The sequence below is a fragment of the Xenococcus sp. PCC 7305 genome, assembly GCF_000332055.1.
In the GTDB taxonomy this organism is placed as follows: Bacteria; Cyanobacteriota; Cyanobacteriia; order Cyanobacteriales; family Xenococcaceae; genus Xenococcus.
The window spans coordinates 1-40,977 of the sequence record NZ_ALVZ01000180.1 but is presented as its reverse complement, the minus strand read 5'-3'; the positions used below and the strand labels follow the sequence as shown (position 1 = coordinate 40,977).

Genomic DNA, 40,977 nt, shown 5'->3' with positions numbered 1-40,977 from the left:
AAAATGTACATGATTGGCAAAATTAGGTTAATTGCGAGTAAAAGGTGTTAGGTGTTAGGGAGATCCCGAAAACGATGAATTCAGCAATGATAGGCATAAAAATTCTTTATATCTAAGATATTCTTCGATATAAGTCAAAATATGATTTTTTTGATTAAATTTCCCAAGTTGAACAACGAAGTAATAAGCTTTTCCCCAAATCCCCAAATCCCCAAATCCCCAAATCCTTATTCAAAACTAGCAAATTTTGTACTCATCGAACTCACCTTTTATGAGTTTTTTATTAATTCTTTTCTGGTGAGTTTGACATAGCTTTTGACTGTTTGATAAGGCATCTTGAGAGCTTGAGCGATTTCTTCGAGGGTTTGTCCGATTTCGTATCGAGCGTAAATTTCTGCTCTTTTGGTGCAAGTGGAGATAGCTCTTGTTCCTCCTTGGCGTTTTTGCGATTTCATCAGGAGAGTCGTTATTTCTTGGATTCTGGGGGCTAGGACTTGTTTAAGATTTTGTAGTTTTTGGGTTGCTAGTCGATAGTGGGGGTTGGTTTGTTTTCTATTATTGAGTAGGGCTTTTTGCTGTTGAATAACCTTTTTGAGATGCTCATTGTCTAGACGCATCTGTTCGATGGTGTGAGTCAATTGATTTAGGGATTGGGTTATTTGATCCGATTGGGCAATTTTTTGAGTTAGGGATTCTAGGGTGGCGATTTGTTTTTGAATTGAGAGTAGATTATTTAGTGCGTGATTAAGTGTTCCGGATTGTTCGTGAACTGCGGTGTGAATGATTCTGTTGAGTGAGATGTCTACTGCGGTGGGTTTTTCTACTATGTTGTGGATGACGTGGCGATGTTTGAGAGCTAGGAATAGTTGATGTTTTACTGTTTCAATTTGTTCTGATAGTTGGTTGATGTCTGGGTTTGTGGTGGTTGTGGGCTGGGGAGAAGTTCGGTTGATGGTTTCGGTGGTGGGGATTGGGGCGATTTGCCAGCCTGTAATAGATTGTATCCAGGTATTGACACCTAATGTCATGAATTTGTCCATGCTGTGCTCGGCGATTTCTCTGCCTTCTAGGGCGTAATGTTTAATTACGGCAGCGCAAAAGTCAGCTCGGAGAATTTTAGTTTCGCCACCTTGTTTTTTATAATCCCCTTCCAGGTGTAATTCCTCGCCAATGAAAGCTTTCAGTCTTTTAGTTGCGTTGTCGCGCATGGGGTTGAAACCATTGTTAGAATTACTTGTTGGCTGAATTTCTTGACGTGCGCGCATAGGGTTGATATTCCTTAACTTTGAAATCAATCTTGTGATGGTAGATTGATTTACTCCACACAAAATAGCTAAACCAGAATAACTAATTCCTGATTCGCCTGTTGCTTGAACTGTAAAGAATTCGATGCCGTTTTCTTCGTAACGTAAAATATTCATTGTGACCTCTGTTTCAGGTTACTCCCAGTGGAGTTTTTGGTGTTGGTAGCACCATGCTCGCGACTGGGGTTTTTTGTATTTTACTATGTTTCGGGAATAAAGTGCGATCTCTGTAAGCTTTGTGGCATTTGACTTCTAAGACTTTTCCATCCCCTGACGGGGCGAGTGTTTCAGAAGACGGACTCTCTGAACTCTGCGAGGTACACTGCGTGCCTGCTGCGTTTCCATCCCCTTATGGGGCAAGCGTTCACTATTAGTAAAAAAAATAACGCGATTAAAAAGCTCCAATGGCGATTTGAATCGCTCGCTGAATGCGCTTGAAAGAATCTATAGATATTTCCCCATAGGGTTCTCGCTCAAGATAACGTGTTTCTACATTGGTAATAAAATCACACATCGCTACCGAATCCGACCTTAAACCTCCTTCGCCGACTTGAATCAAAACACGACTGGGATTAGCAGCCCCAGAAATATCAGAAGAAAAAGGAACTACTAAGACTGTCAAACTATATTGATTGCGAATATCGGTTGAAACTACTACTACTGGACGCTTTTTGGTGTCTCCTGATTGTTTTAAAGCTCTAGATAAATAAACTTGTCGTTGGCGAGGGAATTCTTTATCACTAATATTCAACGGGAGATTCCTTCCAAGCTGAGAGTGCCTTTTCTTGGGTTTCTTGCGTCCATTCTTGTTCAAATTTTAAGTCATCTTGAGAACGGTTTTGATAGAAGTTTCTCAATTGCTCTTCAATTTGTTGTTTTTGCCAAAGCTTTAAGCCTTCTTCCACCGCAGCGGATCGGTTATTGGTCATACGATCTATTTCCTCAAGTAGTTGAGTATCTACAGTTATTGATATGCTTTGTTTGTAGGTAGGTTTGCTAGGCATAAGAAAATATTATCAGTTAGGATTATTATAATTGGTTGAACGATTATAGTTTCAATAAGCTCGATGAGGTTTGCTTGAGCTACCTTATCTACTAGCTGTTGTTTTGCTTGCTCGATTAACCATCCAGCTTTTTCAGCTACTGTTTCTTCTTTTTCTATAACTAGCTTAACAACTGCTATGCCTAAAGAACTGTTTTCCTCATCAATCTTGTTCTAAGAATTCAAAGCATGACGAGCTAATTTAACATAGGTTTTTACTGTGTCATAGGGCATTTCTAGGTCTTGGGCGATATCTTTTAGCGACTCACCGGCCTCTTGTCTTGCCATGATAGTTGCTCTTGTTTTACATACTTTGGTTGCTCTTTCTCCGCCAATTCGTTTTTGCTTTGCCATCAAGCCTTCGAATATTTCGGCAATTCTTTCTGCTAAGAGAGTTTCTGTGATTATAGTTGCGATCGCACTGGGTTTTACTTGCCAACCTAGTCTAGTCTGACCTAGCCCAAAAGTAGTTTTATGTCCTGTGCCACAATAAACCGTGAGCTGCCCCAAAGCTTTGTATAACTGAACATATTCAGGATTTTGACTACTAGCTTTAGCCAAATTCAACTCAATTGCGCCGACGAAGCCAGTAACTAAGCCTCTTTTTCCTCCTGGTACTTTGATTGATTCGAGTTGGTGGCGAACAATAAAAACATTTTCATCAATCCAGGGCAAAAAAGAATCGGGCTCAAATTTTTGAGGTGCAAAATGATTCCACCGTCTGAGATAGCTATGGAATAAATTGTTGGGGACTGGCAAGGGAAAATGATGTCCTTTACTTCGAAAACTAGTGGGGCTAATAAAGCTAAGGCTGAGATTTTTACCGCTTCTGGTTTTGAGTAGTTTGTCGTAGGTAGTTGCGGGGTGAGTTATTGTGACTTTTTTGATTTGTAGTTTGACTTTCTGTAGATAGATAAATTTAGGTAAACGGGTTAACCATTGTTGCATCCAGATCACGACAGGTTGAGATAGGGCTGTTAGATACCAACGATAAGTATTTTGTGCAGAGAGATATAGTTGTTTGCCATTAGTGGTCATTTCTCCTTCTAATCTGGAAATTGTAAAAGGTTTTTCTGATTGTCCATCGTGCAGATATTGGGATAGTTTCGGATCGTCTTCCCGTACTTGGTTAAGAAACCAAGCGTGTAAACCTTTGGCGTATTCAGGATATAGACTGCCGTCTTTTTCTGGCGTGAGGGTGAATACTAAGCCAATTAGTTCTGAGTTTTCAGGGAATGCGATCGCATGATCTGTCATTTGGTTTGATGGATATCTCGGCAAAAACAATTTGACATCAATATTTTAATTCTATTAGTTTCCATCCCCTGACGGGGCGAAGGTTTCAAAAGACTGTGGGCAAACTGATAAATGTTGCAAACGGAACCCAGGGTTTCCATCCCCTGACGGGGCGAAGGTTTCAAAGGTTTCTGATGATTTATCGGATGACTGGGCTCTTGGGTTTCCATCCCCTGACGGGGCGAAGGTTTCAAAAGACGGTTGCGGCAAGAACAGCATTTATGCAAAAGGAGCTTAAGGTTTCCATCCCCTGACGGGGCGAAGGTTTCAAAAGGATCTCTTGCAGTCATATGCAACAGGTCTGGAGTTTCCATCCCCTGACGGGGCGAAGGTTTCAAAAGTTTATGTTTAAGCTTACAGCCAAACATAAAAGACCTTTATGTTTCCATCCCCTGACGGGGCGAAGGTTTCAAAAGACAGTGGGGGGCATACATCACGGTGCAAAAGTTTCCATCCCCTGACGGGGCGAAGGTTTCAAAAGATTACTAGACATCGAAAAAAGTTTAAGGCAGGAAGATGAAGTTTCCATCCCCTGACGGGGCGAAGGTTTCAAAAGAACATTATAGGGGAAAGCCTATTAGTGACGTACAAATTGTTTCCATCCCCTGACGGGGCGAAGGTTTCAAAAGAAAGGGACAGATCAACATACATATGTGTACCAAGTGAAGAGTTTCCATCCCCTGACGGGGCGAAGGTTTCAAAAGAAAGGGACAGATCACTATATTTAGAGTTAATACATGTTTCCATCCCCTGACGGGGCGAAGGTTTCAAAAGCCGAAAAAAGATTGTCTAGCTCTTTCGATAGCTACCCTCAAAGTTTCCATCCCCTGACGGGGCGAAGGTTTCAAAAGCAGGGGGAGCCGACACAATGCAGAGGAGTTGGTTACGTTTCCATCCCCTGACGGGGCGAAGGTTTCAAAAGTTTTGGGTACACTAAATACCCTGCTGTTAAACATTCAAATGTTTCCATCCCCTGACGGGGCGAAGGTTTCAAAAGAAAGATGAAAGTGAAGAAGAAGCCCCTGCGGAATCTTCTAAAGTTTCCATCCCCTGACGGGGCGAAGGTTTCAAAAGGAGGCTGCAGAGCAGGCCCGACAAACTAACCTAGCGGCTAAAGGTTTCCATCCCCTGACGGGGCGAAGGTTTCAAAAGATAAAAACCCACAACTCTTACCGGATAAGGCTGACCGAAGAATTTTTCGCGGTATATATTTGCACTAGCAAATAATTAAGAATTAATGGCAATAGCCCACTCTCCAAAAGCCCAAATCCCTTGCCAGAAAAGGCATCGACGGGGTTCGACCAAATAATAGGAGTTTCAGCGATTGTCGCCATACCGCGAATACTGTCATTAAATACTGGAAAATCTGAGGAAAACTTTATTTAATTGTCATGGTTCCGATAACCCACATATTATCAAAAATAATAAGTTTAACCTCTATTCTATATATTTTTTAATATTATAGAAATTTCAAAAACTATACTTAGAATATCACCAATTACTGTAGTCAAGAACCCCGTACAGCAAAAACCGCTGTTATTAGCAAAAATTATACCAAATTAAATAATGTTCACGACAGATCATGGTGGTAGGGGCGAATGGCCATTCGCCCCCACAGAAAATACAGAATAGTAATTTATCTTTTTAGGTGGTTTAGTATTAGAGAAGGAAGTAATTCGGCAAGTTTTACCGGAGGAAATTATGCAAGAGTCTGTAATTTACCAGGACATTAAGGAACAAGGCGTACAACAGGGTTTACAACAGGGTTTAAAGCGTCAAGCTAGTTTGGTTGTGCGTCAATTAAAACATTGTATTGGAAAGATTGAGTCGGAAGATGAAATCCGCATTACTGAATTATCTATAGAGCAATTGGAAGCATTAGGAGAAGCTTTATTCGATTTTTCTAGTGGACGCGGGCGTAAATAAGACAACCATCAACGAAGAGCAAAAAGCTGATGTATCAAGACTTATTACTCATTACTTATTACTTATTACTTCCGCGCAGCGGCACTAGTCGGGATGATTTGCTGGCTTGGTTGGCTAATAATTAATTAATGGCATGGAAGCCCCTAAGATCTACAATCCTGCGGGACTTTTGGAAATTTTTGCTAAGTTTACGTATTGTATTTCATTTCTTTTCTGGTCAGCTTGACGTAGCTTTTAACGGTTTGATAGGGCGTATTGAGGGCTTGGGCGATTTCTTCAAGACTTTGCCCGATTTCGTATCGAGCGTAAATTTCTGCTCTTCTGGTGCAAGTGGAGATGGCTCTTGTTCCACCTTGGCGTTTTTGGGATTTCATTAGAATGGCAGTGATTTCTTGGATTCTGGGGGCGAGAGTTTGATCTAAGTTTTCTAGTTCTGTGGTTGCTAGTTGATATTTGGGGCTGATTTGTCTTCGGCTTTGAAGTAATGCTTTTTGTTGTCGAATAATGCTTTTGAGATGGTTATTCTCTTGGCGCATTTGTTCAATTACGTTGGTCAATTGATTTAATGACTGGGTAATTTTTTCTGATTCGGGGATTTTTTGAGTCAGAAGTTCTAAAGCAAGGGCTTGTTCTCGGATGGCTTCTAGGGCGATTAGGGCTTGGTTCAGTTTTGCTGCTTGTTCGTGAACTGCGGTATGGACGACACGATTGAGAGACAAATCGACAGCAACGGGTTTTTCGACAATATTGTGAATGGCGTGGCGATGTTTGAGAGCTATTTTTAGATGATGCTGTAGGGAGTTGATTTGTTTGATTAGGGGCGATAGTTCTCCATCTTCTAGGGTTTGGGGGTGATATGTTGTCCGAACAGATTGTTTTGATTCTTTTTCGGGGATGGGCGAAGTGGTGAAGTTCTGCCACCCTGTTAAGGTTTGTATCCAGGTGCGAATTCCTACAGCGGCGAACTGACGAAATGCTTGTCGGGCTTTTTCGGTGGGACGTTGGGATTCAAAGGCGTACCATTCTAGGATAAGGGCGCAAACTGAGTCTTTGAGGATGGTGACGTTATGATACTCATGATAACTCGTACTAAGTGTCAATCCCTTGCCCTGTAGGGATTGTAGAAATTCTGGGCAAGAACTCGTACCAAGTCTTTCTAGGAGATTATCAACAGCTTTTTGTGTAACTCCACACATCCTTGCTAAACCAGATTGACTCATTCCTGATTCACCTGTTGTTTGAATAGTGAAGAATTCTATATTATTTAATTCGTAACGTAAAATATTCATTGTGACCTCTGTTGTAGGTTACTCCCAGTGGGGTTTTCTGGTGTTGGTGCACCGAGCCCGCGACTGGGTTTTTTTGTATTGTACTACGTTATGGTTACTTTTTGGCGATCGCCTGTCTTTTTTGGATAATCTCTGTAACTCTTGTGGTACTAGATTTCTGAGGCTTTTTTATCCCCTCGCGGGGCGCGAAGTACCTATCTATTTTGATGTAACTAAGATTTTGAAATTTTCTTGCAAATCGCGATCGCACATTTGAAATTGTTGGGCGATGTTCAAATTCATGGTGGCTTTAGCAATTTCGATCAAGGATTCCTTTATTGAATAATCTTTATATTCAACTAGCCAAGTAAGAATATCGACTAAATGCCAGATAGATTGTGCCCCTCCGTAAATAGCAGATGGACAGTGTAAATGATCTTTTGAGATTAACTTTTGGATATTTTGTCGAGTGCATCCCAATAAATTTGCTACATCTGTTATGCCCACAAAATCGGGTGCCGCTTCAACCAGACTCGCGTGGGGAATAGCTTTTCTGACATCTTTCACGGCACTGGCGATCGCTTCATATGCTGATGAAGATTCGCGAATGAAGTTCAGTCCAATATACCCTTTTTTTCCAGTCCCAATGAGGGCATCATCACAACCAGATTCATACAAATTTTCAATGTAAATATCAGGATCAATATCGAAGTCTGGAAGCTTAAATTTCAAAGTAAAGTCATATTCAGGCATTTTAAGGTTTCCTCCTGGCAGTAGTTATCTGTTTTGATAAATACAGTTATCTACTACTCGACGTATTTGTCTTGCATGATGAGTTGGGTTTTTCGGGGTACTCCAGATGCTGGTTTTACAAAATTCTCCACATCGACAGTCAGAATTGTTGTAAGGGCAATAGATTTTTCCCCAGGCATGAGAGCCGCCTTGTAGAATGCGCCAACCCTTTTGCTCAGCATCTTCTAAAGCAGCCCGAATCTCTTTATTAGGGTGTTTTTTTCCATACACATACGAATGCTAATACTGAAAACCTGTAGTTGTCAAGTGACAACCACGGATTACTATGTTGTTTCAGGTTGATAAATTATCAAAGTTCTTAGTCTTTGGCGATCGCTGTAATCCTTGTAATGATCGCTGTAATCCTTGTGGCGTTTGTTTTCTGAAGCCTAGGCTTTTTGAAGTTTTTATACTTACGATTATGCAACGTTTTCATCCCTTTGCAGGGAAAGTGTATTGAAAGGAAGTGTCGGTGTCTACCAGAATGAGCAAGGATACACAGCGTTTCCATCCCCTGACGGGGCGAGCATTTCAAAAGCAGAAAGCGTCGTCAAGATATTGGGCGGAGAAGAAACAAAAGTTTCCATCCCCTGACGGGGCGAGCATTTCAAAAGATTAAGTAAATACAATTAGCTTTAATAACTAAACTATGAAGTACGTTTCCATCCCCTGACGGGGCGAGCATCTCAAAAGCTTACTTAAAAAGCCTGCAAGGGTATGACGGAAGAGCGTTTCCATCCCCTGACGGGGCGAGCATTTCAAAAGGCTGAAGAATGATGAATGGTCATGGTTTGCCAAGCTGTGGTGTTTCCATCCCCTGACGGGGCGAGCATTTCAAAAGAAACAGTCATAAAATCACGCCCCGTGAATAATTAGGGGAAAGTTTCCATCCCCTGACGGGGCGAGCATTTCAAAAGTCTTGAATTCCGTAAAACACCCCAAGGCCAACATTTTGTTTCCATCCCCTGACGGGGCGAGCATTTCAAAAGACAACTTCTGTAAAAATAACAGTACAATAAATGAAAGTTTCCATCCCCTGACGGGGCGAGCATTTCAAAAGACTGCTCTCTGAACCCTCTTTCCAGATAGGGGCTTCTGAACGGTTTTTTGCGGGATACATTTGTACTGGCAAATAATTAGTAATTAATTGCAATAAGCGAACCCTCATCGGGACTCAACCCTTTACCAGAACTGGCATCGACGGGGTTCAACGAAATCATAGGGTTTTCAGCGATTGTTGCTATCCCCCGAATACTGTTATTAAATGCTGGGAAACTTGAGTGTTAACTTTATTCAATTGTCATGGTTCAGATAACCCGTATATTATCAAAAATAATAGGCTTGGCCTCCATTCTATATATTTTTTAATATTCTAGAAATCTCGGAAACTGTATTTAGAAGATCATGAATTACCGTAACTGAGAACAACATACAGCAAAAACCGCTGTTATGAGTAAAAATTGCTTCGGCGATCGGCCAAAGGCTGGCGCTTCCTGCCCCGTAAAGCTGATCGCAAGTACAATACCTAGTCAAAAAGATTGAGATCCTTGTGACAAAAGACTTTTGACTCTTGACTTCGACGTAGCGGCACTAGATCCATCTTTTCCATCTCACTTAAGTCTTAGGAGGAACAAGGCATTATTTGAATACCTATATTTACATTTAGTGTTTGACAAAGAACTCTATAAATAGCAGTTAGATTATCCATTGTAGGATTTCCTTTTGCCGATAGCATTCTGTGAAGACTTTTACTTGGCTTAGCCGTTTGAATTGCAAGTTCTTCAAAGCCGATAGTGGAATTGACCAAATCTCTTAAAATTAATCTTGCAGTTTCTGGTTCCCCATTTAAGAAAAGTGAAGTGGCTTCGTTTAGCAAAGCCTGTGCAAACTCCGGATCTCGGCTTACTCTTTTGCTAACTGTCTCGTTAAAGTCTCTTGTTAATTCCATGATAATTATTTCTTTTTGTTAGTTTTCTTTTTTCGTTCTTTATATTCTTGGTATAGTTTCTTAGCTTTTTTAATATCAGATTGTTGATTCTTTTTTGTTCCGCCACCAAATAAGATGATAAGCTGCTTACCTTGTTGAGCAAGATAAATCCGATATCCAGCACCGAAATCTATCTTATATTCTCCTATTCCGTCAAACCACTTTTAGTAAAGATGGCTTTGGCGATCGGCCAAAGGCTGGAACTGCGTGATCAGCCAGAGGCTAGTGCCGCTTCGCGGAAGTAATGAGTAATAAGTAATGAGTAATAAGTCTTGATACATCGGCTTTTTGCTCTTCGTTGATAGATAGCTTATTTACGCCCGCGTTCACTAGTGCTCTGCGATCAGCGAAGCTGGCACTGCGCGATCGCAAGAAATGTATGAGGATAACTCAATATTGTTAATCTATTGTTGACTGTTTCTTAAATACGATCTCTATATAGCTAATTCAGTATGTATGACAATGTGTGTAAATTTTTGGCAGAGAACTTCTCTAGTGATTTTGCGCGCTGGGTTCTGGGCGAAGCTCAGGAATTAACTACGTTAAGTCCGAAGGAATTATCATTGGAACCAATTCGTGCTGATGCTCTAATTTTGCTTCAATCTGCTGAATTTGTTTTACATCTGGAATTCCAAACTCAAACTGATGAAGCGATTCCTTTTCGCATGGCTGATTACAGATTACGAGTTCATCGTCGCTATCCAAATAAACAAATGCGACAAATTGTAATTTACTTAAAATCTACCAGTTCGGAATTAGCACAGCAAAATGTCTTCACAATTTCTGGGATGCGTCATGAGTTTGAGGTGATTAGGCTGTGGGAACAACCAACAGCAGATTTGCTGAAGTATCGAGGTTTGTTACCTTTGGCAGTATTGGGCAAAACAGGCGATCGCACTCAAACTTTACGGGACATTCGTTCTGCAATTGATAAACTTGAAGATAGAAGAGAGCAAAGTAATATCATAGCAGCGACTTCAATTTTAGGTGGTTTAGTATTAAAGAAGGAAGTGATTCAGCAAGTTTTACGGGAGGAAATTATGCAAGAATCTGTTATTTATCAGGACATTAAGGACAAAGGAGTTAAAGAGGGTCTAGAGCAAGGATTACAACGAGGACGACAAGAAGGACGACAAGAAGGGCGACAAGAAGGTCAAGCTCACCTTGTTTCGCGTTTATTAAAATATCGTATTGGTGACATTGAAGCAGAAGATGAAGTTCGAATTAATAGATTATCAGTAGAAGAGCTAGAAGCTTTGGGAGAAGCTTTATTGGATTTTTCTAATCGTGATGATTTGCTGAGTTGGTTTGCTAACAATTAATAAATAGCATGGAAATCCACTAACTTTATACGCTTTTTAATTGTAATTAGCTATCTTTATGAACTAAAGTTTGTCCCATTCCTAGGCGAGTTTTCATTCCTGTCCCAGAAAATTCAGCATAATTAACCAATAAATCAGTAACATTAGCCAGTAAAGGTTCAACTCGAAAAGGAAGTTGCAATACTACATTGCCAGTAAACCCTGTAACGTAACCTCGATGTACTTGAAAATTACGAGTTTGTAAACGATGACGCTTAAATTTTACGGCTTGACTCAGATAATTAACCAACTCATCCCCACCTAAATATATTGACGCAAAATGATTCCATTTTTTTAGCCAACTGTGAAACATTAAGCTGGGAATGGGTAAAGGTAAATGACTACCTTGGGAAGAAAAACTAGTAGGAGTGGCAAAGTTTAAACTAAATTGTCTAATCGTTTCTGGTTCTTCGGCAACTAACTCTGTATAAAGTTTTTCGTAACTGGTGATGCAATCTTCTCGATTAATTACGTTAAATTTGGCGCCAAGAAATTCTAAAGAATTGGATAAATCAAGATCTGCGATCGCCTTACTACTAGTTTCGGTTAATCCTGATAATGATAATTGATAGACTTCATCTGGCAGAAAATTATAGAAATCTTGAGAACTAGTATAATATCCCACCAAGCCCGAAAAAGTAGTAGTAGGTATTTTTTCTGTACCAATTTCTAGGCCCATTTGTTGGTGTAGTTGTTTGACTAATTCTAGGCAATAAGAACGAGGGATAACGGCAACCTCATTAGTGGCCAATTTCCAAGTAGAGCGGATTAGCATAAGCATCGTAATTTTTCAAAAAACTAGATATTAATTAAGTCAAGAAGCCTTAATATCTCTAAAGGGAAAATGTTTGAGCTTTCACTATTATTAGTTAAGTCACTCTTTCTCTGTATGGTGTCGAGCCATCCTAAATGTATCAAGCTTTTAGTATAATCTTTACTAAAATTAATCAACTCTTGTATTTTTTTGTCTTTTTTTCTTCTTTTTGAATTGGTAACATTTTCATTAATTTGCTCAATTTGATTTTTAATTGCTTCCTCAGAAACTACAATTAGGCATTTTTTGTATGCTTCAATTACACAATGCAGACCTAGATGACCGTGACAAATAAATTTTTTTGTATCAGGATCTTCAGTTAGAGATACAATACTGCAAATATCATTGTAAATTATCCTTGTCTCTTTTAAAAAATCTTCACTGGAAATGTCAGTTGATTCAATTTTATTTTTTATCTTATTTTTTAGACGCTCTAGCCATTCATCAATCTTTATAATTATCTGATTATTTTCAATTTCTAAGAATTCAAAACTAATTGAATTCTCTATTTCCTCAAAACTAAGTTCGTATTTCTCGTTCAATTCCTTGGCTAACAAAGATAATATTGTAGATAAATTTAAGATTGACAAGTATAAAAACTGAAATCTCTCTTCAATTAACTCATAATAGTCAAGCTTAAATGAAGCGTTGGCACAATATAACTTCAAAACATCTTGATCGAAAAAATAATTTTCAATTGAATGACCTCTAGACCATACTAGTCTAGAAGAAACTTTGTGGGAACTTATAATATCTCGAATAGTTTTGTCAATCAGAAAATCTCTAAATTCACGATCGACAAACCCTACGAATCTGTAAGCAAAATTTTCCTTATTTATGTTTTTGCTAATATACTCAACTTTATGTCTATTGCCCTGAATAGTATCTTTATTTGATTTGATATATTGAGCTGATTGTACTTCGACTTTATCTTTTTTTATAAGATTATTATCTCTAAATCTCTTCAATAATTGCTTAAGTATTTTGGAATCACTCTCACCTTCTACTAATAAATATTTCATGTTTGACATTCGAACTTTTCTGATAAAGCTATCTGTATTCCTTAGTAATTTATTCATTTTTTAAATATTCTAATTGTTGCTAAAATTGACTTTTAATATTTTCATAATCTTAAATGCCAGTGTTTTATAATTAGTCTTCCTCTCCTTCTGAAAACTCTTCTTCTTCAGAATCTTCTTCAAATTCTTCTTCAAATTCTTCTTCAAATTCTTCTTTCCATTTTGTGGGATCGGACTGAATTGGTTTTACTTCTTGCCAATAATCATTATCATCATCATCGACATTATCTAGATTGATCTCAGGCGAATGAGTGCAAATAATGATTTGCATATTATTATCTTTTATTAATTCACAAATATTTTGCAATAAATCATTCTGCCAATCAATGTGAAGCGATATCTCTGGTTCATCAATAAGAATTAAATTTTTATTAGCGATATTTGTAGCAAAATATAAAATTGTTGCGACCTGTCTCTCTCCAGAAGATAAGGATTTGAGTCCATTTAAATAATTTCCCGATTTGGAATGTATTTTCACTAGGGAATTATTAGCATTAGGATACTTATAAATTTCTAACTTTTTGTCATTTAAAAAAACATTAACAGCATCAAAATATTTATTTATAGGTGCAAAGTACTCTTCTTTTATTCTACTAAGATTTAATAGTAGATCTTTGTATAAATTAAGATTATTAATAATAAAATAATTTATCTCATTAGTGTTTTTTAACTCTAAAATATTAAAAAAATTACTCTGAGATATTTTATTTATAATTGAATTTTCTTGGATAGGATAATTATTATTTTTTCGGATATATTTATTTACTTCATCCTCAATATGTTCCAGGAGCTGCTTGGGATCTTTTGAGTTTTTATTTTTCTCTGGAATCAGATTGAATTTATAAACGTCTTGAAAAGCATCAACAAATAATTTGATTTCAGACTTGGCTATGTCATCAAGTATTTTCCTTATTTCATGATTTAGTTTTTCTTCGATTTCCGTAATAGATGTATAATCAACACTCGGAACTAAATCCCCATACATTTTTCTAGCTAGATATGTATAGTATGAGCTAGGATGACTGTTGACTAAATTATTTTCTTTGTCTTTATTTATTAAATACCAGCCCTCAATCATGCTTCTGAAAGCAGGTATGTAAGACACTTCAGATAAAGGAGGATATTCAATTATTTTTTCTTTATCATTTTTTGATATTCTTATTGGGTTTCTTTGATTATTTATATATACTAGAACACAATTATCCTCCCGTTTATCTTTACGCAATTTGATACTCTCTCCATTTGACAACTCTATATTTATTGCAAAAAAATCAATATACAAAAATCGTTCATAATCAGAGCTTAATGCGTTCACAATAATATGTAAGATGGTTGTTTTGCCACAACCATTAACTCCAAATAGAATATTAAATCTTGAATGAAAATCTAAGCTAATATCTTGAGAACCAAATAATCCTAGTATCTGTAGAGTTTTTAGGCATTTATTATTCATTTTGAGGTCACAATATTTTTTGTGGTTAAAAAAAGCACATAAGTGTATTGAAAAATCATTATACTGTAAATTTAGTCCAACCTGGAACATAGCGAATTTCTTGCCGAGAATTGACAATAGTGCGACGAGATTTAGGAGCTTGAAACCCAGGTGACTTGATACCACATACATCTCTAATTTCGGATCTCAATCCATCTGTCAGCAACCAATCAATTGTTGTTCCATTCATGCCACTTCCCCAGCCAAGACGGAGAGCATAAGGGCATTTTTCTTTTTCATAGAAATCACGGATTAAATCAAAGTCAAGATTGAAATCCCGATGTCTTCTATTTCTAATATTTTGCCAATAATCATATTCGCCATCCCATTGTTCTTGGGCAAACTCTTGGCAGATTTTGAGTAATTCTGCAATGGAATTGAAAGGTAATTTCATTCCTTGATTATGTTTAAACCAAGAAAGCATATCGTGATCTATCTTAAGAGTAAATTCAGTTTTTGCTTGATAAACAACTTCGGCAAAAATGGAAGCTCGATATTTAGCATTAAAATCCTCAAAGTGACTAGAAACTATCGTCTCAGCAATTATGGGAACATTGTAAAACAACTTTTTGCCAGTTTTTTTTACCGTTACAGTTTTCCTAATTAATGGTTGAGAATCAGAAACTTTGATCGCTCGTAGAAAATCAGTATTTTGGATATTTCTCGTTGGGATATTTTTCCCTTGATAATGAAGTGAATAGTTCGTAAATAGATTATTTATAAACAGATCGTCATCCAGAGAAGATTTATTGCGGTTATTAATTTGATTATTATCTAGTTTTGATCTTAATTGCTCCTCGATCGCACTAACCCGATGTGAATTCGGTACTTTGTATTTCTCTGCATGTTTGAGAAGATAATATGCGATCGCGGTTCTTATCGCACCCTTAATAGAAGAACCAGGGATATATAATTGCCCCATTCCATTCCGAATCATGGGGCGAATATCAGTAACTCTTTGCCCTTCTTCCAATGTCCATTTAGGACGAATATCCGGGAAAATGGGAATTCCATCAGGAGATTTTGCAGTAATCCAATCTTCACCTAATGCTTGCTTAAGTAAACCATCAATATTTTGTCTTTTTTCAATCGTATCAACATAATCATCAATAAATTTTGCACTTTGCCTATGCAATGTTTTTGCTAATGCTTCCTGGTGAGGTAAATAGACCTTTGAGGAAGTTTGTACATATTCAAAAGGATTGAGACGAGAAACTTCCCCGCCAATATGTAGCATTGGGCTACTGAGTTGAATTGTTTTCGATTCGTAGTTTTCTTCTTTATAACTTTGGTAACTAACTACAGCGGTTTCTGATTTGGTCACAGATTTACTCACTTGATTCTGGTTTTACATTTATAGGGATGCTTAAACTAATGCCACTGCGATAAATTTTATGTTTATTAAAACCATCTGGTGTTACTAGCGCTAATTGTCCTGAAGGTTGTGAGTTAAAAACCGATCCTTCAGCAAACATATGAATCTTCTTCCGCCGTAATTGTCTACCAGAAAATGGTGAACCAATCCAACCTCCTCGTTCAATTAATTCATAACTAGAATTATCTAAAAAATTATCTTCTAGAGACTTACGCCAAAATAGACTTAATAAACAATGATGCTGTGCATTTTGAAAATTAACAATCTTTTCCCAATCAGGTGGTAAATCTCCCCAATATTCAACTTCAAATCTTCCAGCACCGCTAGATCGTTCCCCACCCAAACCATCTTCCCCTAAGAGATTAAGTGTCGCATTAAGACGATGTTCTAATTTTGGATTTTCTTGAGGGAAATATAGTAAAAAATATAATCCCGATCGCTTTTCTTTACCCTTGTCATTCTGTTCGCAATTAAATTGAGTAAATCCAGTGTGATAAAAATTGGTAGCAGCAGTTCTGCGATCAATTGAAACCTTGGGATAAGTTGCTATGGAATAGGTTTTACTATAGTTAAATACTCCTGCTTCAGCTAAAGCTCCTTTTGTTTCTTTAGTTTTAGTTTGAGCAATTAGTTCGGTGCGATCGCTATTTTTATTGTCAGTAGAAAATCCTGATTCTTGATACCATCTTCTCCAGATATCTAATGGTAAATATTTGAGTTTTTTGTATGATTTAAAAAACTCTAAATCGTATTCTGGGTAACCTGGAGGAAAATTTGCCGGACGAGGTAAATAATATCTATAAAGATCTTTAGTTTGATCTTTTTCGTAAGTATAAATAAAGGTTGAACTTATTTGTACAGGTGGTAGTCTCTCTTGTTTATCTAATGATTTATTTTCAATAGGAAAAAGCTCTAAGAATTCAGTGACATCTTCAACCCCAAAAAGTCTTACATAGGTATTGATTAAAGCACTAAAGAGAGTATCAGATCTTACTCTTTCGCTAGTTTCTTCAATCCCAATTCCCACCTCTCCAAAATGAACAGGAGTTCTACTAAAGTCGAGCCTAACTAATCGCCAATTACTCATAAAATTGAAACTAAAATTAATTGCTGCTTGCTGGTAAAAGTTGATTTATATCATTAGTTAAACTTTCAAAACCTTCTAATAAACTGGAAATATCAGCAAAAGTCTGAATCGAATTTCTAGATGGTTTCATTTGCAAATATTGACTTAAATCACGATAAAACAATTGCAAGTTTTCAAAGCGAATTTTGCCGTAACCCCGCGAGCCATGACCACCAAGCGCATCATCCTCTAAAATAGCAAGTGCGATCGCCAGATGTTTCAAATCTTCAATAGCTTGTACTGTATCTTCTACGGTGTAAACCATTTCAAATTTAAATTTAGAACCAGCCGGAACTCTCTCAAATTGTCTGGGGTTGGCTGCTGCGGTAATGCGATCGATACTGTTTTCAAACTTCCACTCAGTCATATAAAGTCCCGTATCAACTTTCTTGAGCTTTTCCGCTGATTCGGGTTGTAGATGACAGTCTCGAACAATCAATCTAGCAGGAGAATTACGTCCTTTGATCTGGGCATAGGTTTCGCCATCTTTCTCTTTAGTCTTCGTATTGTTATCGGTTAATCCTTGTTCTCTCGCGACGGATTCTTTGATCCAGCAATTTGTGCCTGTAGAGCCAAATAGACGACTGATTTGACAAGTTTTTGCCCCTTCAAAACGAATACTGAGTTCGCCATTAATTTCCGTATAGCCATCCTCAATATCGTCACTGGCATAGATGTAAACACCACTGCCACCTGGGCGATTTAGCGATTTTTTCAACAGTCTTTCGAGAATTGAGCGTAGTTTTCCCTTAAGTGAGGAACCAGGTAAGTAGGGGGCTTTAGTCAAAGGATCGCGAATCACAGGTTTGTCCAATCCTCCAATATCCAAATTTTCACCGCCACCACCAATATGTAATCCTGTTTCAACAACAATAGTACTCTCGATTCTTAGTTTCCCCACTAAGGGCTTTTGTTCCAATGATGCGGGCATGATTATTTACCTCCTGCTGCTTTGTGATAAGCGATAATTGACTCGATAAATTGCACTAAACGTTCAAAATCTTCTAAGCTATCTACTTTATCGATCGCCGCAGAAATCACATCACTCAAAGGTTTCGCTGCTCTTTGTCTGGCTGCGGCATAAGCAAGTTTTGGTTTAAGTAAGACTACTTCGGCTTCGATTTCTCGGAAATCTTCTTTTTCAGTCAAGTCTGCTTTGATACGATTGACAGCATCAAGAAACTTACGGACTTGATTGGTTTCTAGTCTTTGCGTTCTGAGATATGTGCCAAACTTGGCGGAATGTCTTACCAATTCTCGAATCGGATAATTTTTGAATTTTTCGAGGTTACGAATCACGTCTTGAATTTCATCTGCAACAGAATCCTGATATTTTCCGGTTGAGGATCTTTTAGATGAAGAAGTTTTAGCGGGAGGTTTTAGTTCCATGGGTAATTTTCATTTTTTGCCTAACGGGTTAATAATTCTCTAAAATTTAAACATTCCATAATTCCTCAACAGTTAGAGACAATTCGGGAAAAGTCGGTGAGACTATTAAATCCTTATTCCTATAAACTTTTTCCTCATAAAATCCTTCTATTAGCTGCAACACAGTTACCTTATGTGATTCAGGATCGATAATCCAATATTCTGGAATGCCTGCTGCTGCATATTCAGACCTTTTGTAACGATAATCGATGATGGTCGAACTTTCACTTACTATTTCGATAGATAACAAAGGTGGAGACTCTAATACTGCTGATTTATCCAAGTATTGCTGTATTTGTTCACGATTAACTATGCATAAATCGGGTATTCTGGCGCGATTGAAAGCAGTTCTAACTCCTACCATTTGCAAAATAACCCAAGGTAGTTGCAAACGATTAATTTCAGCTAATAATTTGTTATGAAGCAAGAACAGAATTAAAGCATGAAGACCGATTGGTGGATTCATTAAGATTAGTTCTCCATCCACAAATTCGTAACTATTGTCAGTTCCATTGTCATAATTTAGATATTCTGCAAAAGTTAGCTTTTTTGTGAGATTAGTTATAGTCATGATGTTGCATTAGACTAGCGGTTTAATAATTCTATCCAAGTCGCGATCGCACGATAATAGGGAGCATTATAAGGATTTTTTAGTGCCTTACGAAAATCATCATCCTCCAAAATATTCCTGGGTAATCGAGCTAAGGTATAGGCAATTTGCGGCAGATGAAGATAGTACTTAATGTCTAAGGCTTCATCTTTATAGTTTAAATCTCTTTGATTATTATTAATTTCTCTCAACTTTTGTTCCTGTAAATTGGAGACATTAATTAGATTTCGAACAAAGTTACGCGCATAATCTTTACCAATTTCTTGAGAATTCAATTTTTCAACAATCGGCAAAACTCCCAGTAAGTTGGGCTGTTGGGGTTTGATTGTAATGGCATCCCAATATTCTCGATCTTTAGCTTCAACTGTAGATCTAGATAAGTTTTTGCTGCCCAACCATTCATCCCATTTAAAAGTTTGACCAAATAAAGTTAGGCTGTCTCTGCCATTACCTTTAGCAGCTTCTTCTGCATCTCCTGATTGTTTTGCTGCTTGATAAAGGGGAAATTTGGGAACAGCAAAGCTAATTCCTGCTGATAGCGTAATATCAGGATTGTAACCAGTATAAGCTCGAAAACATTGATATATATCGAAGCCAAATTCTACAACTTCATTCCAAGACCCACTGACAAAAAGATCGTCTCCACCAGCATAGATAAATAAAAGATTAGGGCGATCGCTGTTACTAAAATTCTTAATATCTTTCAGAATTTCTAGGTTTTCTCTTTGCCCGAGAAAATCTTGATTGCGTTGCTCTGCCAGACTATTTAGATACACTTTAAAAAAGTAGGTCATCTGACGGGACAAGCCAGCAATCTGAGTTAATGTCTGTTTTTCACCCAATCCTTTAGCAAAAATTTGCCCCAGGTTATCCACATCCATGCGCAAATAACCAACTCGTTTTATGCCATCTGATTGATCTGCTAATTCTTCTGCTGTAGCAAATGCTTTCGGATCATCTTTACTTTTTTGAGCATAGTTACCCAAAAACAGAGGAGTAACCTCTAACTCAGAGTAGTCATTAATATTCCAGTTATTAACTAAAAATAGTTTGCCATATTTGGCTTGTTTTTTTGCCTGAGCAATATCATCAAATAAATAATAATAATAGGTTTCTTCTGGACTTAAACGAAACAGTAGATATTTGTGGGCAAGGTTTTCTTTTTGCGATCGCACAATCGCTTTGACATCCCTTAATTGCCCTCCTAAACGATATAGTCTGCGACAGATATCACAAGCATTAACATCACTATCATCACCAAGTTTTTGCAAATGTTCTACATCATCGCGATGGCAAACTTTGCAGGGCTCGTGCGCATCTTGTGGTTCAAGTAAATCGCCAATTTGATTCTTAAATCTCCGCGATCGCATTTTATCTAAATTATTATTAGCTTTAGCCCATTCCTGAGCGAATTCTTGACTGGATACTTTGTTAATCTCAAAATCGTAATTATCCAAAGCGAGGAATACTTTCCCTTGGAATTTCTTACGTAACCATTGATTTAATTTCTTCGCAACATTGTCAACAATCTTGTTGTTCTTTTCTGTCGCTGCCGCCAAAATATAGAGCTTACTAGCCCCAGCGAAAATAACATTAGTCCGAGGTAAGTCTAATTTTTCTAATAATTGCTGAACAACTTCTTCGGTGACTAATTCTAAATAGAAACTTCGCGCACGAAGAGACTTCAGTGCACCATCGCTAGAAATAGTGTAAATGAATTTTTGTACTCCGGATAAATCACCGACAATCAAACTTAATTGCTTTGCCTGTGGATTTTCAGCAAGAGCAGCAGCCACAGCAGCAGTTGAACGTACTAAATCGACAAAAGCAATATCTTTTGATCCTAAGCTGATAAATGAGCCGTATTTTTCAATGATTAAAGTTAGTAGAGATAGATTACGCCAATTATTGTCCTTATCTAAAACTTGAGCTATTTCTTGGCAAGATTTTTGTAAGTAAGTTGTTATTTCTTCTGATTCTGTTTGAGGATAGGGAATGGTTGGATTTTCATTGGCGATCGCAACTGGCTTCCAATGATGAACTTTATCTTGTCCTTTCTCCAGTTCTATTTGATCAAAAAGTACTCTTAAAACTTTAATTTCAGGATTGTTCGCCCAGCCTAGTAGTTTTTTTGCTTCTGCGATCGCTGGCTCAACTTCCTGACTAATAGTAAATTTTGTAGGCAAACTAGTTCCAGCCCATTGAAATAAATCAATAATGGCTTGCTGAGCAATTTTCAAGGCAAGTTCATCTGCGAAGGAATTTGACATTTTGTTGATTGACTTACTCTAGAGCTAAGCTCTCAAATTGTGGGATTGTTAAATATATTAAGCTCCCACTGATAACTCATAAAAAAACTACGATTTTATGCAACAAAATTTAACTTGTAATGAATCTTTATAATTCTTCTAGCGTAATACTTACCCGAGAAATTTTAATGACAAAAATTAGCTTAATATTTGTTCTGCATAGGCATTCCAGTCAATAGCAGGAACAGTCCCTAATGATTGCAGCTTTCCTAACAGTCTGAAAATAAAATAAATAAGAGCCTGCTCGCTATTATTATTCACTATTTTTGGATAGGCATCATAAAAATCAAAATGATCACCAGAAACAGCCAATCCACAATCCAACTTTTGCTCATCAGATAACTCATAGTGATTTTGGAGAAAAGTGCCACCAAAACCATCAGACCATCCATTCTCAATAGCTAAAATACCAGAAACTATATTGAATAAAGGCTTTGCAGGATAGGTGCCACCGGCGTAAGGGATAGGAACAGAAGTTCGATGTAGTTTTTTTACTGATGCTGCCTTGTCCCCAGCGTACTCTAAATACTTTTTATTAATCTTGGGCTTGACCTCGAACACAGCATATACAGCTTCAGCCGGAATATATCTATGATATTTTTGAGTTAATAATTTGGGCGTGTACTGAGGATCGAAAATAATAATATCAATCTGGTCACTAGTCTCTCCTTTGCTGTCAATTACTATGCCACTATCAATTGCATATCTATTAGGTAAGTATTTTCTAAGTATTTCGATAAATATTGACTCATTTTCTTTTCCCTTATCTCCATCGTGGGTGATCTCTTCAGATTCATCAAACTTAGATTTTAGAGTTTTTTGTACTTTGCCAAAGACATTTTGTAAGAACTTTTTTCCATCTTGCTCTGATTGTTTTTTTGCTTTGTTCGTTATTTGTTTCTTTTCTTTATTGGTCATTAGCATTCAAAAATATTACTTTATTTTGTTGTATTGGCTATTTGTGCCGCATCAATTACTCTTCCCATCAGAGTTAGGATATTGTTCGCTGGAGTATAGTAAACATCTTGGTTACTAAATATGCTATCAAGTTCAGCGACTCTGCGTTTGATATAGATAACTATTGTAGATTTATCTGGAATATTATTAGCAACCTCTTTTAGTATATTGACTACTTCTTGATCATCTGGAAAATTGGCATTAACAAAATCCATAATTAATACATGGCATTTAGCATAAGATGCTCTGCGCTCATAGTTTTCCACTGGCGATATTTGAAATCCTCTATTTTTTAAAAGTTGATATTCTTCAAGCAATTGCACATCAGGATTGAGCATTGGCAAACAATACTTAGCAACTGTTTGACTAACAATCGCTTCTTTTTGGATAATTTTTTCTACATCTTCAATTCTTTGATTCACACGATTAGAAATTTCTTCAGCAACCGCTTTTTTTACTAAACTATCAATTTGTTCTTTGGCATCCTTTATGGTCTTCCAATAAGAAACAGATATTAAAATCGTGATAAATGTCGCTAAGATACCAATTCCCGAATAAAACAGAGTAAATTGTCTCATCAACAAATTTAACTCTTGACTCATTAAATGGTTTGCCGATTCGGCAATTAAGCTACTTTGGACTATTTCCATCATGAAATTTGTCATAACTTATTACAAAGATAGTTGGGTAAGCTGAATGCTTAAATCAAACTAAGGTTTTTCTAATTTTCTTTATAATCATGATCAATTTGTCACTGGTAACTTAACGACAACAATCTGTCTCTATGGCACATAATTTAGCCCCAACAACATTAATCTGTCTCCAAGGACAAATAGTTAGTCACTGTACAAATGTACGGTGACACATTAAATGACGTCGAGACAAAATATTGTCGCCAAGCTAAAAACTATACTGTAAAATGATTATGGCAATTTTGTCCTCAAAATATCTCTCACTATAGCAGATTAAACGAAAGACAAATTGACTGTCGCTTGTTTTTAAAATGACAAAATAAGTGTCGTTTGTTAAGAATCCAGATATCAAGAAAAGTGACAAAATTTGTGTCGCTTTTTTTGTTTTACGATAGAATAACATTGTGTGTTTTTAAAGCTAATCTTTTATTTAAATGAACAATAATAAAACACTTGAACTAATTTCAAAGGAATTAGCAAGTAATTCAGACACAAAGCAAGAAAACATAATTGCTTCTGAATTAGAGGGTATAGCGAAGATTAGGCTAGAAGTAATTCAAAGTCTTCTTGAACCATGCGATCGCGTTACATATGGAGAAAGATTGAGAGCAGGAGCACAAAAGCTTGGAATTTCAGTTCGTTCGGTACAGCGATTATTTAAAAAGTATCAAGAGCAAGGAATAACTGCTTTAGTTTCTACAAGCAGGGCAGACAAGGGAAATCATCGGATTAGTCAATTTTGGCAAGATTTTATTCTCAAAACCTATAAGCAAGGAAACAAGGGGAGTAAAAGAATGAGTCCTAAACAAGTTGCTTTGAGAGTTCAAGCTAAAGCTATTGAAGTCAGAGAAGATAAGCCTCCAAGCTATAAGACTGTACTAAGAGTTCTTAAGTCAATTCGAGATAAGAAAAAGAAAAGTATTCGCTCTCCAGGATGGCAAGGCACGACTTTATCTGTCAAAACTCGTGATGGGCAAGATATCGATATTAATCACAGCAACCAAGTTTGGCAATGCGATCATACTCTTGCAGATATTCTGTTGATAGATCGACATGGAGAATTAATTGGTCGTCCTTGGTTAACTACAGTAATTGATAGTTATTCTCGCTGTGTGATGGGAGTAAATTTGGGGTTTGATGCTCCCAGCTCTCAAGTAGTGGCTTTAGCTTTGCGACACGCTATCTTACCCAAAAAATATGGAGTCGAATATCAACTTCATTGTGATTGGGGGACTTTTGGTTTACCAGAATATTTGTTTACTGATGGAGGAAAAGATTTTCGTTCTAGCCACTTGGAGGAAATTGCATCGCAATTAGGCTTTGTGCGTAAGTTACGTGATCGCCCTTCCGAAGGAGGTATTGTTGAGCGTCCTTTCAAGACTTTGAATCAATCTTTGTTCTTGACTCTTCCTGGATATACTGGCTCCAATGTTCAGGAACGTCCAAAAGATGCGGAAAAAGATGCAAGTCTTACTTTAAGAGATTTAGAAAAGCTTGTCGCTTGTTTTATTGTCGATCAGTATAATCAAAGTGCGATCGCGGGGAAAGATGAGCAAACTCGCTATCAGCGTTGGGAAGCAGGATTGATTAAAGACCCAAGAATTATTTCTGAGCGGGAATTAGATATTTGCTTGATGAAAACAGCAAGACGAACTGTTCAAAGAGCAGGTCATTTGCAGTTTGAAAATATTGTTTATCGAGGAGAATATTTAGCTGGTTATGCAGGAGATATTGTTAGTGTTCGATACGATCCTCAAGATATTACGACGATTTGGGTATATCGACAGGAAGGAAGCCAAGAAGTATTTTTGACTCGTGCTTATGCTTTAGGACTGGAAACAGAGCAATTATCTCTTGATGAAGCTAAAGCTAATGTCAAGAGATTGCGAAAAGCCAAGGCTGATATCAATAATGAGTCTATTTTTCAGGAAATAGTTAAAAGAGATTCTGTTGTAGACAAAAAGAAAACGCGTAAGCAAAGACAGAAAGAAGAGCAACGTTATAAATCAACTCCCTCTCAGAAAGTTATTCCCGAAGATATTGAAGTACAAGAAGCAAAGCAAGATATCTCTGATGAAATTGCTGATGTGGAAGTGTGGGATTTAGAAGAATTACAAGATGAATATGGATGGTAATGATGAATGAAGCTAAAGTTATTGCTGAAAAGTTAGGAAAAATCGAATCAGATGAACAGTGGGTACAACAAGAAATTGCTCGTCTGAATCGTAAAAGTATAGTGGCTCTTGAGCATATTAAGGAATTACATGATTGGCTAGATGGCAAGCGAAAATCAAGACGCTCTTGTCGAATTGTAGGAGAGTCGAGGACAGGAAAGACGATTGCTTGTGAATCTTATGTGCTAAGGAATAGGCTGAGCAAAAAACCTCAAGAAAGACAAACTAAAAATCAAATTCCTATCGAACCTGTTATCAAAATTATGCCTCCGCAAAAATGTAGCTCAAAAGAGTTATTTCGCGAAATTATTGTATGTCTTAAATTTAGAGCAGTTAAAGGGAGTATTGCTGAATTTAGAAGTAGAGCGATGGATGTTTTGACAGGATGTCAGGTTGAGATGCTCATAATTGATGAAGCAGATCGCTTAAAGCCTGAGACTTTTTCAGAAGTAAGAGATATTTATGACAAGTTGGAAATTGCTGTAGTTTTAGTAGGGACAGATCGCCTTGATGCGGTGATTAAAAGAGATGAGCAGGTTTACAATCGTTTTCGGGCTAATCGTCGCTTTGGTAAATTAGCAGGAGAGGATTTTAAAAAGACTGTAGCAATCTGGGAGCAAAAAGTATTAAAGTTGCCTGTGGCTTCTAATCTAACTAATAAGACAATGCAGAAAGTTTTGATTAGAGCTACTGAAGGTTATATCGGAAGGCTTGATGAAATTTTGCGGGAAGCAGCCATAGCATCTCTTTCTAGAGGATATAAGAAGGTGGATAAGTCAGTTTTGGAAGAAATAGCGAGGGAATATTCATGAGCGATACGAATGATGTTCAACCTTGGTTATTTCCTGTTGAACCTTACGAAGGGGAAAGTTTTAGTCATTTTTTGGGAAGATTTAGGCGGCGTAATCATCTTTCTCCGAATACTTTGGGAGATTTAGCAGGAATTGGTGGGGTTGTAGCTCGTTGGGAAAGATTTCACCTTAATCCTTTTCCTACAGATCAGGAGTTTCAAGCTCTGGCTGATGTTGTGGGTGTCGATAGTTTGCGTTTAAGAGCAATGCTTCCCCCGAACGGAACTGGAATGAAATGCGATCCGATTCGTTTATGTGGTGCTTGTTATGGGGAAGTTCCTTGTCATCGTAGGTCATGGCAATATAAGTCTGTTTGGAAATGCGACAAGCATCAATTGAAATTGATTTCCAAATGTCCTAATTGTCGAGCTAAGTTTAAGATGCCTGCTTTATGGGAGTTTGGTTGTTGTCATCGCTGTCGTTTGCCTTTTGAAGCGATCGCGAAATATCAAAAAATGGCTTAGTTCATAACTAAAATTTCAATCATTTTATTCTCTTTGTTAAAGCAAAAGAATCTTAAAACGGCATTAACTCTTCACCTAGATACTAATATTTTAATAGCGATCTCTAGACGTTATGACATTCCGATAATTAGTCGCGATCTATCTAAAGATACTAAACTATCCCCATGTCAAAGCAATTTGGTAATTTTCGGAAAACTCAGTGAGCGCTGCGTAAATGCAGTCGATTTTGGGTTATTTGCTCATCTGAATAGACATTCAAGCCTGTAATGAGTATTCTTATGGAAGAACTCTACTTCTTTGCTGCATCAACCCAGCGTTATCTAAGCAATTAACCTGACAAGGTTTGTAATTAAAAAAATGAGCAAAGTTGACAAATCAAAAAAGCAAGCCTCTTCAGAATCCGAGGCGCTTAGTTGTGATTCCCCTTTGGTTCATTTAGAGCAAGTACGTCAGGTGCAATCTGAAATCGTGACCACAGAGAAAGCACAACAAATGGCGCAGTTTTTTGGGGCAATGGCAGACCCACATCGGCTCAAACTTCTTTCTGCACTATCCAAAGCAGAACTTTGTGTCTGTGACTTGGCAATAGTAGTTAAGATGAGTGATTCTGCTGTATCCCACCAATTACGTCTGCTAAGAAACTTACGCTTAGTCAAACATCGTCGTGAAGGTCGTAATGTTTATTACAGTCTTGCAGACGCGCATATTGCCAATCTATATCGGGAAGTAGCCGAGCATTTAGACGAAGTTTAATCCTTTCGTTTATTGCTAAATTGCTTTTTTTTGGATATTATCTGAATAAATATTCAATTGTTCAACTATAAAGCTGTTTAAATGTTTAGATAATGTCAAACAAACATTCCCCTGGTTGCTGTTCTACCGATGAAGGTCATAACCACCAACATAATGATTCCGATTCACGTCGAGAATTTATTCCCCTAAGTATTGCCGTAGTCTTGTTTATCATCGGGTTGGTTTTTAACCAGCCTTTGCACGATACTCCTGGGGCGATCGCCGAATATGCAGTTTTGATTCCTGCTTACTTAATTAGTGGGTGGAGTGTTTTGACCAGTGCGGGACGTAATATTCTGCGGGGTAAAATCTTTGATGAGAACTTCTTGATGACCATTGCTACTTTAGGAGCGATCGCGATTCACGAAATTCCCGAAGCTGTAGCGGTAATGCTGTTTTTCCAGGTGGGGGAATTGTTTCAGGGTTTTGCTGTCGGGCGATCGCGTCGTTCGATTAAGGCATTGCTAGAAGTACGTCCCGATACGGCAAATTTAGTGATTAATGGGGTAGTTAGGGAGGTTGCACCCGAAAAAGTAGAAGTTGGAGATACCATTGTTATCAAACCAGGGGAGAAAGTTCCTTTAGACGGGGAGATACTATCAGGTAATTCTCAGGTAGATACTTCGGCACTCACGGGTGAATCTGTACCTCGAACTGTCAGACAAGGAGAAACAATTCTAGCAGGAGTAATTAACCAAACAGGTAGTTTGACCGTTCGAGTCACCAAACTATTTGCCGAATCTTCCATCGCTAAAATCTTAGATTTAGTAGAAAATGCCAGCAGTAAAAAAGCACCCACAGAGAAATTTATTACTCGCTTTGCCCGTTACTATACCCCTGTAGTGGTTTTTCTTTCTTTAGCAGTTGCCATCTTACCTCCATTGCTAATTCCCGACCAAATCAGTGAACTGTGGGTTTATCGCGCATTAGTCTTATTGGTAATATCTTGTCCCTGCGGATTAGTTATCAGCATTCCCCTCGGTTACTTTGGTGGTGTTGGCGGTGCAGCAAAAAGAGGGATTTTAGTTAAGGGTTCTACTTTTTTGGATGCTCTAACCGAGGTTAAAACGGTAATTTTCGATAAAACGGGAACGTTAACCGAAGGGGTATTTCAAGTAACTCAGATAGCTCCCTACAATGGTTATAGCGAAAAAGAATTACTAACTGTTGCTGCGATCGCCGAATCTCAATCCAATCACCCTGTAGCCAGGTCGATTGTGGAAGCTTACAATAATGAAATTTCCGATGCTGATGTCACTGACTATGAAGAAATACTAGGACACGGTATCAGTGCCAACGTTAAAGGGATGTCAGTTTTAGCAGGAAACGATCGCCTGTTACACAAAGCTAATATCGCTCACGACACCTGCAATGTTGAAGGTACAGTGGTTCATTTGGCAATAGACGGTAAATATGCGGGTTATATCCTAATCTCCGACAGAATCAAAGAAGATGCAGCAAGAGCGATCGCCAGATTGAAAAAAGCAGGAGTTGCTGAAACAGTAATGCTGACAGGAGATAACCGAGTTGTAGCTAAGAATGTTGCCGATAAACTCGGTTTGGATACCTACAAAGCTGAATTACTGCCAGAAGATAAAGTAGAAGCGATCGAGCAGTATCTTCGTAAATCTGGAAAAAAAAGCAAGGTAGCCTTTGTGGGCGATGGTATCAACGATGCACCTGTAATTGCTAGAGCCGATCTGGGAATGGCAATGGGGGCATTAGGTTCAGATGCAGCGATTGAAACTGCCGATGTAGTGTTAATGGACGATGCTCTGTCTAAGGTAGCAGAAGCTATAGCTATAGCTCGTAAAACTCACACTATTGTCTGGCAGAATATCATTCTGGCAATGGCAATTAAAGCACTGTTTATCTTACTAGGAGCAGTTGGCATAGCAACTTTATGGGAGGCAGTATTTGCCGATGTAGGTGTAGCACTATTGGCAATTCTTAATGCCAGTCGGATTTTGAAAGTTAACTGAAGAAATAGCTGCAATATTTACATCAGACTGATTCAAATAGTCAATGATTCCAATCCATAGCGATCGCCGAGAGCCAAAACTTACTTCTCAGTTTCTGAAACTTCATAGCGAGTGCATTCGTAAACTCCTTTAGCTGAATCAGCCAGCAATTCATCAGCCAAATTCAGTAACGCAGCTACCCGTTCGTCGCTGAGTTGATAATAAACAAAATTGCCTTTTTGGGAACGAGTTACTAGACCACAATCTCGGAGACAGGCTAAATGGTTAGAAGCATTCGATTGACTCAGATTAGTTGCTTTGACAATCTTGCCTACTGTAAGAGAACCTTTGCGTAAGGCATTGAGAATAGACAAACGAGAAGGGTCAGCAAAACCTCGAAAAAGCTTGGCTTTTAAATCGGTAACTTGAGCCGAGGTCAGTGTTTGCATAAGTTTACATTCAATATCACTATATCATTAATTACTGATACACTGTAGTTACCAGCAACTAACATGATGCCATAACTGGACGGAGTAAAAGTTCAATCAACAACTTTTTAAACAAAGGAGTTTAAGATGAATCGCCAATTACGGCTGGGGATAATTTTATTTTCACTAACATTTAGATATATTGCCTTGATTTGACTCTCTAGCTAAGGGGAGACTTTAAACTAAAAATATAAAGGTTGCTCAACAGGAGAACCATAATAATGAAGATCAATACAACTCGTAAAACTTTAACTACAATTGCTGTTGCCAGCTTAACTCTACTAACACTGACAGTTAGTCAAGCTTTAGCCCAGACAGTAGCACAGCGACAACAACAATCTTATCCCCCACCACAGTCAGGAACAAATCAGTCCTATCCCAATCGAGATGGCATGATGGGACGACCTGGACACCACGGTGGCATGGGGGGTTGGGGACATAATAACAATCAGTACGGCGGTATGTACAACCTCAATACGGTCGAAACAATCCGTGGGAAGGTAGTCAGCACCAACGCTTTTACGCCCATGAACGGGATGTCCCAAGGTATGCAGCTCTTAGTTGAAACTGAAGACCAAACCGTACCCGTACATCTCGCTCCTTCATGGTATCTCGATAACCAAGGCTTTCAAGTTAACCCAGGTGATGAAATTGAAGTGAAAGGTTCTCAAGTCAATTGGGCAGGTAATCCCGTCATCATGGTAGCCGAAGTACGGCAGGGAGATAAAGTGCTAGAACTGAGGGACGACAACGGCATCCCCGCCTGGAGTGGAAATCGCAATTGGAATCGACAAGGAGGCTGGGGGTCTTGCTGCTGGTAGGTCACAGGGATAAGTAAAAGCCGAACGTAATGGTAGTATGTTTGATATGCGACCCTTGAACCGCAGACAATTTTTAGCCCTCGGTGTCAGTAGTGCTAGTGCCGTGTTTCTGGCATCCCGCGTTACTGGTCAATCGTTACCCCCTGCGCCAAATCAATACGTCAGTAAGGACGGATTGTTAGATATTGCCCTCGATGCTCGTTACGAGGCAGTTAATCTAGCAGGAGAACAAGCCTACTTATATAGTTATAACGGTCAGATTCCTGCTCCTCAGCTTGAAGCCAAACCAGGGGATAGCGTCCGCATTCGCTTTACTAACAACCTACCCCAACCGACCAACATTCATTACCACGGACTGCACGTACCGCCAACGGGCAACGCCGACAACATCTTTTTGAACATTCCCAGTGGCGAAACCTTCACCTACGAATTCACCATTCCCGACAACCACCCTGGAGGTACTTTTTATTATCATCCCCACCTACATGGATGGGTAGCCGAGCAAGTATTTGCTGGTTTGGGAGGAGCTTTCATCATTCGGGGAGAACTTGATGCAATTCCTGAAATTCAAGCAGCCCAGGAGGTATTTTTATTTCTCAAAGATTTTGACCTCGATGCCAATGGAAGAGTACCGCAGCCCTGGCACATGGCACAAATGATGGGGCGAGAAGGATCGCTAGTTACGGCGAACGGTCAGGTTAATCCTACCTTGTCAATTCCCAAAGGGGGATTGCTGCGTCTGCGTCTGGTCAATGCTTCTACTTCCCGTTTTTATCGTTTGGCTTTAGAAGATCACCCCCTCTACCTAATCGCTACGGACGGAATTCCTCTATCCGAACCAGTCGAACTCAGGGAGTTGCTGTTGACTCCTGGGGAACGGGCTGAAATATTGGTACGTGGAGAGCGAGAACCGAATCAATATAGATTGCTGGCTCTGCCTTACAACCGTGGGGGCATGGGAATGATGGGTGGTGGCATGATGGGGCGAGGTATGATGGGTCGGGGGATGGGATCGGGAATGATGGTTCAATCGGATTGGGAAAGCACTAGGAATCTAGCAACTTTAACCTATGCAGGACAGGTGGAAACTCTTCCCTTACCCCAAAAACTCATTCCTGTAGAGACACTGCCTGAACCCCAAAGAGTGCGTCGCTTTATTCTTAACCACGGTATGTCTCCTGGTATGGGTATGGTTTTCTTAATCAACGGCAGAGCGTTCGACCATCAACGAGTAGATACTCAAGTCTCTCTTAACACAATAGAAGACTGGGAAATTACGAATACAGGTGTAATGGATCACCCCTTCCACTTGCACACCAATCCCTTTCAAGTAATAAGTCGCAATGGTCAACCCGAATCCTTTCGAGCCTGGAAAGATACTGTATTAGTTCGAGCAGGAGAAACGGTACGCTTTCGAGTTCGTTTTACAGACTTCCCTGGCAAGACAGTTTACCATTGTCATATTTTAGACCACGAGGATTTAGGCATGATGGGAACTATAGAGATGCAGAAATCAAGTTAATTAAGGGCTAAAAAAGATAATCCTTTATGTTGGGATATTTTTAGATAATTGTCGCACAATAGCGCGAATATTACCCAAACAACAGCTTCCTTGAGGGTTATTTACTTCACAACCGCAGCGTCCAGCCTTAATGTGACTGCGAATATTAGCTTCAGCACTGCTTTTACTCGTTTGAATAATTTCTCGTTGAATGCGATCGCGACTCCAACCAAAACAGTAACATACAGGAACATCTAAACCCTTATCTTTCTGAAATACCAGTTCTTTTCCCTGTTTGGTACTAAATATCTGACCCTCTTCATTAAAATAAACTACAGGACAATCTGTTGCAGTACAGAAATAATAATTTGTATCAGAATTAAGGGTTTCTAAAGCTGAAGGTATGAGCAAACTTTTTAAGGTGATGGTTTGAACCCTCTTTCCTTTTGTTCCATCTATAGGACAAGTTTTATCCCAGGAAGTTTGCTGGGGAGGGCAACAACAAGTTTCAGTCATTGTTAAAAGAAGTTTTAAAATGTGAATTATTCCTAACGCTTACAACAACGACGATAACGACGGTAGGAAAGGATAGTTAAGGCAAGCATGATAAACAGGGCTGGCAATAAAATGTAGTCAAGATAACCTACCAGCGCACTCAAACCAATCGCTCCTAAAAGAATAACTAGGATAGGAGTAAAGCAACAAAGAGCGACGAGAATCGTGCCACTTATGCTAGCGATGAGAGCAGTTTTAGGTTTCATTTTTTCTAGCTGAATCACTCAATAGATTCGATTAGTCCACAGATTTTACCCCGACAAATTTCTTCAGTCGGAGGAGTAGAGGCATCGGGTAATGACTTATCAATCTCTTCGTAACGACTGGCTAATTCTCGACGTAAAGACACCATTTCCTCAATTTTGCGGTCTAGATCATTAAGGTGTTGCTTGACCATTGTTTTGAGGCTGGCACAAGGAGGTGTTCCTTCAGTTCTAATAGTAATTAGTTGTTTGATTTCATCCAAAGACAGCCCGAATCTTTTGGCTTTCTGAATGAAGCGCAAGCGTTCTTCATTTTCTTTTCCATAGATGCGATATTGTGATTCGGTGCGCCTTGGGGGTTCGAGTAATCCCAAGCGTTCGTAATAACGGATTGTATGAACCGATACGCCCACGCGATCGCTCAACTCGCCAATCAACCAGCCTTCTTTTCCCGTCATCTGCTCTTATCCTTGCCCAATACCAGCAGCTACTAGCATTTCACGGGATACAGGCTGCTGGGATGAACAGCACTCCGCTAATTTACCATTCACTACTACCGTAGGAACGCGATGAATTCCATATTGCGTTATTTTTTCCTTTTCTTCTGTACTTCCTTGATGCAGATCGTAAATTTTTACCTCGCAATTGGAACAGGCTAATTCTCGCACGAGCTTGACGGTTTCATCGCCTAAAGGACAGCCAGCTATAAATACTTCTACTAATCGTTTTGTCATCTCTTTTTCCTTGGGAAAATTGGAGTTCTAGATTTAGCTTAAACCTTAGAGTCAACTCTAAAGTCAAGAAGAAATTTGTCCAAGTTTTCTAGAGAAAAATGATGACTCAAATAACTTATATTTACTAGCTTTTGCTGAGATTATGAAAAGTAGCAAACCTGAAGCTGAGAAATAAGCGCGAGCGCTTTTGCTGTGCAGTCCTGAGAATAAACAGTGGCAAGAATTTGTGATGAAGAAGAATGCTATAGATTACCGTTATGCAGTGTCAAGGACAGCGAGGTATTATCAGCAAAAATAAATTCGGAACGAGATTACGTTGTTTTAGCCGATTAGGCTCCTCCGATAAGGCCAGATCTGAACGAGATATCAAGGGTCTCAGCTCTTGAAAATTTTGAATTTGGAATTGCTGAGGTATTATCGAAATTATTTTACTAAAATGATATTGTGAGGTAATATTCTTGTTCTGAGTTATAGCAAGAAAAATCCAGTCATGAAAACGATTAAGACATCAGGCATTATATTAGGGGTAACATTAACTTTCGGAGGATTTTCGGTTTTTGTCAGACCAGCTTTAGCCATTTCTCCTACTCAGCAGCAATTGGCAATTTCTACCGACCGAATGAATACTGAAGGCTTGTTCGAGCGCGGTACAAAGAAAATTGCTCACGGAGACTACCAAGGGGCAATTACTGACTTAGATCGCGTTATTGAACTCAACCCAAACTACATTGAAGCCTATTGTAATCGGGGAATGGCACACTTGGGCTTAGGCAATTTAAGCCAAGCTATCGATCAATTTGATCTGGCATTACAGGTTGCTCCCCGTCATGCGGATGCTCTTAACAGAAAAGGAATTGTTCTCGCACAGCAAGGCAATCTAGATCGAGCAGTTGACAGCTTCGGTCGAGCTTTAAGTTTTGATTCTAATTTTGTTGATGCTTACTACAATCGAGGTAAGGCACGCACTGGATTAGGAAATCTTCAAGGCGCGATCTCTGATTATGATGAGGCAATTCGACTCGACCCTACTTTGGCTGAAGCTTATGGCAATCGAGGGTTTGTCCGCGCCCAGTTAGGAGATAAGCAGTTAGGTTTAGAAGATTTAGAACAGGCAGCCAAACTTTTTTTAGATTTAGGAGATATGGCTGGATATCAGCAAACACTTGCTTACATTCAATTAATCCAAAAGTAGCCTGATTAATTGATTGAGAAATAAACCTTAAATAATGACCTTGTTTAAAGCAGAATTAGAAGAATATCGCACTGGTTGCATAAATAACCCTAATCCCGAATCGAATATTGAAGAAGTGTGTTCTCTTATTTCCAGTGTTGCCCTAAATCCTTGATCTCAGCTTTAAAGGTAGCTGAATGGTAAATGTGCTTCCGGTCCCTAATTCACTTTGTACTCGAATACTTCCTTGATGTGATTGCACTATAGCACAAGCGATCGCTAATCCCAATCCCGAACCACCAGTTTTTCGAGAGCGATCATTATGTACTCGATAAAAACGATTAAAAATCTTTTGCTGTTCGGAGCGGGCAATGCCAATTCCCGTATCGCGAACTTGAATTAGGGCTTGATGATTAATACGCTTGAGAATAACTGTTACATTCCCATATTCTGGAGTGTATTGAATAGCATTATCGATCAGATTGAAGACAAGGCGGTATAACTGGTCGCAATTTCCTAATATTTCTAAAGACTCTTCTACTTGTATTTGGTAACTTAAGGTGACTTGATTCACGCTAGCGATCGATAAGAATTCCTCAATTAAATCTTCAACTAGATCGTTTAAGCAACAGGGTTCGCAGTGCGACCTAACAAAATTTTGTTGGGTATTAGCTAGCAGCAGCAGATCGACAACTAGCTTAATCAGTCGTAGGTTTTGACGTTCGACAATTTTCAGCACGTTTAGAGCCTTTGAAGGTTCTAGTTGAGATGTTAACAATGCTGATTCGACGGTGCTTTGGATTGTTGCTAAAGGGGTTCGCAGTTCGTGAGCGACATCGGCAGAAAACTGCTCCATTTGCTTATAAGATTCATAAATAGGGCGCATCGCAACTCTAGCTAGTCCCCAACTTGCTCCATTAACTAACACCAACGAGAAAATAGAACTCAGGATGATGATTTTTTTCGTTCTAATCAATAAATTTTTATACTCTTCCAGGCTATACCCAACTTGAAGATAACCCCAATCTTGTTCGCTCTGCGCATGAAGCAAAAGAGTTATTTGACGATAATTATTTTCTTCTCGATCCGATACAGTCTGCCAAGTTTTCCGCTCAAAATCTGGAGATAATCCGTCAGGATAGTTTCCTGCTACTGCCAGCAAACGACCAGAAGAATTAAATAGACGAACATAGTAACTATTCTGATTAATAGCACTGAGATTGCGGTGAGTTCGAGAACTTGTTGTAGAAAAACAACGCTCCCCAAGCTGGCAAAGATTGGGCAGCAATTGTTCAATTGAAGAATCTATACGCCCTGGTTGTTGAAGCTGTAATTCTAAACTCTGATACAAGGTTCCAGCTATAGATTGCAAATCTCGATCTATTTCCGTCGAGTAACTGCGTTTAATTGCTTGATATGCTCCTAATCCAAATATAATCAAAATAAGACCCATAACTCCTGCATACCAGAAAGCGATAGTAATGCGGGTCTGGCTAAACAAACTATTTCGTTTCATGGTTTTGGATTGAAACGATATCCTTGACCTGGAACAGTTTCAATAATCTTGCCACAGCCTATGGATTCTAATTTACGACGGACTAGTCGTACCTGAGCAGCTACCACATTGCTGTAATTGTAGGCATCAATTTCCCAAATCTGGCGGCGAATGCGATCGCTTTGTATAACTTGCCTGGGATACTTCATTAAATATTCCAGTACTTGAAACTCTTTATTAGTTAGGGAAATTTCTCGTACTTTGCCATCAGAAGACTGCCAATGAGCGGTGCGAGCACCGCAGTCTAAGATTAGTCCGTCTACTTGTAGCTTTTGAGTTTGTAAAAGAGGCGATCTCCTTTGTAAAGCCCGTACTCTGGCTAATAACTCTGGTATACTAAAAGGCTTAACCAGATAATCATCCGCACCAGCATCCAAGCCAGTTACCCTATCTTCTATTTTATCCTTGGCAGTTAAAATTAGTATGGGCAAAGGGTTTTTGCGGTTCCGCAGTCGCCGACACAGTTCCAAACCAGACAATCCAGGGACTAACCAATCAAAAATAGCTAGAGAGTAATCTGCTAAACGATCTTGAATATATTCCCAAGCTTCAGTGCCATCTTGTACCCAATCTACTACATATTTTTCGCGATTTAAAATTTCTTTGATGGTCGCTCCCATATCTGGTTCATCTTCAACTAATAATATTCTCATGCTACAAATTTCGCTCAGTCAGTATGAATTCTAGCTACTCCCAGGCTAACTTCCCGCTCCATGCCAACCTTTAAAACATTGATTCGATACATTAAAGTTCTAATAATGAATCTTTCTCGGTGAACATCTTTCAGCTTAATTGATAGGGTTGTATCGGGAGCAATGGGTTGGGCAAAAGCCAGAGTTACTTTTTCTGGGTCGAGAGTGACTTTCGGTTTAAGTTCGGTACCTGTTTCATCGGTTACTTTAACTCCATCCTTAATTGTCATTGCTTCTGGTAGCTCGATAGTAAGTGATGAGATGGCTTGTCCCTGGACGTGAATTCTCAAATAATGGTTGGGATGCGATGCCCGAAGTCTTTTGAAGGGAAAAGCTCCAGCACCGATAATATGAGAAGTTCCCTCGATCCCATGACTGTCTTTTGCAAGAATTTTAGTGGGTATCCCAGCTAGGATTAAAGATAATACAGAGGTATAAATTAGTAGTTTTTTCATCATTGTTCTCCTGAAATTCAAATATTGTGAAGTAAGCTATTGTGCCATGTCGGAAAAATCGATCCGTGTCTCCAGGTCAACCTCGATTATTTGTTGCCTGTGCCACGCCATTGTCCTCACTGAGAATCAATTGCGATGTATTTGGTAACGACGAATGGGTTTTGGTTGATTTGGGCATCAAGAATTTTCCAAACTGGGAATAGAGAGCGGGTAATACCAGTAAGGTTAAAGCAGTAGAAGTAAATAGTCCTCCTAAAACCACCACAGCCAAAGGTTGTAGCATCTCCTTTCCCGGACCCGTACCAATTGCCAGGGGTGCCATTCCCAAAGCAGAAGTTAATGCTGTCATCAAAATAGCGTTTAATCGCTCTTGAGAACCTTTGATAATCGTCTCTTTAAGACCCATTCCTTCAGCGAACTTAGTATTGTAAGTTTCTACGAGTAACAATCCGTTGCGGGCTGCGACCCCAAACAAGGTAATAAAACCCACCAACGAGGCAATCGATAAATCTCCGCCAGTCAAGGCGATCGAAATTATGCCCCCGACGAGAGCTAGGGGGAGGTTAATCATAATCGCTATGGTTGAGGCAATGGATTTGACGGCAAAGTACATCAACACCGCGATCGCCACTAGAGCTAAAGCACCAAATAGCAGCAATCTTTGGGTAGCTCGTTCTTGTGCCTCAAATTGACCGCCATATTCAATGAAATACCCCCCAGGAAACTCAACTTCTTGTTGAACCTGCGTGCGAATATCCTGAATTACCGATCCCAAATCTCGACCCGAAACATTAGCCGAAACGATCAGCCTACGGGAAACATTTTCCCTGTTGATGGTATTAGGTCCTGTGCCGTAGTCAATCTTGGCAACTTGTGACAGGGGAATTTGTCCGTAGTTCGGAGTGTTGATAAATAAATTTCTAACATTTTCGAGGTCGCGACGAGCTTCTGGCTGCAACCAAACCACCAAGTCAAATAATTGCTGCCGTTCGAGAACTTGAGATACCACGCGACCGTTTAAAGCTGTTTCGATGGTTTCTCCTACTGTACCGACGCTCAAACCATAACGAGAAGCTGCTTCGCGATCCACCTTAATCTGGAGTTGTTTGATGGGAACTTGTGGTTCTAGTTGTAAATCCACAACGCCAGGGACAGCACCCATCACCGACTGGATCTGCTGTCCGAGAGAACGCAGTTCTTCTAATTCCGGACCGTATATTTTAACGGCAATACCAGAACGCACCCCTGAAAGGACTTCATCGATGCGGTGAGCGATAAAACCACCTACGCTGGGAACTATGCCAGGAATTTTGTCAAAGGAAGCACGGAGCTTTTCCATGCTCTCGTCGAGGTTTTTCGCAGCTCCTTCAGTTACTTGAATATCGAGTTCGGCAAAATCCACGCCATTGACTTCGATGTCTCCAGTGGCTCGACCTGCTCGTAATTGAATTGTTTCAAAATCAGGATTATCTTTTAATTCTTCTGATAGAGCAAATGCAGCTCTTCTAGTAGTATCTAGGGATACCCCAGGATAGAGATTCATGGCAACCACCTGAGACTGCTCTTGAAACTCTGGTAGAAACACTTTTCCCAAGCCCGAAACAATGATAATGGAAGCTACCAATCCTGCTACAGAAGTTAATAAGACAATTTTGGGCTTGCCTATCGACCATCCTAAAAGAGGACGATAAACGCGCTTAAATTGACGAGCAATCCAAGTTTCATCATCGGGGAGTTTACTATTTGCCAACAATAAAGCACACAAAGCTGGTGTCAAAGTTACTGCTACTAGAGTCGAAGCACCAATTGCTAGTAGGTAAGTAATTGCCATCGGCGTAAAAATTTTACCTTCTACCCCAGATAAAGCAAATACGGGGGCAAATATTACGGCAATAATAATGGTGGAAAACAGCACGCTCACTCTAACCTGCACCGAGCTATTAAACACCACCCGTAAGGGTGCAATAGGATTACCCGCTCGTTGATTTTCCCGCAGACGGCGGTAGGAGTTTTCCATATCGACGATCGCGTCATCTACCACCGAACCGATGGCGACTACTAACCCTCCTAAAGTCATGGTGTTAATTCCTCCACCCTGAAACTTTAAAAACATCAGCCCCAGGATTAAAGCTAAAGGCATCGCACTGAGGGTAATAATAATAGTGCGCCAATTCATCAAGAAGAGAATCAAGATCGCCCCAACAATAATAATTCCATCCCGCAGAGCTACTTGAACATTTTTCACTGATGCTTCGATAAAATCTGCCTGTCGAAAAGTTCGAGTTAACTTGACATCTTTGGGCAATGTTTTTTCGATTTCCTGCATTACAGCTTCTACTGCCTCAGTGATCTCGACAGTATCACCAGCAGGTTGTTTTTTGATCATTAGAACTACGGCAGGTTTACCTCCTAAAGCTCCATCTCCCCTTTTAACTGCCTTGCCAATTTTCACCTCTGCCACATCCCTCAAACGCACGGGCGTACCACCTCGTTCGGCAATCACCGAACGCTCTAGATCGGCGATTGAAGTGGCTCGACCTTGCTGTCTGACGATCAGCTCCCGGTCGGGACTAATTAAAAAACCTCCAGGGGCATTCACATTCGAGCCACTGGTTGCTTCGGTTACTTGCTCTAAAGACACATTAAATTGCTGTAACTTAGCTGGATCGACTAAAATTTGATACTGTCGCTCTTCCCCACCAAAAACCACTACTTGACTGACACCAGAAATGCCTAGAAGTCGGTTTTTAATTTGCCAATCTGCTAACCGCGTCACTTCCATCATCGGCGTAGTCTCGGCAGTTAGAGCATATTTAAGAATGTCTCCTATGGGTGAAGTAGTAGGAGTCATCTCTGGCGGACTAATGCCTTCTGGTAATTCACTTTGAACTTGTTGTAATCTTTCTGTAATTAGCTGTCTTGCTCGATAGATATCGGTATTTTCTTCAAAAATAATGTTAACGACAGAAAGACCTACTGCCGAAGAGGAACGAATCGATTCTAAGCCTGGCGTACCGTTCAGCGCACTTTCCATCGGCAAAGTGATTAAAGATTCTACCTCGTCGGGAGCGAATCCTGGGGCTTCTGTTTGAACTTGTACCTGGGGCGGTGCAAAACTCGGTATTACATCCAAGGGCATTTGCCTGATAACGAACAGCCCCCACAGAGCAATTATAATTGCGCCAATAACTACAAACCAGCGCCGAGCGATCGACCATTTGAGAATGGAATTGAGCATTTTTTTAGTCTAAAGTATTAGTAATTAATCAGAAGATTCATGTTTTTGAGGAAATATTTGTGTCGTAAGTTAACTCTCATAGGCACTATCATCAGCAGTATTTGCCTCATTAAGCTTAAATTTTTCTAGTTCTTTCTTCTCTCCTACTGTAGATTGGGGTTGCATTCCCGTATGACGACCCACCACAAAGGCTGTGGTCATTCCTCCCACTCCTAGTAAAGAAAGCACCCACAATGATAATAATGAGTTAGAAGAATTGGTGCTTCTATCATCTGTCTTTTCACTATGTTCGTGACCCTCTTCATCATGTTCGTGACCCTCTTCATCATGTTCGTGACCCTCTTCATCATGTTCGTGACCCTCTTCATCATGTTCATGTCCTTCTTCATCATCTTTCCCGCCACCTTTAAGAGATTCAGCGTAGAGCATAATTCCCCCTTGAGTTACTATGAGATCGCCTGTTG

At 39.2% G+C, this 40,977-nt stretch carries 39 protein-coding genes, 2 pseudogenes and 2 CRISPR repeat arrays; of the genes and pseudogenes, 10 read left to right on the top strand and 31 right to left on the bottom strand.

The genetic code is table 11. The features are described from left to right. Window positions 1–269: 269 nt before the first annotated feature. The 5 genes from XEN7305_RS13400 to cas6 (XEN7305_RS13385) form a co-directional block, all read right to left on the bottom strand. Window positions 270–1,421, bottom strand: coding sequence for a hypothetical protein (locus XEN7305_RS13400; protein ID WP_006509985.1), 1,152 nt, complete (start codon window positions 1,419–1,421; stop codon window positions 270–272). Window positions 1,422–1,695: 274 nt separating this feature from the next. Next, the gene (locus tag XEN7305_RS13395; RefSeq protein WP_006509984.1) at window positions 1,696–2,055 is read right to left on the bottom strand and encodes a type II toxin-antitoxin system PemK/MazF family toxin; all 360 of its coding nucleotides are present in this window, start codon (window positions 2,053–2,055) and stop codon (window positions 1,696–1,698) included. Next, window positions 2,045–2,233 carry a hypothetical protein gene (locus tag XEN7305_RS13390; RefSeq protein ID WP_238568975.1) on the bottom strand — a complete coding sequence of 63 codons (189 nt, stop codon included), beginning with the start codon at window positions 2,231–2,233 and terminating at the stop codon, window positions 2,045–2,047. Before XEN7305_RS13390 ends, XEN7305_RS13395 begins: the two co-directional genes overlap by 11 nt. A gap of 35 nt (window positions 2,234–2,268) precedes the next feature. Continuing rightward, window positions 2,269–2,514: a DUF2887 domain-containing protein gene (locus XEN7305_RS30345; protein ID WP_083889385.1), complete on the bottom strand. Its 246-nt coding sequence runs from the start codon at window positions 2,512–2,514 to the stop codon at window positions 2,269–2,271. Window positions 2,515–2,520: 6 nt separating this feature from the next. Then, window positions 2,521–3,603 (bottom strand): CRISPR-associated endoribonuclease Cas6, encoded by a 1,083-nt coding sequence (cas6, locus tag XEN7305_RS13385; protein ID WP_006509982.1) that lies wholly within the window; start codon window positions 3,601–3,603, stop codon window positions 2,521–2,523. Between the two features lie 57 nt (window positions 3,604–3,660). Then, window positions 3,661–4,794: a CRISPR direct-repeat array (repeat unit 35 nt; unit sequence GTTTCCATCCCCTGACGGGGCGAAGGTTTCAAAAG). 549 nt (window positions 4,795–5,343) lie between these two features. On the opposite strand from cas6 (XEN7305_RS13385), the gene XEN7305_RS13380 reads away from it, so the two are divergent. Beyond that, window positions 5,344–5,568, top strand: a complete 225-nt coding sequence (locus tag XEN7305_RS13380) for a DUF4351 domain-containing protein (RefSeq protein ID WP_006509981.1) — start codon at window positions 5,344–5,346, stop codon at window positions 5,566–5,568. Window positions 5,569–5,756: 188 nt separating this feature from the next. On the opposite strand, the gene XEN7305_RS13375 is transcribed toward XEN7305_RS13380, so the two are convergent. From XEN7305_RS13375 to XEN7305_RS30340, 5 genes and pseudogenes are all read right to left on the bottom strand, one after another. Continuing rightward, complete coding sequence (locus tag XEN7305_RS13375; protein WP_006509980.1) at window positions 5,757–6,857, bottom strand: sigma-70 family RNA polymerase sigma factor; 1,101 nt, start codon at window positions 6,855–6,857, stop codon at window positions 5,757–5,759. Between the two features lie 198 nt (window positions 6,858–7,055). After that, window positions 7,056–7,589 (bottom strand): AlpA family transcriptional regulator, encoded by a 534-nt coding sequence (locus tag XEN7305_RS13370; protein ID WP_006509979.1) that lies wholly within the window; start codon window positions 7,587–7,589, stop codon window positions 7,056–7,058. A gap of 24 nt (window positions 7,590–7,613) precedes the next feature. Continuing rightward, entirely contained in the window at window positions 7,614–7,859 is a 246-nt protein-coding gene (locus tag XEN7305_RS27660; RefSeq protein ID WP_071591350.1) for a hypothetical protein, read from the bottom strand. Between the two features lie 272 nt (window positions 7,860–8,131). Beyond that, window positions 8,132–8,688: a CRISPR direct-repeat array (repeat unit 35 nt; unit sequence GTTTCCATCCCCTGACGGGGCGAGCATTTCAAAAG). 561 nt (window positions 8,689–9,249) lie between these two features. After that, the gene (locus XEN7305_RS13365) at window positions 9,250–9,576 is read right to left on the bottom strand and encodes a DNA-binding protein (RefSeq protein ID WP_006509977.1); all 327 of its coding nucleotides are present in this window, start codon (window positions 9,574–9,576) and stop codon (window positions 9,250–9,252) included. Between the two features lie 5 nt (window positions 9,577–9,581). Next, a pseudogene (locus XEN7305_RS30340) lies at window positions 9,582–9,779 on the bottom strand (type II toxin-antitoxin system RelE/ParE family toxin); the annotation flags it as partial. Between the two features lie 288 nt (window positions 9,780–10,067). Here XEN7305_RS30340 and XEN7305_RS13360 point away from each other — a divergent pair. Beyond that, window positions 10,068–10,937 carry an Rpn family recombination-promoting nuclease/putative transposase gene (locus XEN7305_RS13360; protein ID WP_006509976.1) on the top strand — a complete coding sequence of 290 codons (870 nt, stop codon included), beginning with the start codon at window positions 10,068–10,070 and terminating at the stop codon, window positions 10,935–10,937. A 46-nt stretch (window positions 10,938–10,983) separates the two neighbouring features. Here XEN7305_RS13360 and cas6 (XEN7305_RS13355) read toward each other — a convergent pair whose 3' ends face one another. From cas6 (XEN7305_RS13355) to XEN7305_RS13305, 11 genes are all read right to left on the bottom strand, one after another. Further along, window positions 10,984–11,751, bottom strand: a complete 768-nt coding sequence (gene cas6, locus XEN7305_RS13355; protein ID WP_006509975.1) for a CRISPR system precrRNA processing endoribonuclease RAMP protein Cas6 — start codon at window positions 11,749–11,751, stop codon at window positions 10,984–10,986. Window positions 11,752–11,774: 23 nt separating this feature from the next. After that, window positions 11,775–12,869 (bottom strand): DUF4435 domain-containing protein, encoded by a 1,095-nt coding sequence (locus tag XEN7305_RS13350; protein ID WP_006509974.1) that lies wholly within the window; start codon window positions 12,867–12,869, stop codon window positions 11,775–11,777. A gap of 73 nt (window positions 12,870–12,942) precedes the next feature. Further along, a complete protein-coding gene (locus XEN7305_RS13345; RefSeq protein WP_006509973.1) occupies window positions 12,943–14,322 on the bottom strand; it encodes an AAA family ATPase in 1,380 nt (459 codons plus the stop codon). 58 nt (window positions 14,323–14,380) lie between these two features. Further along, window positions 14,381–15,685, bottom strand: a complete 1,305-nt coding sequence (gene csm5, locus XEN7305_RS13340; protein ID WP_040897772.1) for a type III-A CRISPR-associated RAMP protein Csm5 — start codon at window positions 15,683–15,685, stop codon at window positions 14,381–14,383. Between the two features lie 4 nt (window positions 15,686–15,689). Next, on the bottom strand, window positions 15,690–16,823 hold the full coding sequence (csm4, locus tag XEN7305_RS13335) for a type III-A CRISPR-associated RAMP protein Csm4 (RefSeq protein WP_006509971.1): 1,134 nt from the start codon (window positions 16,821–16,823) through the stop codon (window positions 15,690–15,692). Between the two features lie 16 nt (window positions 16,824–16,839). Beyond that, window positions 16,840–17,793 (bottom strand): type III-A CRISPR-associated RAMP protein Csm3, encoded by a 954-nt coding sequence (gene csm3, locus XEN7305_RS13330; RefSeq protein ID WP_006509970.1) that lies wholly within the window; start codon window positions 17,791–17,793, stop codon window positions 16,840–16,842. A gap of 2 nt (window positions 17,794–17,795) precedes the next feature. Continuing rightward, window positions 17,796–18,251 (bottom strand): type III-A CRISPR-associated protein Csm2, encoded by a 456-nt coding sequence (gene csm2 / locus XEN7305_RS13325; protein ID WP_006509969.1) that lies wholly within the window; start codon window positions 18,249–18,251, stop codon window positions 17,796–17,798. A 46-nt stretch (window positions 18,252–18,297) separates the two neighbouring features. Continuing rightward, the gene (locus XEN7305_RS13320) at window positions 18,298–18,861 is read right to left on the bottom strand and encodes a Uma2 family endonuclease (RefSeq protein ID WP_006509968.1); all 564 of its coding nucleotides are present in this window, start codon (window positions 18,859–18,861) and stop codon (window positions 18,298–18,300) included. Between the two features lie 14 nt (window positions 18,862–18,875). After that, window positions 18,876–21,170 (bottom strand): type III-A CRISPR-associated protein Cas10/Csm1, encoded by a 2,295-nt coding sequence (cas10, locus tag XEN7305_RS13315; RefSeq protein WP_006509967.1) that lies wholly within the window; start codon window positions 21,168–21,170, stop codon window positions 18,876–18,878. A gap of 177 nt (window positions 21,171–21,347) precedes the next feature. Beyond that, entirely contained in the window at window positions 21,348–22,127 is a 780-nt protein-coding gene (locus XEN7305_RS13310; RefSeq protein WP_006509966.1) for a DUF6602 domain-containing protein, read from the bottom strand. A gap of 20 nt (window positions 22,128–22,147) precedes the next feature. Then, a complete protein-coding gene (locus XEN7305_RS13305; protein WP_144053265.1) occupies window positions 22,148–22,768 on the bottom strand; it encodes a hypothetical protein in 621 nt (206 codons plus the stop codon). Between the two features lie 524 nt (window positions 22,769–23,292). Between XEN7305_RS13305 and XEN7305_RS13300 the strand changes: the two genes are divergently transcribed. The 5 genes from XEN7305_RS13300 to XEN7305_RS13280 all read left to right on the top strand — a co-directional run bounded on the left by XEN7305_RS13300 (window position 23,293) and on the right by XEN7305_RS13280 (window position 29,121). Continuing rightward, complete coding sequence (locus tag XEN7305_RS13300; protein WP_006509963.1) at window positions 23,293–24,993, top strand: Mu transposase C-terminal domain-containing protein; 1,701 nt, start codon at window positions 23,293–23,295, stop codon at window positions 24,991–24,993. Window positions 24,994–24,995: 2 nt separating this feature from the next. Next, complete coding sequence (locus tag XEN7305_RS13295) at window positions 24,996–25,844, top strand: TniB family NTP-binding protein (RefSeq protein ID WP_040897767.1); 849 nt, start codon at window positions 24,996–24,998, stop codon at window positions 25,842–25,844. Further along, window positions 25,841–26,347: a TniQ family protein gene (locus tag XEN7305_RS13290; RefSeq protein ID WP_006509961.1), complete on the top strand. Its 507-nt coding sequence runs from the start codon at window positions 25,841–25,843 to the stop codon at window positions 26,345–26,347. Before XEN7305_RS13295 ends, XEN7305_RS13290 begins: the two co-directional genes overlap by 4 nt. A gap of 357 nt (window positions 26,348–26,704) precedes the next feature. After that, window positions 26,705–27,100 (top strand): helix-turn-helix transcriptional regulator, encoded by a 396-nt coding sequence (locus XEN7305_RS13285; protein WP_006509960.1) that lies wholly within the window; start codon window positions 26,705–26,707, stop codon window positions 27,098–27,100. Between the two features lie 92 nt (window positions 27,101–27,192). Further along, window positions 27,193–29,121, top strand: coding sequence for a heavy metal translocating P-type ATPase (locus XEN7305_RS13280; protein WP_006509959.1), 1,929 nt, complete (start codon window positions 27,193–27,195; stop codon window positions 29,119–29,121). Window positions 29,122–29,201: 80 nt separating this feature from the next. Here the strand turns inward: XEN7305_RS13280 and XEN7305_RS13275 are convergent, their stop codons facing one another. Further along, complete coding sequence (locus tag XEN7305_RS13275; protein ID WP_006509958.1) at window positions 29,202–29,549, bottom strand: helix-turn-helix transcriptional regulator; 348 nt, start codon at window positions 29,547–29,549, stop codon at window positions 29,202–29,204. 260 nt (window positions 29,550–29,809) lie between these two features. Between XEN7305_RS13275 and XEN7305_RS13270 the strand changes: the two genes are divergently transcribed. After that, complete coding sequence (locus tag XEN7305_RS13270; RefSeq protein WP_006509957.1) at window positions 29,810–30,409, top strand: hypothetical protein; 600 nt, start codon at window positions 29,810–29,812, stop codon at window positions 30,407–30,409. A 46-nt stretch (window positions 30,410–30,455) separates the two neighbouring features. Continuing rightward, complete coding sequence (locus tag XEN7305_RS13265) at window positions 30,456–31,931, top strand: multicopper oxidase family protein (RefSeq protein WP_173399702.1); 1,476 nt, start codon at window positions 30,456–30,458, stop codon at window positions 31,929–31,931. Window positions 31,932–31,955: 24 nt separating this feature from the next. Here the strand turns inward: XEN7305_RS13265 and XEN7305_RS13260 are convergent, their stop codons facing one another. The 4 genes from XEN7305_RS13260 to XEN7305_RS13245 are packed head-to-tail and all read right to left on the bottom strand — an operon-like array spanning window position 31,956 to window position 33,402. After that, window positions 31,956–32,426, bottom strand: a complete 471-nt coding sequence (locus XEN7305_RS13260) for a copper chaperone Copz family protein (RefSeq protein WP_006509955.1) — start codon at window positions 32,424–32,426, stop codon at window positions 31,956–31,958. Window positions 32,427–32,458: 32 nt separating this feature from the next. Further along, window positions 32,459–32,671, bottom strand: a complete 213-nt coding sequence (gene merF / locus XEN7305_RS13255) for a mercury resistance system transport protein MerF (RefSeq protein ID WP_006509954.1) — start codon at window positions 32,669–32,671, stop codon at window positions 32,459–32,461. 14 nt (window positions 32,672–32,685) lie between these two features. Then, complete coding sequence (locus XEN7305_RS13250) at window positions 32,686–33,126, bottom strand: heavy metal-responsive transcriptional regulator (RefSeq protein WP_006509953.1); 441 nt, start codon at window positions 33,124–33,126, stop codon at window positions 32,686–32,688. Window positions 33,127–33,132: 6 nt separating this feature from the next. Beyond that, complete coding sequence (locus tag XEN7305_RS13245) at window positions 33,133–33,402, bottom strand: thioredoxin family protein (RefSeq protein WP_006509952.1); 270 nt, start codon at window positions 33,400–33,402, stop codon at window positions 33,133–33,135. Window positions 33,403–33,892: 490 nt separating this feature from the next. Between XEN7305_RS13245 and XEN7305_RS13240 the strand changes: the two genes are divergently transcribed. After that, the gene (locus tag XEN7305_RS13240) at window positions 33,893–34,594 is read left to right on the top strand and encodes a tetratricopeptide repeat protein (protein ID WP_006509951.1); all 702 of its coding nucleotides are present in this window, start codon (window positions 33,893–33,895) and stop codon (window positions 34,592–34,594) included. Window positions 34,595–34,736: 142 nt separating this feature from the next. On the opposite strand, the gene rppB is transcribed toward XEN7305_RS13240, so the two are convergent. From rppB to XEN7305_RS13215, 5 genes and pseudogenes are all read right to left on the bottom strand, one after another. Further along, window positions 34,737–36,089 carry a two-component system sensor histidine kinase RppB gene (gene rppB / locus XEN7305_RS13235; RefSeq protein ID WP_006509949.1) on the bottom strand — a complete coding sequence of 451 codons (1,353 nt, stop codon included), beginning with the start codon at window positions 36,087–36,089 and terminating at the stop codon, window positions 34,737–34,739. Next, the gene (rppA, locus tag XEN7305_RS13230) at window positions 36,086–36,781 is read right to left on the bottom strand and encodes a two-component system response regulator RppA (protein ID WP_006509948.1); all 696 of its coding nucleotides are present in this window, start codon (window positions 36,779–36,781) and stop codon (window positions 36,086–36,088) included. Before rppA ends, rppB begins: the two co-directional genes overlap by 4 nt. Before the next feature lie 14 nt (window positions 36,782–36,795). Further along, the gene (locus tag XEN7305_RS13225; protein ID WP_144053264.1) at window positions 36,796–37,278 is read right to left on the bottom strand and encodes a DUF2808 domain-containing protein; all 483 of its coding nucleotides are present in this window, start codon (window positions 37,276–37,278) and stop codon (window positions 36,796–36,798) included. Between the two features lie 73 nt (window positions 37,279–37,351). After that, window positions 37,352–40,513: an efflux RND transporter permease subunit gene (locus XEN7305_RS13220; RefSeq protein WP_006509946.1), complete on the bottom strand. Its 3,162-nt coding sequence runs from the start codon at window positions 40,511–40,513 to the stop codon at window positions 37,352–37,354. A 69-nt stretch (window positions 40,514–40,582) separates the two neighbouring features. After that, window positions 40,583–40,977, bottom strand: a pseudogene (locus tag XEN7305_RS13215) (hypothetical protein); the annotation flags it as partial.

Bases quoted from the DNA above. Each gene is read 5' to 3' on its own strand.
- XEN7305_RS13400 (WP_006509985.1), bottom strand. From the start codon at position 1,421: ATGAATATTTTACGTTACGAAGAAAACGGCATCGAATTCTTTACAGTT.
- XEN7305_RS13390 (WP_238568975.1), bottom strand. From the start codon at position 2,233: ATGACCAATAACCGATCCGCTGCGGTGGAAGAAGGCTTAAAGCTTTGG.
- cas6 (WP_006509982.1), bottom strand. From the start codon at position 3,603: ATGACAGATCATGCGATCGCATTCCCTGAAAACTCAGAACTAATTGGC.
- XEN7305_RS13380 (WP_006509981.1), top strand. From the start codon at position 5,344: ATGCAAGAGTCTGTAATTTACCAGGACATTAAGGAACAAGGCGTACAA.
- XEN7305_RS13375 (WP_006509980.1), bottom strand. From the start codon at position 6,857: ATGAATATTTTACGTTACGAATTAAATAATATAGAATTCTTCACTATT.
- XEN7305_RS13370 (WP_006509979.1), bottom strand. From the start codon at position 7,589: ATGCCTGAATATGACTTTACTTTGAAATTTAAGCTTCCAGACTTCGAT.
- XEN7305_RS13365 (WP_006509977.1), bottom strand. From the start codon at position 9,576: ATGGAATTAACAAGAGACTTTAACGAGACAGTTAGCAAAAGAGTAAGC.
- XEN7305_RS13360 (WP_006509976.1), top strand. From the start codon at position 10,068: ATGTATGACAATGTGTGTAAATTTTTGGCAGAGAACTTCTCTAGTGAT.
- cas6 (WP_006509975.1), bottom strand. From the start codon at position 11,751: ATGCTAATCCGCTCTACTTGGAAATTGGCCACTAATGAGGTTGCCGTT.
- XEN7305_RS13350 (WP_006509974.1), bottom strand. From the start codon at position 12,869: ATGAATAAATTACTAAGGAATACAGATAGCTTTATCAGAAAAGTTCGA.
- XEN7305_RS13345 (WP_006509973.1), bottom strand. From the start codon at position 14,322: ATGAATAATAAATGCCTAAAAACTCTACAGATACTAGGATTATTTGGT.
- csm4 (WP_006509971.1), bottom strand. From the start codon at position 16,823: ATGAGTAATTGGCGATTAGTTAGGCTCGACTTTAGTAGAACTCCTGTT.
- csm3 (WP_006509970.1), bottom strand. From the start codon at position 17,793: ATGCCCGCATCATTGGAACAAAAGCCCTTAGTGGGGAAACTAAGAATC.
- csm2 (WP_006509969.1), bottom strand. From the start codon at position 18,251: ATGGAACTAAAACCTCCCGCTAAAACTTCTTCATCTAAAAGATCCTCA.
- XEN7305_RS13320 (WP_006509968.1), bottom strand. From the start codon at position 18,861: ATGACTATAACTAATCTCACAAAAAAGCTAACTTTTGCAGAATATCTA.
- cas10 (WP_006509967.1), bottom strand. From the start codon at position 21,170: ATGTCAAATTCCTTCGCAGATGAACTTGCCTTGAAAATTGCTCAGCAA.
- XEN7305_RS13310 (WP_006509966.1), bottom strand. From the start codon at position 22,127: ATGACCAATAAAGAAAAGAAACAAATAACGAACAAAGCAAAAAAACAA.
- XEN7305_RS13305 (WP_144053265.1), bottom strand. From the start codon at position 22,768: ATGAGTCAAGAGTTAAATTTGTTGATGAGACAATTTACTCTGTTTTAT.
- XEN7305_RS13300 (WP_006509963.1), top strand. From the start codon at position 23,293: ATGAACAATAATAAAACACTTGAACTAATTTCAAAGGAATTAGCAAGT.
- XEN7305_RS13295 (WP_040897767.1), top strand. From the start codon at position 24,996: ATGAATGAAGCTAAAGTTATTGCTGAAAAGTTAGGAAAAATCGAATCA.
- XEN7305_RS13290 (WP_006509961.1), top strand. From the start codon at position 25,841: ATGAGCGATACGAATGATGTTCAACCTTGGTTATTTCCTGTTGAACCT.
- XEN7305_RS13285 (WP_006509960.1), top strand. From the start codon at position 26,705: ATGAGCAAAGTTGACAAATCAAAAAAGCAAGCCTCTTCAGAATCCGAG.
- XEN7305_RS13280 (WP_006509959.1), top strand. From the start codon at position 27,193: ATGTCAAACAAACATTCCCCTGGTTGCTGTTCTACCGATGAAGGTCAT.
- XEN7305_RS13275 (WP_006509958.1), bottom strand. From the start codon at position 29,549: ATGCAAACACTGACCTCGGCTCAAGTTACCGATTTAAAAGCCAAGCTT.
- XEN7305_RS13270 (WP_006509957.1), top strand. From the start codon at position 29,810: ATGAAGATCAATACAACTCGTAAAACTTTAACTACAATTGCTGTTGCC.
- XEN7305_RS13265 (WP_173399702.1), top strand. From the start codon at position 30,456: ATGCGACCCTTGAACCGCAGACAATTTTTAGCCCTCGGTGTCAGTAGT.
- XEN7305_RS13260 (WP_006509955.1), bottom strand. From the start codon at position 32,426: ATGACTGAAACTTGTTGTTGCCCTCCCCAGCAAACTTCCTGGGATAAA.
- merF (WP_006509954.1), bottom strand. From the start codon at position 32,671: ATGAAACCTAAAACTGCTCTCATCGCTAGCATAAGTGGCACGATTCTC.
- XEN7305_RS13250 (WP_006509953.1), bottom strand. From the start codon at position 33,126: ATGACGGGAAAAGAAGGCTGGTTGATTGGCGAGTTGAGCGATCGCGTG.
- XEN7305_RS13245 (WP_006509952.1), bottom strand. From the start codon at position 33,402: ATGACAAAACGATTAGTAGAAGTATTTATAGCTGGCTGTCCTTTAGGC.
- XEN7305_RS13240 (WP_006509951.1), top strand. From the start codon at position 33,893: ATGAAAACGATTAAGACATCAGGCATTATATTAGGGGTAACATTAACT.
- rppB (WP_006509949.1), bottom strand. From the start codon at position 36,089: ATGAAACGAAATAGTTTGTTTAGCCAGACCCGCATTACTATCGCTTTC.
- rppA (WP_006509948.1), bottom strand. From the start codon at position 36,781: ATGAGAATATTATTAGTTGAAGATGAACCAGATATGGGAGCGACCATC.
- XEN7305_RS13225 (WP_144053264.1), bottom strand. From the start codon at position 37,278: ATGATGAAAAAACTACTAATTTATACCTCTGTATTATCTTTAATCCTA.
- XEN7305_RS13220 (WP_006509946.1), bottom strand. From the start codon at position 40,513: ATGCTCAATTCCATTCTCAAATGGTCGATCGCTCGGCGCTGGTTTGTA.